This is a genomic window from Bacillus mycoides, assembly GCF_001757995.1.
Taxonomy (GTDB): Bacteria; Bacillota; Bacilli; order Bacillales; family Bacillaceae_G; genus Bacillus_A; species Bacillus_A mycoides_B.
Window position 1 is genome coordinate 1 of record NZ_LXLV01000067.1, and the last position, 56,665, is coordinate 56,665.

Sequence of the window (56,665 nt, forward strand, 5' to 3'; positions counted from 1 at the left end):
TTAAATCTGAAATGTTTTATCTCAATTATTATCAAACAAAAGAAGAATTGATTCAAGCAATTGAAACATACATCTATCATTATAACTACAAACGATTCCAAAAACGACTCAATCATCGAGCTCCGATTGAATATCGAATCTCAATGGCTGCTTAGTCTTTTTTAAAAGCTGTCTACTTGACGGGGATAAGACCAAAAAACTGTCTTTTTTATTTTATAGGAAAGAAACAAACGGTTTATCGCTGTTCTTCTCTTTTATAATAACAGCCTCGATTTTACTCTCGGACTTTATCTGTAATTGAACTTTAGCATCTTTAGGGAATTGTTCTAACATACTTTGAACAGCTATTTGAGAGAGTGCCATTAATTCTGACTTACCATTATATTTAACGACAATATCCATCTTTAATTTATCCATCTTATTTTGCTTATAAGAAATCTTAGCATTAACAGGGATATAATCCCCTGGAGAAAATGCCTTCATTGCTTTAGAAAAATTCTTTAGCTTATCATTATCTTCTCCATGTGCCCCCTCAAATTCTTGAGTAGGATACGAATACGACTTTTCATCAATAGTATCCCAATTTCCAAGGTTAGTCTCATTCTTTTGAACAGTAGCGCTTGAAATATAAGTACCATTCTTTAAAGAACTTGTACTTTCTTGCTTGAATATAGCAAACGTAATTGGAGATTTGTTATATTTATCATTTTTATTAATAGCTTCTATAAGCCCCTTAGCGACTTCAGTACCTTTAGAAATAGCTTCCTCATTAGATACACTTGAAGACATAGATAAACCAATAACAACACCAGATAAGCTTAATTCATTTGAATTCTGTTTGCCGAAGTAGTCCTGTTCTATAATATTAGTCAAAACTGGTACTTCTTGTTTCGTAACTAATTCATCAATTGTTTTCTCTGGAATATATTGATTTAATTGTAATACGTAATTTTCTGTATCGAATTTTTTTGAAGCAATATCCATTAAACCATTTTCATATTCTGCTAAATCTAGTTTAGAATTAGTTTTAACATTAACTGTATTAATTACCTTTTGTTCTTTTAAAGGAATAACAGTTCTATAGTAATCCTTAGAAACAGCAGTTCTTGGAATCATACTTTTTTCTTTCGTATCTTTCTGTACAACTTCATCTTTCTTCTCAATAGTATTATTGCTGCAAGCCCCCAGTAATAAACTTAAGCTTGCGATGCATAACGCCATTTTCTTCATTGCTTAAAACCCACTTTCAAAAGTCAATTTACTTAGTTTTAATGTATCTCTAGTGTACCATTAAATATATTGCAACAAAATAAAAAAGAAGCAAGCCCTTCGCTTGCCTCCCCCTATTTTACATTCTCTTCTAAAGCTTCTTTTTTAATATTCCAATGCGATGTATGCCATACTACCATTCCATCTTTTATGTATAGCACTTGCGGAGATTCATGCTTAATGCTGTACTGCTCTGCAACATGGTTCGAAACATCTCTCGCATCTTGTACGTATAAGTAATATGCTGGCACTTCTCTTTCTTCACCGCAATACGCTTGAAACTCTGTATATGCACCGTGACTAATTGGGCATGTCGTACTATGTTTAAAAAGAACATAAGGCTCGTTCTTTTCTACTAACGCTTCAAGTTCTTCAATTGTTTCAATCTTCATCATACTCATCATTACTCACCTCTCATGCGAAGTCTAGAGCGCTTCTCTCTCTTTTCAGCCTTCTGCTCAGCTTTCTCAAGTTTACGCTCTTCTTTTTCAATCTTTTTCTCTTGTCTCGTAGCACGGTAATGATTGTATACTTCAATTGCTGCGCTGCTCCACTGTACAACTTGTGCTACTTTATCTGCATTATTTTCAATTTCGTCTGTAACAGACTCTGAAACATTGCGAAGCTTCGTATTTAAAGAGTGAATCGTCGTTCCGATTCCATCTACACCTTCTACTACTTTATTTAGCGACTGTGACTTCTGTTGAATATCATCAGCTAACGCATTTGTCTTATGTAATAATTGCTCCGTCTCTACGCTTATTCCTTGCATTTGCTTTTCTAGACCTTCTAACGTGCTTGCAACGTTTTCTAACGTCTTCTGAACCGATAACAACGTTCTGCATACATACACTACTAATACAGCGAAAGCAACCGCAATAATAGCCGCACTTACATATAAAAGAACTTGCATTTCATCACTTCCTTTATCTTTTTCATACTTTCTCTTATTATACAATCATTTTCCGTTTCGTTCTAATCCCTATCTTATCATTAGAATTTTCATACTTATTCGTTAACTGTAACATAAATCATTCAACAAATTCCACTAAGTAGGTTACAATAGGAGAGGATACATAATTAGTAGGGAGGCTTTACATATGAAAGATCCACGTATTGAAAAGTTAGCATACAATTTAATTAACTACTCTATCCGATTACAAAAAGGTGAGAAAGTATTAATTGAAAACTTTGGCTTACAAAAAGAACTTGTAACAGCACTTGTAAAAGAAGCATATGCAGCTGGTGGTTTCCCATTCGTTTCTTTAAAAGATCATCAAGTAGATCGCTCTTTATTAATGGGTGCTACTGAAGAACATTTCGAACAAATCGCTGCATATGAAGCTAGTGTAATGAAAGATATGGATGCTTACATTGGCCTTCGCTCTGGTGATAACATTAACGAACAAGCCGATGTTCCAAGTGAACGTATGAAAGTTCACGGCCAAACAGTTGGTAAAAAGGTTCATAGAGACATCCGTGTTCCGAAAACACGCTGGGTTGTTCTTCGCTACCCAAATGCTTCTATGGCACAGCTTGCTAAAATGAGCACAGAAGCTTTCGAAGACTTCTACTTCGAAGTATGTAACTTAGATTACGGTAAAATGGATAAGGCAATGGATAGCCTTGTTACATTAATGAATAAAACAGATAAGGTTCACTTAACTGGCCCTGGAACTGACTTAACATTCTCTATTAAAGACATTCCAGCTATTAAATGCTCAGGTCATTTAAACATTCCAGATGGTGAAGTATATTCTGCACCAGTTCGCGATTCTGTTAACGGTACAGTTTCTTATAACACACCATCACCTTACAACGGCTATACATTTGAAAATGTACAACTTAAATTTGAGAATGGCCAAATCGTTGACGCGACTGCAAACGATTCAGAGCGCATTAACAAAATCTTCGATACAGACGAAGGCGCACGCTACGTTGGTGAGTTCGCAATCGGCGTAAACCCATACATCTTACATCCAATGGGAGACATTCTATTCGATGAAAAAATCGATGGCAGCTTCCACTTCACACCTGGACAAGCTTATGACGATGCATGGAACGGCAACAACTCTAACATCCACTGGGATTTAGTATGCATTCAGCGCCCTGAATACGGCGGCGGTGAAATTTACTTCGACGACGTACTAATCCGTAAAGACGGACGCTTCGTTGTAACTGAATTAGAAGCTTTAAACCCAGAGAACTTAAAATAATATGAAAAGCGCTCGGAATTCTATCCGAGCGCTTTTTCATTAATACTCTAATAATTTTTTAGCCACATCTTCTGGTACTTTAAAACTCATTTTCTTATTGTTCATTTCAATCTCAACATAAGGGACATCTTTATATACTGTCATAGTACCAATTTCATGTAACTCTTTTTTATCTTTACTCGAATCTAATAATTTCGGTGTATCCTCTTGATACATTTTAAACGTTTTCCCTTGCGGAGTATCCATAGGAGCCGATTCCATTTCCCACTCATCCATTTTGATTGATTCAAACAACTTTGTGATTTCTTTCTTATCGGTAATTGTTTTTTTATCACTCGAATCAGTAAGCGATTCAATTTCAATTTTTTGTGCCTTTTCTAAGCTAACATCAGACTTCTCTTTCTTCGCACTACATCCTATTACTAGAATCGATACGGTTAGTAGCAACAAAAATAACGTACAGATTTTTTTCATTTCTAATCCCCCTTATACGGAACTACTTTCCTCGCTTTTTGTTTGCTGAAAATGAAAATAAAATAAAAGCGTCACTGCGATAGTACCTATTAATATTGGGACATATAAAGGCAGCTCCCATTTAATATATACTCTAGTGCAACCAACAAGCACAAACAAAATTTCCAAACAAAACAAAAGTTTTACATATTTCATTTCTTACCTACCATTTCTATTTTCACAAATGGATTTTCTTTCGCGATAAGCGCCAAAAATTCATCCGGATCTTGCGGCATCGCAATCATATGTACTTTATACGCATTCGTTGTAATCTCAAATGATTTTCCAACTTGACGAACAACTCTTATATCTTTTAATACAACGTCGTCATTTAAAATTCCGTATTTTAAAATACCATTTTCCACTTTATGTTTTTTAATGAACATTTCCCAAACGAGAGGGACATTTACAATAAAACATAATCCCATCCCAATTAGAGCTGAAGCCCAATCCCCTTTTCTTGTAAAGAACATAACTATTGGATATATCACCATAAAAGCTAACGTTATACTAACGAAAATTATTCCTAACTTACTTCTCTGAATTGGAAAGTTCATACCCACACCACCTAACCAAATTATACCATGTTTTCCATTTTAGTTCGTAAAAAAAGGCCATTTATAAATGACCTTTTTAAACAGTATACCTATAAAATTTCTTATCTACCTCTAGCACTGGAAAACTTTTTGGCAACTCTTCTATACTCGCGCTTTGAAAACCATTCTTTTCGTAGAAACGGTGTGCTGCTAGAAATTTAACTGTTGTTCCTAAATAAATGTCTTCCAAATTCTTTTCCTTCGCCCAAGAAATTGCTGTTTGAAGTAGCATACTTGATGCGCCCCATCCTTTTCCGCGGAACTCTTTCTTCACGAACATTTTTCTTAGCGCTACTTGATGCTTCCCAATATCTAATAAAGCTATCGTTCCAACCACTTTACCATCATAAGTTGATACCCAAAAGTTTCCATAATCTCTTTGATAGAACGTTTCTATTTCTAGTAAGTCCGGCTGCTCTTCTTTCGTAATTGGGACATTGTACTCTTTTTGCTGAATATGAACAATGAGATCTACTACTTCATCTTGGAACTTACTTTCATATGGAATAATACAAATCTTCTCGTTCATCGAATATCCTTCCATTCTGAAGCTAGTAAACTATATACAGCAATATCCTGAAAATGATCGTACACCCATTCTTCATCTCGTAAAATTCCATCTAACTTAAACCCTAAACGCTCTGGGATTGCGCGGCTTTTCGCATTTTCAACACCACAACGTATTTCAATTTTATTCAGCTTTAAATTATCAAATGCATAATGAAGCACAGTCTTCACACTTCGCGTCATAATACCTTTTCCGCCAGCATCTTCTGCAAGATAATATCCAAGACTCGTAGCTTTCTTACCCCAGCTCACCGGATGAATCCCCACCATCCCAACGAGCTTTCCTTTATAACGTATGCCAGCTTCAAACCCATCGCCCTCTGCAAATTTCTTTAACCACATCGGAAAAATCTCATTATACGCATCAGCTGATTTCGTCCCATCTACCCACGGAAGCCATCTTCTTAAATGATTACGGTTTTGATCTATTAATTCATATAGTCCCTCTTTATGATGTTTTTCTAATAGTTGTAATTCGATTTCATCATCTACTCGGAGTGTGAACATGTTTTTTAGCCCCCTTTTAGTTTTCTTATTATTCTAACACTTATAGATGCAAAATGTTAAATATTCACACTTTCTTTTTTTATATACGAATAACCACTATATATGATTGATATCTAGATATGAATCATATATAGTTAAAGCATGGAAAAAAATGATAATTTTATAATTCAATTACGTAAAGGTGTTTTTGATCTGGCTATTTTGTCTTTAATAAGCAAACAGCCTATGTATGGATATGAAATTACAAGTTCACTACAAGAAATCCCTGTATTTCATATTCCAAACGGTTCGATTTATCCTATTTTAAATCGAATTACAAAAAACAATTGGGCTATTTCCTATTGGGAAGAGTCCGGTGATGGCCCGAAAAGAAAATACTATCGGATTACAGATGAAGGGAGAGAAATATTGCATAATCGCTTAAATGATTATGACGCAGTTTATCACGCTCTAATGTTATTAGCTAAAGGAGAGGATAAAAAATGAACAAGGAACAATTCTTTTCAAATGAACTCATTGCTTCTTTCTTACATGATTTTCACAAAGGTTTAATGGAGTTACCTACGTCAACAAGAGAACAACATGTGCTAGAAATCAAATCCGATTTATATGAAAACGCATTAAGTAAAGAAAGTGACGAGATATCCTTAGCAATCATCTCACAACAAGTTATTGAAGAATTTCTTCCTCCAAAAGAATTAGCAAAGGAAATCGCAGCAGAATATACAGATGTTATTCATGATGCGAAACACTCTACAAATACATTTATTAAATACTATACAGGTCTATCAATTGCTCCGCTTGGTGCTTTATCAATACCTATCGCACTTGGTTTTATAAATATCTCAGCTAATTTACCATTTTTATTAGCTTTTATCGCAAGCAACATTTGGTTTATTTTTAGAGAAAATCACTGGAATACAGATCTATTAAAATTCTTTAAAACAATGATTTCCTTTAGCACTAGATTATTAATTGCACTTCCATTTGCTTTTTTTGCTATTCGACTCATGGCAACAAAGCAATTCGATATGTTTTCATTCTACTATTTAATTGGATATGTAATTTTCATTTCACTGTATATCGTTTTATTAAAACAACAATACAAAAAGAACAAACAATATCAACATATCAACGCTTTTTAAAATATATCGAACACAACAAAAAGACGCACAGCCATAGCTATGCGTCTTTCTTCTTACTTCTCTGCAACTTGAACTTCTTTTACGTAAGCTGCTTCGAATTTTTGGATGTCACCTGCGCCCATGAAAATAAGAACGCCGTTTTTATGTTTCTTTAATACCTCTGTTGTTGTATCTGTAATTAGCTCTGCGCCATCGATACGTTTTTGCAGATCTTCAATTGTTAATTCACCTTTGTTTTCACGTGCTGACCCGAAAATATCACATAAATATACTTGGTCAGCTTTACTTAGGCTTTCCGCGAACTCATCTAAAAATTTCTCTGTGCGTGAGAATGTATGTGGCTGGAATACAGCGACAACTTCACGCTCTGGATGTTTTTGACGAGCTGCTTCAATCGTTGCATTAATTTCTGTCGGATGGTGTGCATAGTCATCAATGATAACTTGCTCTCCCATCGGTTTTTCATTAAAGCGACGTTTAACACCTTCAAATGTTGTTAGTTGATGTTTAACCGCTTCTACATCAACATTTTCGTAATGGCAAAGCGCGATAACTGCTAATGCATTTAATACGCTGTGATCGCCGTATCCTGTAATTTTGAACGTGTCATAATACGTATTACGAACGAATACATCGAATATAGTACCATCAGTTCTCTTTTGAATGTTACGTGCTTGGAAATCATTATCTTCTCCAAATCCATAGAAAATAACAGGTACTTTCGCTTGAATTTTTTGAAGTTCATCATCATCACCACATGCAATAATGCCTTTTTTCACTTGCAATGCCATCTCTTGGAATGCACTGAATACATCATTGATGTCTGAAAAATAATCCGGATGATCGAAATCAATATTTGTCATAATTGCATAGTCTGGATAGTAAGACAAGAAATGACGACGATACTCACAAGCTTCAAATACAAAATACTTACTATTTTCTACCCCATGCCCAGTTCCATCTCCAATAAGGTAAGATGTTGGGTGTGCACCTTGCATTACATGGGCTAACAAACCAGTAGTTGATGTTTTTCCATGTGCACCCGTTACCGCAACACTTGTGTATTGGTTCATAAGGTCACCTAAGAAGTGATGGTAACGATGTACTGGGATATTTAATTCTTTTGCTGCTACGATTTCTTCATGCGTATCAGGAAATGCGTTTCCCGCGATAATCACTTGTCCTTCTTTAATATTATTTTTATCAAAAGGAAGGATGGAAATACCACGCTTTTCCAATGCTGTTTGTGTAAAGAAACGCTTTTCATAATCAGACCCTTGAACAGTATGCTTCATGTCATGAAGAATTTGTGCTAATGAACTCATTCCTGTTCCTTTAATTCCTACAAAATGGTAAACTGTCATCTTAAAGAACCTCCAACATTTCGAACTAATACAACGGCCTATCTATAAGACAGTATATGAATCTTTTCTTATTTTGGTAATCATCATACATTTCTGATGCAGTGAATTTCTTTTTATATTCACTTATCAGTGATAAACTCGTACGTACTTCTTTTATGTCCATAACACATTTATTATAGCAAAAAACAAGCCGCTATACTATGATAACAGAAAAACTGATAGGGTCAATCACCTATCAGTTTTTCTCGCTTTTACATATCTTCTTTTGTTTCTAATTGAACACGCTCTAGACGTGGATTTGGACGGTATTTACGACCAGCTTTCGCTTCTGGTTTTCCATTTAATTCTACGTTATCACCAGTAAAACCAATATTCATTTTTAATAAGCTACTTCCTACTCCGTATATATCGACAGGAACATTTTGAGCTTCAAATTCACGAATACGCTTCTCATCAAACCCACCAGTTACAACGATATCTACATGTTGGAACCCTTCCTCATCAAGAGCCTTACGAAGTGCAAATACAAGCGATGGATTTACACCACGCGGATCGAATGTTCCAAGTACTTCTGGGTGACGAATGAAGTATTGATCAATCATTGTACGAGACGTATCAACACGTACACCTTTTAATGTTGATCCAAATTCACGCGCTACGCGAAGTGCATCTGTAATGACATCATTGTTGTAATCAATTAGTACGACTAATTCATCTTCTGGGAATTTTTTATGATATGCCTTTGCTGCTTCAACAACATCACCATTAAACATTTGAATTAAAGCGTGAGGCATCGTCCCCATACCACTTCTGCCCCACCATTCATTCATTGCATGCGTCGCTTGTGCGCTCATACCTCCGATGTATGCCGCATAGCCGTCACCAGCTTGTTGAGTATAATGATCGTCACGATCTCCCATGAAAATAACCGGTTTTTCTTTATCTACACTACGTGCAGCTTGGACAACGTTATATACGTTTGTCGCAACTGATGTACGACGAGCTAAAATCCCATCAATTACACCTTCTAAAAAGCCGAAGTATTCATAAGGACCATGAATTGTTAAAACTGTTTCAAACGGACTAATATTATCGCCATCCTTTAAAGAATGAATTTCTAATTCCTCAGGATTTTTGGCAAATGTTTGTAGCAATGCGATTACCTCATCTGCTCCGCAAAGAACTGCATTTTCTTTTTGGAAAAACTGCATTGTTACAACACTTTTCGGGCGAAATTCTTCAATGATTTCTCTAGTTTTTAAAAAGTAAACGGCAGAGAACCAGCCTTCTCCAACACGTTCATCAAATTTAAATGTTTTATTCGTTAGTCGATTTATTTCACCTTTTAATTTTAATTCAATTTCTTTCATGTCGCTTTACTCCCTACTTTACTATCCAACATTTTCTCTTAGTATACAGCAAAACCGTTTACTATACATTCGTTTCCTGCATAGCGGCAAATTCATCCTCGGAAATAAGGACATCTCTCGGTTTCGTTCCTCTTGCTTCAGAAATAATCCCTTGCGATTCCATCTCTTCAATTAGACGTGCCGCGCGATTATAACCAATGCGGAATTTTCTCTGTACAGAAGATGTGGACGCTCCCCCTTGCTCTACAACAAATTGACATGCATCAAAAAACAGTTCATCTTCAGACTCACTCTGCTCTGATTTTGCTAATAAATCCTCTTGCTTAAATAAGTAATTTGGCTTCATTTGCTTTTTCACATGATCAACGGTTCTTTCAATCTCATCATCTGATACGTATACACCTTGTACACGAACTGGTTTAGATGTGCCGTTTCCTAAAAATAGCATATCACCACGGCCAAGTAATTTCTCCGCGCCCCCAATATCGATAATCGTACGCGAATCAACTTGAGATGATACTGTAAACGCAATACGCGTTGGAATGTTTGATTTAATTAAACCTGTAATAACGTCTACAGATGGACGCTGCGTTGCAACTAATAAGTGAATACCACAAGCACGAGCTTTTTGTGCAATACGACAAATCGCTTCCTCAACATCACCAGGAGCAACCATCATTAAGTCCGCTAACTCGTCAATGACGATTACAATATAAGGTAATGTCTCACCTGGGATTTCTCTCCCGCTTACAATCGTATTGTAACGAGTTAAATCACGAGCACCCGCATGAGCAAACAATTCATAACGACGTTCCATCTCTTCAACCGCCCACTTTAACGCAGCTGTAGCTGCTTTTACGTCAGTAATAACAGGTGCTACAAGATGTGGAACAGAATTATATGGTGCAAGCTCAACCATCTTCGGATCAATTAGTATCAACTTCACTTCATGCGGCTTCGCTTTATATAAAATACTCGTTAAAATTGCGTTAATGCACACACTTTTCCCTGAACCAGTTGCGCCTGCAATAAGTCCATGCGGCATTTTTCGAATATCCGTTACAATTGGATCGCCTGAAATATCAAGTCCAAGCGCAACTGTAAGCGGTGATTCACTCTTTGTAAATACAGGACTTCTTAAAATTTCACGAAGGAATACTGGCTTACTTTCCTTGTTCGGAACTTCAATTCCAATTGCACTCTTCCCCGGAATTGGCGCTTCAATTCGAATATCTTTCGCAGCTAAACTTAACTTAATATCATCACTTAAATTTGTAATTTTATTTACTTTCACACCTGGGTCTGGTTGTACTTCAAAACGAGTTACCGCCGGCCCTTGTGACACATTAATAACATGTGCTCCAACATGGAAATTATTAAATGTCGTATTTAATAATTCTTCCTGTTCTTCTAGCCACTCCGTATTATCTAATGCTGCCTGCTGTGGAATCGACAACAACGTTAATGACGGAAGTTCATATTTCGGTGGTGTTTGTAGTACGTTGCGCATATCGTTCTCTTTTTGATTTACAACATATGCTTTCTCTTGTACTTGTTCAGCCACCACTACTTGCTGCATCGGTTTTTCTTCCACTTGAGCTTCTACTACCACTTGCTGCATTGGTTTTTCTTCCACTTGAGCTTCTACTACCACTTGCTGCATTGGTTTTTCTTCCACTTTGGCTTCTACCGCTACTTGCTGCATCGGTTTTTCTTCCACTTTGGCTTCTACCGCTACTTGCTGCATTGGCTTTTCCGTTACTCGTTCACCAACAGTAGATTGCGTTACGTTCGTTCTTACCGCATGTCTTTCCATTAACTTCTTTCTGTCTTGTTTTAACATGACAACGTTAAATGGAACATGACGCTTTTTCTCACGTTTCGGCTCTTCTTTTTGTGCAGCAGGCTGTTCTTCAACAACTTGTTTCTTTTCTTCAGTTTCTTCAATTAAAACATTCGCAAAGCTTTGAACATCTTTCTTCGTTTGCTCATCTGCTTCTGAAACTGGTACGAATACTTCACTTTCTTCCATGAACTCAATTGTTTCTTGCTGAGAAATCACTGGTTGCTCTTCAACTGCTATATTTTCTAACGACTCTGTATTCATCGTTTCTTCAATTACTTCTTCTTGCGGAGTTTCCTCTAATGCGAATTCCGTAACTGATTCTATTTCCTTAGATCCCTCTAATTCTACAACTTCTCCTGCTTCCTTAGCTTCCTCTAACTCCGCAACTTCTTCTGCTTCCTCAGATTCTTCTAACTCCGCAACTTCTTCTGCTTCCTCAGATTCCTCTAACTCCGCAACTTCTTCTGCTTCCTCAGATTCTTCTAATTCCGCAACTTCTAATTCCACAACTTCTGCTTCCTTAGCTTCTTCTAATTCCACAACTTCTGCTTCCTTAACTTCTTCTAACTCCACAACTTCTGCTTCCTTAGCTTCTTCTAATTCCACAACTTCTGCTTCCTTAGCTTCTTCTAACTCCACAACTTCTGCTTCCTTAGCTTCTTCTAACTCCACAACTTCTGCTTCCTTAGCTTCTTCTAACTCCACAACTTCTGCTTCCTTAGCTTCTTCTAACTCCACAACTTCTGCTTCCTTAGCTTCTTCTAACTCCACAACTTCTTCTGCTTCCTCAGATCCTTCTAATTCCACAGCTCCTGCTTCTTCCTTAGCTTCTTCTTCAAAAGCATCTGGTATTTCTATAGTAATTGTTTCTTCAAGCTTTTCATCTGCTTTTACAATCACTACATCTTCTAAGGATTCTTCTTCGACTTGATTTGCTGCAACTTCAGCAACAGTTTCTTCTATTTCTATATTACATTCATTTTCTTCTGTTAATATCGAATACACATGCTCTACTTTAGAATCTATTGACTCTTCTTGTAAAGTTTCTTCGTTATCTTCTGTAGATGATAACACCACTACATCTTGCTCCTGCTTCAAGGCTTGTACAATTGAAGCCTCTTCTTCCACATGCTGTCCTACTGTTTTATGAAGCAAATCATCACTTAGGCTTTCTTCTAATGAAGGGGCTTGACGTTCAACTTCGTAACCGTTTTTCTCTAACCATGCATCCACAACCGATTTTTCTTCTACTTTATTACTTCGTTCGTTCACTCCGTTCTTAACAGATGAACTTCCTTGTAGAACTCCCGAAAAGTCAGATAATGTATATCCCTTTTTCTCTAACCATGCGTCAACAACAGCTTTTCCTTCAACAGATATTTCAAGATCTTCTCTTTCCTTTTCTTCCTCCTGCACAACCTTCGTTTCTACTGAAGGACGGTTATATCCATAAATCGGAGAAATCATTTCTGTTGGACGAAATGGTCTACGGTTACTTTCTTGTGACGGTACGAATGCTTTTTTTACGACAGGCTCTGGTTCCGGTTCATATTGCAATTCCGGTTCCTCATATGTAGGTGCTTCTGTTTCCACATACAGTCGTCTGTTTCTTTCCACCTTTATTCCTCTTTGAGTAGGCTGTTCTTCAAAGTTAGGCAGTTCTCTTACATCCTCCTCATCGAAGCCATTGTCTGGTATTAATGGAAAACGGCATTTCCCTGCATTCCGACTTGCCATTTGTGCTTCTCTTGCTTCAGTGTAGTGGTTTACACGAGGAATTTTCGGCTGACTTGCAATTTGCTTTGGTACTTCTTTATTTATCGCTGTTTTTTCTTCCTCTTTGTTAAACAGCTTTTTCATCCAATCTAACATGCTTACCACTCTTTCTACTAAATAGTAACAACCTTTATTGTATCAGCATTCGGCAAAAAGTGCAGGTAAAATTAAGCATATTAACTTTATCCATAATATTCTAATTTACGAGTGTTTTGTGTATAGAAAAAAGCAGCCTTCCATATAAGACTGCAGTTTAAGCTTTATTTTTCCGATATTCATCTACACTATCCGTCACACTTTGTAATAAAGAATTTACATACTGTGGGTCAGATAATTTTTTGTCTTCTTCTGGGTTTGACATAAATCCGAGTTCTAATAGTACTCCAGGTACTTTCGACCAATTAAATCCAGAAAGGTCATCTCGAAATTTAATTCCATTTACTTTCACCTGATGATTTCCCCTCATTTTGTTTACAATTGTTTGAGAGACTTGAAGACTTTCAGCATAGATTTCTTTCGTATATTGATTTCCTTCCGCTGGCGTCAATACAGCGAACCCACTTTGGTTTGGATTTTCAGAACCGTCCGCGTGAAGACGTAAAAATAAATTCGCCTTATGATCATTCGCGAATGTCGCTCGTTCCTTATTACTTATATCAACCTCATGTGACGTTCTCGTCATCAATACTTGTATACCTTTTGCTTCCAGTTTTTCTTTCAATATAAAAGCCATCTCTAATACAAGAACTGATTCCCTCTTTTTCGTTACAACTCCCGCTGTTCCGTCTGTTACTTTATATTTTTGCGTAGTTGCCCCTGGGCCAATTGGCTCTAGATTTAAATTCGCCTTTTGTTGATGCCCTGGATCAATTACAACGAGAAACTTCTCTTGTTTCTCATTACTCTCTACTTTTTTCTCATTATTTTGCGCTGGCTGCTCAGTTTGCTGCTCAGGTAGGACTGCTTCTTTCTTTTCTGTGGTCGGCACTTCCTCCTGCTTAGGCTCTGCTTGCTCAATCGTTTGAATAGCTTGCGGCTCTTCTTTCTTTACTTGCTCTTCCTGCTGCTTTTCTACCGGTGCGTCTTCTTTTTTATCGTTGTTTTTTTCTTGTACAGAAGATGTTGTTTCTTTTTTCTGTTGTTCTTGTGAACAACCTCCCATATATATTCCAATGACTGCAATGGCGCTCATTATTTTTATATACTTCATTTTTCTCTCCTATCACTTTGCACCGGACTCAAAGCACTTTCTTATAGTATTTTTATAATATCATCCATATTCCCGATATAAATCGGTTGCCACGTTTCCGTACCGCGCTCAGCTGTATAAACAGGGTAAGTATCTTCATCTACATTAACAAAAACAGGATCTCCCATATCCGTTTCATATCCGATAACAATCCATCCTTCTTGCCATTTTCCGCTTTCATTACTTATTAATGAATTTTTATGTTTATCATATCGGTAACCCATTTGCCCTTTTTCTAATTCACTTTCACTAAACACATATATTTCATAGGAACCTAACTCGATATCTTGCTGTTTTGAAGTTTCAATTCGTTTCAGAAGTTCTGCAATTTTTGGTTGTTGTTTCATACGTCTATCCCCTTCTTTTTTCTAAATTTTACCTAATCCATTTTTAAAATACAATATAGATTTTGAGAGGAAACGTTACAATGCTAGGAATTTCGCATAAAAAAATAGCCTCACTTATGCGAGACTACTTTTCTAACATCAATTAAAATTTAAATTCTTGTCCAACTTCAAAGCTATCTTCTAATACAAGAATACCTTTTTCTTGTGGAGCATCTGGAAGCTCTAACTCACGTGCAGAGCAAATCATTCCAGAAGAAGGAACACCGCGAAGTTCAGCTGGTTTAATTAACATACCACTTGGCATTACAGCACCGATTTTTGCAACAACAACTTTTTGTCCTGCATCAACATTTGGTGCACCACATACGATTTGTAATGTTTCTGTACCGATTTCTACTGTACAAATGTTTAATTTATCAGCATTTGGATGCTTTTCTTTTTCAGCTACATAGCCTACAACAAATTTCGGCGTGAAATCAGCTTCTACTTTTTCTTCAAAGCCGTTCTTCGCTAAAATGTCGTTAATTTTTTCAACAAATTCTTTTGTTAATGTAACGTTTCCGTTGTCTGTTACTTCTACATAAGAAGACGCATTAAAGATGTTGAATCCTCCTGTTACGTTGCTTTCACGATCATAAACGCGAGCAACATCTCCTTTGCGGTCAAATGTACGGTTTTCTAAAGTAATATCTTGTAAGGTAACAATTAAAGTGTCACCAATTCCTTCAAGGTTGTAAAAAACGTTCACTTCGTTCATCCTTTCTCTTTTCCATCTGTCTTCTTCCGATTCTTCGCTAAAATAAAGATTGGTTCGAAGTCTCCATCTTCATATACGAATGAAAGTGATGTAATCGGAACATGCCCTTCGGCAAAAAATTTCATTGTCATTTGTGCAATAATATCATAACCGATTTCGTTGACGATATCAGCAATAATTAATACATCTTGGTGAGGAACTGCAACAACCATATCACCAGAGATCTTTTCACGCATCGAGTGTAGTAACGATTCGTTTAAAATACGACTCGCATCGTATCCATCATTTGTGTTTAAAAAGTAGAATGTATTACCTGCTACTGTGTCCTGCTTAAATTCATAACCTAATGAGCGAGCATTAAATAATGCCATTTCACGTACTTGTTGCTCTGTAAGCTCTAATTTTTGCAATAAGTGCTCATCAATTAATCGATACGTTTTATTAGAATCTAGCGCATAGTAAATACGTGTTTCCGCCGTATGGTCCGTCATAATAAACGGATTTCCTTCTTCTGATTGTTTCGGGAAAGAAGTAGAGCGAATAACAGGTAAAATTTTCGCCGTGCTATTTTCTTCTTTATGCATTGCAATTAGCGCTTCTTGTACGTAATAAGCGACCTCTTCAATCGCTTTTTCTTTGTTCACTTCCCATTTTGCCACTACTCCTGGAAGTGATACGTTAATACCTTTTTTCGAGTCTGTTTGTTCAATACGAAGAACTTCTTTCTCGCTATCATATTGAAAGCCCCATTCTGGTCGAGATAATTTCTTCATTAACTCGTCTTTCATCTTTTTACTTGTCATTTTCATCTCTTTTTCCTCCCTTCCAAAAAAATAACCTCCCCCGCGAAGGTAGAGGTTGTTTTTACAATTCAATTGGCTAATTGTCTTATTTTAAACCTTCAATAAACTCTTCGATTTGCTCTTGTGTTTTACGATCTTTATTTACATAGCGTCCAGTTTCTTCACCTTTATTGTACGCTACAAAGCTTGGAATGCCAAATACGTCTACTTTCACGCATAAATCAATAAACTCATCACGATCTACATAGTAAAATGAGAAATCACTATACTTCTCTTCTACTTCTGGCATAAATGGATCAACGAAACGGCAATCTGGGCACCATTCTGCTGAGAACATGAAGACTACATTCTCTTCATTTTTTAATTCTTGGAATTGTTCCATGCTTTCTAATGATTTCATCTATATTTCCTCCTCTAACGAGTGCACTTTTTTCACACTATAATCTTTTCTTTATACTACCATACATCGCGCGTGGTGCAAGGTTTATGCTTGCTTTTCATCATACTTATACTGCCCAACAAGTAACTTAACCACGTGTACAAATAATTCCGTTCTGTCGACATAATCATCTGTAAAAATACCGATAGCACCTTCGTGACTACGAATATCTTTTCGCTCTACAAACTCTTCCATCACTTCACTTAGCTCTTTTCCTTCTTCAAGCGGTGCTAAAAAATCGTCTGGCAACTTAATACGTGCCCCGCCTGCAACAAATGTTTTACCTTCAATCGTCGCTAAAGCACCCCAGTTACACATAAATAACCCATGCTCCGTTTTCATAACGCCGCCTTCTAGCCCAATGCCGATATGAGCCTCACCTTCCTGCAACGCTCTCTTCGCTCTATTTACTGCTCCTTGCATCGTCTCTTCATCTGAGAAAGGCTGGTTTGCTACTCCCGACGGAACAGAAAGAGATGTAATTTCAGCATCTTTCCAAACCTTCTCCACAGCCCCAACCTTCGTTTTATTCTTCGATCCAACTACTACCTTCATTTCACTCACCTCTATATAAATTCATCATTTTGTCCCGATGCTAGCCTTGAACATAGAATCAGTCTTCATACCTGGGGGTTACGAGCATCAATTAAGCACTAACCGCCACCACTCATCACTGGGTCATCTATTCAACCTAAAAAAGAAGGTGGCTTCCCTCAACATTACCGTCCTCGAACACAAAAACAGCCTTCCTCTCACTTCCTACCCGGGGTTTTTATACATCATTCGAGCACCCATTAAGCACTGACCGCTACCATACATCGCTGGGGCATCTATTCAACCTAAAAAAAGAAGGGTTTTTTCCCTTCTTCCTCTCTACGCGTTATTCTTAATTGTCTCTAACGTCGTTTTGTCCGTCGCTCTCACAAGCTTCGTAATTAATTCCTTCGCTGCCGCATAATCATCAACATGTAAAATAGAAGCATGTGTATGAATGTAGCGTGCACAAACACCAATTACTGCTGATGGGATACCAGAGTTACTTGTATGTACACGGCCCGCATCTGTACCACCTTGTGAAATAAAGTATTGGTACGGAATGTTATGTGTTTCTGCTGTATCTAAAATGAATTCGCGCATTCCTCTATGCGTTACCATTGTGCGGTCATAAATGCGAAGAAGAGCTCCTTTTCCTAATTGACCGAACTGCGTCTTATCACCAGATGCATCATTTGCTGGACTTGCATCAAGCGCATAGAAAATATCTGGTTGAATCATATTTGCAGCAGTTTGTGCTCCGCGAAGACCTACTTCTTCTTGTACAGTCGCACCAGAGTATAGTGTGTTTGGTAATGTCTCATCTTTTAATTCTTTTAGCAATTCGATAGCAAGGCCACATCCATAGCGGTTGTCCCAAGCTTTCGCCATAATTTTCTTTTCATTTGCCATTGGCGTGAATGGGCAGATTGGCACGATTTGTTGCCCTGGCTTTATGCCAATTTCAATCGCATCTTCATAACTATCTGCACCTATGTCAATTAACATATTTTTTATATCCATCGGTTTTGCACGTTGCGCATCACTTAATAAATGAGGAGGAATAGAACCAACAACCCCAATAACAGGACCATTCTTCGTCATAACTTGTACACGCTGAGCTAATAGTACTTGGCTCCACCAGCCACCTAGCGTTTGAAAACGAAGCATCCCATTTTTCGTAATTTGCGTAACCATGAAACCTACTTCATCCATATGACCTGCTACAAGAACACGCGGGCCAGTTTCGTCCCCTTTTTTCAGGCCAAATACGCTACCTAAACCGTCTTGTACAATCTCATCAGCATATTTGCTTAATTCTTGCTTCATAAAACGGCGCACATCATGTTCAAAACCTGATGCACCTTGTAATTCTGTTAACGTACGAAATAATTGTAATGTCTCTTTATTCACGAAGTCCCCTTCTTTCAAACCTTAGTAGAATACCTCTTTTATTGTAACGAAATTTTCGAAATGTTTCTAGTTTCTTCTTTTTTAGTTGCATTTGCATTATAATTATTATTGGTACACTATTTTTATTTTACAGAATTGAGGTGAATATATGAGCTGGAAAGGTTTAGTAGCAGGTCTTGGCGTTGGGTTTGCAGCTGGTTATTTCGTTGCAAACAAAGTACAAGAACAATCCCATATTTCTTCAGAAAAAGCATTGAAAATGGTGAAACAAGCATTAAGTCATAAAGGTGAAATTACTGGCTCTTGGGTACATATGGTTCCAGAGACATTTGAAAAATATGATGTCGCGTACGAAGTTTATCGCGGCGGTCTTACAACGATGTTAGATGAAATACAAGAACGGTTTGAATTTTTAGTTGATGCTAAAACAGGCACTGTTTTAGAAGTTATAGCAGCATAAAAAAAGCTAGTAATTACTAGCTTTTTTAAGCTTCTACAATCGTTTTTCTCTCTATCTTTTCCACTATATGCCCTTCCTCATTCCACTTTACTGCACGGTAATATGCATCATGATAAAAAGTAAACCACGCCTCTTTTTCAGCACCATACTTCATCCACTTTTGCTTATTTTCAATTGATGTCATCGGATAATCATCATACGCCATTACCCATAATACATTTTGATGCGCATGCGTTGGCAAGAGATCTGCTAAATGAAGCATCGCTTCACCTTGACTTTCCAAAGCGATAACTGCATGTCCATCACTATGGCCACCCGTATGTGCCATTTTTATTTCATCCGTAATTTCTATTTCTTTTTGGAACGTAACAACTTTATCTACAATCGGCTCCCAATTTTCCTTCCAATATGTATTACGTGATCTAATATTTGGGTTCCTCATTTCATTCCACTCTGGTTCACTTACGTAAACTTTCGCATTCGGAAACGCCGGTACAAAGTGATCATCTTTCCATTTTGTTAAACCCGATGCATGATCAAAATGAAGGTGCGTCATTAAAACATAATGAATATCTTCCGGCTTTAATCCTAGTTTTTCTAATGATTCATAAACGGACGATTCTTCTGTTACACCTTGATTCCGCTTCATTTTCTCATTCAATTTACCGTTCCCTATCCCTGAATCAATCAGCATGTTTCCTTCTTTCGTTTGTAAAAGTAACGGATCTGTTCGTAAATAAATATGATTTGTATCATTGTGTTTATATTTGCGTGACCAAAGTACTTTTGGCACAACTCCAAACATTGCGCCTCCATCTAAATGTGTATTCCCACCTTTTAGCCACGTCACTTTTATATTTCCAATTTGTAACTGTTCCATATCCCATCCCCCTTTTCTATTTAATTTTAACATAATATTCCGATTATTTTTCGTATAAAAAACCTATGCATTACTGCATAGGCTCCGTACGGTATTTTGCTTCAACTCGGTAAATACGATGACCTTTACTAGAGAATTTCTCTTCGTATTCTGTCATAATATTTCCTTCATAATCACTATTATGAAGATCTAGGCTAAGGTAAGTTAATAACATACCATACTCAGCCATACTCATAAGAGAATACTCAAATAAGCCTTGGTTATCAGTTTTGAAATGAATTTCTCCGCCATCTACTAACACTTCTTCATAATTGCGTAAAAATGTTTTATACGTTAAACGACGCTTCGTATGACGATTCTTCGGCCATGGATCTGAGAAGTTTAAATAAACGCGGTCAATTTCACCTTTCGCAAAGAAAACTGTTAAATCTTCAGCATCTTTATTAATTAACTTTAAGTTCGGTACTTCTTCTTCAATTAATTTATCAAGTGCATCTACAACAACACTTGTGAATTTTTCAATTCCAATATAGTTTATATGCGGATTTGCTTTTGCCATATCATACATAAAGCGGCCACGTCCTGTACCTACTTCAATATGAATTGGCTGTTCATTTCCAAATACTTCTTTCCAGCTACCAGCGCGCTCCTCTGGGTTCCCAATTACTATATGTGAATACTCATTAATTCGATCCATTGCATAAGGCTTATGTCTTAAACGCATAGATGTCTCCCTCTCTTTACAAAACTATTTTAAAGGAAAAATTCCTTCTTTCTGTTTTAATCAATCTATCAAACAAAAAACCAAGTACGTACGAGCACTCGGTCCGTTTCTTTCAAGTATAAGATGTACCATTTTGATAAAAACTACATAAAGCATTAAACATTCCATGACGAAACAGCTTTTTCTCTTACATTTCTAGTGAGAGAAAAACACTCGAAAGGATGATCCGTTCATGCCAATTAATCAACAGCATCAATTAGAAGTGTTAAAAGATATTTTAGTCAACCATCAAAGTGATTGCTGCGGGACAGTTTCTGAATGCGAGCAATTAGAGCGCCTCATTCAATCGTTACTCGCAAACGATAGTATAAGTAGTGACGCTAAAGCAATGCTAAACGATGTATATTCTTATAGTCAATCGGGTAAATCTTCCTCTAATTTGGACAACCATATTTCCAATAATCAAGAACAACTTACTCAGTGGATTGCTGGAATGGACAATTTTTCTTAAGTATTATTCTGAAGCAAGTAGTTGCTGTAAATATTGATGCCAATATTTAGCTTCTGCTTGCTGCTTTTTTGTTGTGTGCCATTGAATAGATAAAATCGTTTGTGCTATCACATACCATCTCATACGCCTAAGTAATGATTCATCTAGTTCAACATCATAATATCCGAGCCACTCACTCCATTCATGACGCGGAACATACCAATATAATAACATACCAAGGTCTAAAGCTGGGTCAGCAATAACAGCTCCATCCCAATCAATTAAAAACAATTCATCTTCATCCGACAATATCCAATTGTTATGGTTTACATCACAATGGCATACAACGAATTCATCGTACTCAATATCTTTTAATGACTCTGTTAAATATTGAAGACCTTGCTGAATTGTTTCATCAACTCTTATATCTCCTCTTAAAACGAGCTGTAATTGTTGTAATAACTCTTGCGCATGAAGCGGCTGCTTTCCTAGCCTTTGAATCATCTGCACAAGCGCTTTAGAGGAGTGTATTTTCTTCAAAAGTTTCGCAACACGTTCTAGTTTCATATCCTCTTGCTCTAACTTCTGTCCCGGAAGCCATTTTTGAGCAGAAATTACATCACCGTTCGTTACCCTTCTTGTCCAAAGTAATTTTGGAACAATTCCTTCTGCTGACAATACCGCTAAAAAGGGCGATGTATTCCGCTTTAAAAATAACTTTTGTTGTCCGTTTTGCGCAATATATGCATCGCCCGTTACTCCACCAGCCGGTATAAGACTCCACTCTTTTCCTAATAATTGTTCCAACCATTCCATATTCATTACCCGTTAACAAATCCTTATCTTTTATAGTTATGAAAAGAAAAACCGCAACATTTCTACACATGTTGTGGATTCATATATTTTACTGTATTTGAATGAAAAAACTTGGCATAAGCCGAAAACAGGATAAATCGCCTGTTCTTCTAGTTTATTTTACAAAATCACTCATAGAATGACAACTTATCAAAATCGTCACCTTTGTCAATTCTACATTTATTACATTCTCATCGTCAAGTAGCGATTTGTCACATTATCGTCAATATATACGTGCTAGTTGGAGCCAGTTGAAGTTCCTTTCCTCTAAATGAAGAAATTGGCTGTGTTTTTGCTTGCTTTTCGTTTACTAATACATACCACGTTTCTTCTTTTGGGAGCTGAACTATTTCATTTTGCAAACCACTATTGAATAGCACTACAATCTCTTTCCATGGTCCGAAAGATTCTACATTTCGCAAATGGTATACAAGTGTTTCTTTTGATATTTTCAAAAAAGTCATATGCTTCTTTATAAGGTCAGCGCTTTTTAATCGGAATGCCCCATGCTCCTTCCGAACCGCAATTAAACCTTTTATATAGTTAACCGTCTCCATCTCTTTTTCTTTTTGATCCCAATCTAATCGATTGATTTCATCATTTGCATTATAACTATTTTCATTTCCTTGCTTCGTACGATAAAACTCTTGCCCCGCATGTAAAAAAGGAATCCCTTGTGAAAGAATAACCATTGCAGTCGCTAAACGATGACGCCTTTTCAAAATTTCTTCTGATTCTGGATTACTTTGCACTAGTTTATCCCACATCGTCATATTGTCATGACATTCTACATAGTTGATGCTTTGTACTGGCTCTAGGAACAATCCTGTCTCTTTTATACTTAAAAGACTACCAGCTACTATATACTGCAAATGATTACAGTCTACATGCCCACCAAATGCAAAGCCACGTTTATTTATATTAAAAGTACTTCCTTTTATTCCATCACGAAATTGATCATTAAACTGTGCGATACATGGCATTTTATTCGCATTATTTAACGTCGCTTTCTCTTCAAGAGGAAGCGGTGTTTGTAAATCCCATCCTTCACCTAATAACAGCGCATCCTGCTTTATTTTTCGTACTTCTTTTTCTAACGCATTCATCGTTTCAACATCTAAAATTCCCATTAAATCAAATCGGAATCCATCAACATTGTATTCAGTAAGCCAATATAAAACAGATTCTATAATAAATTTCCTCATCATTTTCCGTTCAGATGCTATATCATTTCCAACTCCCGTCCCATTAGAAGGCATACCATCTTCCCCATGACGAAAATAATATCCCGGGACAAGCTTCTCAAATGATGATAATTCTCTTTCATAAACATGATTATATACAACATCTATAATCACTCGAATGCCGTGATCATGAAATGTTTCAATTAGTTGTTTACACTCTACTATCCTGTTATACGGATCAGAAAGGTTTGTAACATAAAATCCCGTCGGTATATTGTAATATAACGGATTATAGCCCCAATTATATGCGGAAGCAGGATTCACTTCATCTATACCACCAAAACAATGTAAAGGTAATAGTTCAACATGTGTAACGCCTAAATCTTTTATATGAGACAATCCTGTTAATGTCCCATTTCGCCCCATTGTCTCTTCTTCCATCAATCCTTTATATGTTCCCTTTTTATTCACTCCACTGTTTGGATGAATAGTAGCGTCACGAATATGCAGTTCATACAATATCGCATCTGTCATTGACTGTAATGGTGATAGTTCTACTCGTTTTGTCACATTCGTTTTTTCCAAATCGATAACAACGCCGTGTTTTCCATTTATAGTCGCAGACTTTGCATAAGGGTCAACCGCTTCGTTCCATATTAAATTAATACAAACAAGGAATGTATATCGTGCTCCATCATGATCACCTTGTAATGTATGAGTCCACACTCCGTTTCCTTCTCTGTTCATTTCATAATCAATATATTCTTTATCACTTTTATAAATCCGTACTTTCGCAAGCCTTGCAGTCGGAGCCCATACTTTAAATATTGTTTCTTCTTTTTTATACACAGCACCTAAGTCGGTACCTTCGTAATAATATTTTTCATCGAAAATTACTGTTCGAATCACAGCGCCTATTTGTAAATCTGTTTCTTCATTCCGTTCATCACGTACTGTATAATACTTCCCCACATCTAGCGGCTCTTCTATAAAACATTCATACTTCGTTGCATCTGGAAGAGCAATAGTATGAACAATCGGTAACTCTTTCACATTGCTTCCTTCTTGTAAACGAAATGTCCGGCTTGTTCCATACGCATGCGGGAGCAAAATTGTAATTTTATTCATTTCATCTAAATAGGCATCAAATGGACGTTTTACTTTCAACATAAAAAATCACCATCATTCTCAAAATTAAAATGAAACGAGCTGCAAATGACAAGGCTTTTCTTATCAGCGAAGCTCTATACAGTAACACATTATTCCCTATAGTATATTCACCTGTATAAAAAACGTTTTCATACATTCTATTTTTAAAATTTTATTTCGGCAACTGGTCTATACTTTGGCGTTTCCTTAACGTGGGATTCATACAAAGTAATCGTATCTGCTTGAAATGATGTTACAGGTAAATCTTTTACATTTGTCAGATCAAATACTTTGTCTCCTGCCCATTTACGCGCAACAGTAATATGTGGATGATAAGGACGTGTCTCTAGAGAGAATCCATTTTCTTCACAAATTATATGCACTTGTTTTTGCAACTGAACCAAATCAGGATTTTCACTTACCTTCGCCCAAAAAATACGCGGCTTGTCTTCTAGGCCAAACGTTGAAAATCCTTGTAACGTAAACGATAGTTCTTTTGTTTCTGTAAGTGTTTGTAATCCATTCTTTATTCCTTCTAATTGTTCCTCTGTCGCGCTTCCTAAAAATGAAAGTGTAATATGATAGTCTTCTTCATGTACCCACGAGCGAAATGGTAATTCATCCTTCATTTCCTCTTTATAATTAGAAAGACTTTCTTTTATATGACGTGGTAAAGTTACTGCGACAAAATAATGCGGCACCATCTACATCGTCTCCTTTATGTTATTGTTGCTTTTCTTTCTTATCTCATTCAGCTAAAAAGAAGCGAACCATCCAAAAAGTCTAACCTTTGAATAGATTTATTTTCTTCTTAGTTAAGATCGCAATAGTAAATGAAATTATATTAACGTTTCGACAAGAAATATCGACTTAATAACAAAATACGACAATAAAAGCAACCTATTCCTAACAGAAAACCGTCCCAAAAAACCTTTTGGGACGGCCTCTCATTATTTCGCTAATTCATGAATTGCTTGCGCATAAATCGCTGTTGCTTTTAATAAATCTTCAATTTCAATGTACTCGTCTTTTTGATGCGCAAGTTCTTCTTTTCCTGGGAATAACGGGCCAAACGCAACGCCAGCTTTCAATGAACGAGCATAAGTACCACCGCCAATTGCTAACAATTCAGCTTTTTCACCAGTTTGTTCTTCATATACACGTTGCAAAGTACGAATTAACGTATGATCTTTGTCAACGTGATGCGGGCGAGAGTTAGAATAATCCGCTACTTCAAACCCATGAGTACCAACATATTCTTTTAACTTTGCAATCATTTCTTCAAAATTAGTTGTAACTGGATAGCGTACATTTAATCCTAAATTACCACCGTTTTCTTGCGAATAAGACAGGCGACCAACATTCACTGTTAACGGGCCACTAATATCGTCTTTATAAGAAATACCAGCTTTCTCTCCAATAATATCTCCTGTAAATGTTTCTGTTATAAACGATGCAAATGAAGCCCCTTTTCCATCAAGAGAAACTTTCGTTAAGCAGTTTGCCAATAATAAACCTGCATTTTCTCCCTTTTCCGGAGTAGATCCGTGAGCTGAAATCCCTTTGATTTGCAACGTCACCGTATTTCCTTCTACAATTGCTTTACCTATTTTGTTAGCAGTTTGTAAATACTCTTCATATGCTACTGTAAGTGCATTTACATTTTCTCCTGTAATAACGGCTTCTGCAAAATCAGGAACCATATTTAAACGACGACCTGACTCAAATGAAATAAGCTTAAATGTGCCTTCTTTCTCTACGCTACCATTTTGCACAACTTGTATGTCAGAAATTCCTTTTTCCGCATTAATAATTGGAAAATCTGCATCCGGCGCAAAACCGATTGTTGGCATTTCTTCATTTTTAAAATAATGATCTACACACTTCCAATTACTTTCCTCATCTGTTCCTAAAATCATACGAACACGTTTGGAAAGAGGTAAGCCTAATTCTTTAACGATTTTCATCGCATAATAAGCTGCCATTGTCGGCCCTTTATCATCAATTGCACCACGTGCAAAAATCTTCCCATCACGAATATCCGCACTATACGCAGGAGTTGTCCAGCCGTCTCCTTCTGGTACAACATCAACGTGACAAAGAATACCTACTAACTCTTCTCCTTGTCCCATTTCAAGATGACCTGCATATCCTTCTAAATTTTTAGAAGTGAAACCTTCTGCTTCTCCTTTATGTAACATGAAAGATAAAGCTTCTTCTACACCTTCACCAAATGGTGCGCCCTCTTTCGCAGATTCTTCTTCCCATACACTTTTAATTTGTAAAAATTGTTGTGTATCACGAATTAAATCATCTTTTCGTTTTGTAACTTCTTCTGTCCAATTAATCGTTGACATCACGCATCCATCCTTCACTATATTGTCTCTTTCATCATAGCAAACGAAAATCTCTTATGCCATACATGAAAACTTAATGACGAATAATTGTAATATTTCAGATATTTCTTATTAGTTTTTCTTTTATTTTCTCAAAAAAATTTGCAGGAATTTGGCGTTTTACGTAGAAATTTATGAGTTAGTTGACTGACCATATATACAATGTCAACTACCAATATTTTTCTATATGAATATTTGTTAAACTTTTGTAAAATTTAAGTAGATTAAAGCATGAATTTTATCATGTAGAGTACAATGGTAGTAACGACCTTCTTTCCTGAATGGGGTCAAAAAAACTAGTAGAGGAGTGGTTTTCTCTTGAAACCTACAACTACTCGTATGCTAACACGCATTAAATCAATTTATATGTACATCAATGAAAACGGAACGGTAACGACGAAAGACCTTGTAGATGAGTTCGGGATCACACCGCGAACGATACAACGTGATCTAAATGTGTTGCAGTTTAATGAACTCGTGTATAGCCCCTGCCGCGGTAAGTGGACAACAACAGGAAAGAAAGTGAGAATGACCTCATAACAAAAAAATAATTGTATGTAAATAAATACATACCCCTTTCTAACTCATTAGAAAGGGGTCTTTTCTATGCTTTGAAATTGGCGTTACTTTTCGTTATCTACTTGATACGTCTTTAACATTTCTACTTCTTCATCTGTTAATTCACGATATTGCCCAAGTTCTAACTCTTCATCTAACACTAAAGGTCCCATCTCTGTTCTCTTTAAATACACTACCTTTTTCCCTACCGCTTCAAACATACGCTTCACTTGATGGAATTTTCCTTCTGTAATAACAAGCTCAATTTCGGAAATATCATCACTCTTTAAAATTGTAAGTTCGCCTGGCTTCGTTTCATAGCCATCTTCTAAAATAACACCTTTAGAGAATTCTATTACATCCTCTTCCGTTACAACGCCTGAAATGTGTGCATAATATTTTTTCGGCACATGCTTTTTCGGAGATAATAGTTGATGCGTTAACTTCCCATCATTTGTGATTAATAAGAAACCTTCTGTATCAATATCGAGCCTTCCAACAGGGAATGGATCGAAAATCGCATCTTCTAATTCTAATAAATCTATTACTGTTTCGTGGTTATCATCTTCTGTCGCTGAAATAACACCTTGTGGTTTATGCATCATTAAATAAACAAACTCTTTATATTCCACAACTTCACCGTGAATCATAACCTCTTGCTCTTCTACATTCACATGAAACTTCGCATCTTTCACTGGCGTTCCATCAATTTTCACAACGCCGTCTTTCAGTAATTTCTTTACTTCTTTTCTACTTCCGTGTCCCATGTTCGCTAATAATTTATCTAATCTCATGTTCTTCACCTTCTTTATTTATCATAGAAAAGGGGACGTATTTACGCCCCTTTTGATTTCAACTTTATTTTGAATCTACTACCAAGTTTACGCTGGATTTTATCTAAAGCTTCTCCGCCAAATACTCTTTCTAGTACTCCTGTGCGAATCGCTAACAATCCGTAAACAAGTCCACCAATACCTGCACAAATCGCAACTGTAATAAGAGCACCAATACGGCCATCAGGCGAAATCATGAAGGATAGAAGCCATTGTGATAGTTTTACAGCAATAACCATTACAAGTGTTAATACTCCAATTTGGAATGTTCGCTTATATACAACACCAAATGAATAGTGTGCATGTTTTTTGATTTGTCTATTCGTATACCATACGGAAGCTAAGAAGCCGACTGCAGTAGCCAAAATCGCCCCAACTGTACCGAAATAACGAATAAAGATTACGTTACATACAAATTTCAAAATAACACCCATAGCAAGCGCGACAATCGCATGTTTTTGTTGATTAATCCCTTGCAGAATCGCCGCTGTTACTGTGAATAAAGCAAATAACAACGCAACTGGTGCATACCACATTAATACTTGTCCACCTAGTGGATCTGAGTCGTAGAAAGCAGTGTAAATTGGATATGCAAGTGTAGAAATACCAATAACTGCTGGCAATGTTAAAAACATATTCGCCTGGAATGTTTGTGTAATTTGTAATTTCAAATAACGGTATTGCTTTTCAGTAAACGACTTTGTAATCGCTGGCACGAGCGTTAAACTAAACGCTGTTGCAAGTGATACTGGAATCATAATTAATTTATGCGTCCACATCGTGAAAATACCGAGTGCTCGCTCTGCGATATCTCCTTGACCAATCGCCTGCATAATAGAGTTAAATGTCAATGTATCAATTTGTTGATATAAAGGAATTGTTAATCCAATTACAACGTAAGGAATTGCATATGCAAACAACTCTTTAAACAATTGAGCGGTACTTACCGTCGATTCTGGTACAGTTTGCTCAATTAAATATTGATCCAAATATTTTTTACGTTTTAACCAGTACCAAATTAATACGCCAAGTGCTCCAACTGCTGAAACGAACGCAGCAAATGTCGCAACCCCAACTGCCGTTGCTACTGTACCGCCAAGTACTTTAATAACGATGAAACTACCCGCTAATAAAAAGACGATACGAATAATTTGCTCAATAATTTGTGAAACCGTAGTCGGTCCCATCGATTGGTGGCCTTGGAAATAACCACGAATCAAACTTGCTGCCGGCACAACAATAAGCGCAAAACTTACGAGGCGAATAATCGTCGTAACTTCTTCTATCTTATTTTGTAAACTTTGTTTACCAAGCATTGCTTCTGCAAATAATGGTGCGGTCATGTACAGTACTAAGAAGGAAAGAACTCCTGTTACTATCATCATAACCATTCCCGAGCGGAACATTCTCCGACTCGTTTTATAATCTCCAAGTGCATTATATTTGGAAACAAACTTCGAAACAGCAAGCGGCACCCCTGCCGTTGCAATACTTAAAAATATCGTATATGGAATGTATCCATATGTATAGAGCGTTCCGCCTTCTGTGCCTACTAATGCATGAAATGGAAAGACGTAAATCATGCCTAAGAACTTTACTAAAAATGTCCCTAACGTCACAATAAGCGTTCCGCGCAGAAATTTTGAATCGGACATACAAAAATCCTCCTACATCTACATAAAGTGAAACTATAATTAGCGGGAGACTCTCCTCCTACTAACCATTCAAGCATTTACGGACCTCTTTACTTCTCTTAAATCTTAAGATAGTAGTCTTATTGCCCATAAATAGCAGGATAGTGCTGAACTCTAACTTTTGTATTGTACCACAATTCTCCCCTTAAGCAGTACTTCACTCTATTTTTCTTTTAAGGGAAAACATGCTATTCTTTTAGGCAGGAAATGTAGAAAATGAGGTCGATATATTATGCATTATGATGTTATTGTCATCGGCGGCGGTCCTTCAGGGCTAATGGCTGCAATCGGTGCTGCTGAAGAAGGCGCAAGCGTCTTACTTCTTGATAAAGGAAATAAACTAGGACGTAAACTTGCGATTTCTGGTGGTGGTCGTTGTAACGTAACGAACCGTCTACCACTTGATGAAATTGTTAAACATATACCTGGAAATGGTCGCTTCTTATACAGTGCTTTTTCTATTTTCAATAATGAAGATATTATTACATTCTTCGAAAATCTCGGCGTAAAGCTGAAAGAAGAAGACCATGGCCGTATGTTCCCAGTATCAAATAAAGCACAATCGGTAGTAGATGCACTTTTAACACGCTTAAAAGATTTAGGTGTAAAAATCCGTACAAATACACCTGTTGAAACGATTGAATATGAAAATGGTCAAACGAAAGCAGTCGTACTGCAAACAGGCGAAGTGTTAGAAACGAATCACGTCGTTATCGCTGTTGGCGGAAAATCTGTTCCTCAAACTGGTTCTACTGGAGACGGATACGCTTGGGCTGAAAAAGCTGGGCATACAATTACAGAGCTTTTCCCAACAGAAGTACCAATCCTTTCAAACGAACCGTTTATTCGTGACCGCACATTACAAGGTCTTGCTTTACGAGATGTAAACTTAAGTGTATTAAACCCGAAAGGAAAAGTTATCATTTCTCATAAAATGGACATGCTCTTCACTCACTTCGGCCTATCTGGTCCTGCTGCTCTTCGCTGTAGCCAATTCGTTGTGAAAGCGATGAAAAAGTTTAAAACGAACACAGTGCACATGAGTATCGATGCATTGCCAGAAGAAAATAGTGAGCAACTGTTCCAGCGCATGCTAAAACAAATGAAAGAAGATCCGAAAAAAGGAATTAAAAATGTTTTAAAAGGCTATGTTCCTGAACGTTACTTCCTATTCTTATTAGAAAAAAATGAAATTGACGGTAGCGAACAAGCTGGACAAGTTTCTCATGAGAAGATTCGTGCACTTGTGAAAGACTTTAAAGAATTTACCGTTCATGTAAATGGTACGCAGTCACTTGAAAAAGCATTCGTTACTGGTGGAGGGGTATCCGTTAAAGAAATTAATCCGAAAGAAATGGCTTCAAAATTCACGAATGGTTTATACTTCTGCGGAGAAGTTCTTGATATTCACGGTTATACTGGCGGCTATAACATTACATCTGCCCTTGTTACTGGCCGAATTGCCGGGACAACAGCTGGACAAAATGCGAAAATGCAATATTAAAGAAGAGACAGGGACTCCTGTTTCTTTTTTTAGTATGTTGGAATAGCAAAGCAGTACACGAAATTATATTGGCGATACTTTAAATATATCGACCGTTTCTTCAAAAATATCCCTTCCTCCTAACTTCCCATTGCTTTTTTGTTGCTTTATATACCTTAGTACCTTTATATTTTATATTGTTGAATATTCGAAAAAGGGTAAGGGGAAAACAAATGAGAAAAAAAGTCATGATGTCTTTAATGCTAATGACGTTTCTTTCTGCGGTAGAAGGAACGATTGTTAGTACAGCGATCCCTCGTATAACGAGTGATTTGTCAGGCGTCGAACTTGTTAGTTGGGTATATGCAATCTATATGCTTGCAACAGCTGTTTCGACTCCAATATACGGAAAGCTAGCTGATTTATTCGGCCGTAAAAAAGTTCTGCTCATCGGAGCAACAATCTTCTTAATCGGTTCTGCACTTTGCGGAGTCGTTACATCAATGGAACAATTAATCTTCTTCCGTGCTCTTCAAGGTATAGGGGCTGGTGCTGTTATGCCGATCACAATGACGATTATTGGAGACCTATATAGCGAAGCGAAAGACCGCGCGAAAGCACAAGGCTGGATGAGTGCCGTTTGGGGTGTATCTGGTGTTATTGGGCCGTTAGTAGGTGGATTTTTAGTTGATTCTCTTTCTTGGCGCTATATTTTCTTCTTAAACGTTCCTTTTGGAATTATCGCTTGCTTAATGTTTGCCACTTCTTATAAGGAATCTGTTAAGTCCACCGCTAAGCAACATATCGACTATCTTGGTGCGACAGTCTTCTCATTAAGTACAATTGCTTTACTATACGCATTATTAACAGGTAGCAGTAAGCAAAACTGGGGAGACATTTCAATTATCGGCCTATTAATCTTTGCCGCTGTTTCATTCATTATTTTCTTATACATCGAGAAAAAGTCTCCGGAACCATTAATTCCGCTAGCACTTTTCTCTAACCGTACATTATCTACAATAAACATACTAACTCTTATTGCTGGCGCAATGATTATTAGTATTACAGTGTATCTTCCAATTTGGAGCCAAGGTGTTTTAGGAAAAAATGCGACAGAGGCTGGACTCATTTTAATGCCGATTCCTGTTATGTGGACATTCGGTGCTATGTTCTCTGGTAACTTAGTTGGCAAGTTACAAACGAAACAAATTATTTTACTTGGAGCTAGCATTTTATCAGTTGCTACTTTCTTATTATTTACATTATCAACAGATTCACCATCATTCCTTATTTATGTTGCAGTCGGATTATTTGGCTTAGGAATGGGGCTTGTTACACCAATTTACATGGTAACAATTCAAGCAGCTGTACCGGCTCATACGCGCGGAACGGCAGTTGGTTTAAACACATTTATTAATACATTTAGTCAAACACTAGGCGCTGCAATCTTCGGAACGATCTTCAATACGATGATTCATGCACGTGGCATTAAAAACCTTGATCTTGTTTCTTCTGGCGGACATGGAGGAGCTACAGCAAACGTAGCAACCGAGTCTCAAGACGCATTAGCTGCAAGTGTACACGTCATTTATATGAGTACTTTCGTATTAGCAGTATTAACTTTAATTATTGCTTGGCTCTTATTAAAGCCAGCTAAACAAACAAGTGAACAATAATAAAGAGGGTGACCGTTTTGGTCACCCTCTTTTCATAAAACCTACTCTTCATTCTCCACAATATGTTTAAGCATGGACAATTTATTGTCCCAAAATCGTTCATAATACGAGAGCCACTGCTGTAATTCTTCTAACGGCTCTGGCTGCAAACGATATATCTTTTCTCTTCCGTTTTTTCTTCCACTCACTAAGTTTGCTTCCGAAAGAATATGAAGATGCTTCACAACTGCAGTACGGCTCATCGGAAAATGATCCGTTATTTTTGAAATTGGTAACTCTTTATCACTTAATAACCGTAACACTTCTCGGCGGGTTGGATCAGCAATTGCTTGAAATACATCATATTTCGCCGCTGACGAGGACACTTAACCTTCGACAACCTTTTTCAGTTTTTCATTTACAATCGCTACCCAGCCACCATTCATTCTATCGCGAATAATAGAGCTCTTCGCATTCGCTTTCGAAAGAATTTCATCAGGATGTTTCCAGCCGCCGTGAATTAACATAAATTCTGTTTTATTATCTCCTAAGTCTTTCAAATTAAATGAAACAATCCAACCATCTGTATCCCATGAGAAAGATAAATGATTTGGTTCATCAATCTCTAACACTTTACATGGTGATGGTCCAAAAGGTGATTGCACATGAAATTCATGTCCTACCTTTAATTCAAAATCATTTGGCATAAACCATGACGAAATTCCTTCTGCAGTTGATACTACATTCCATACTTTTTGAATAGGCGCGTTAAAAACGATTGTTTGTTTAATATCATTTAATGTATTTTGTTGTTCCATTTTATATCTCCTTTATTCGGCATTAAAACATAACACCTTTTGGTTTTACATTAACAATATAACACCTTTTGGTTACATGTCAAGAAAGGCTCTTTTTCACTGTTGAGAAATTCTCAACATTTTTTCAACAGGACAAACACCCTCTCAGCATTCCTTCATAATATACTCACAAAGGCAATGAAAAATAGAAAATTCCCTCAACATGAAACTCCATCACCCATATTGAGAGAAGCGCCTAACTTATCTCATCTGTACTTCGTCTCTCCTCCTTCCCTCGGGGACAATACATGAGATATGAAAAACTAGAAGGAGTATGCCCACCATTTGGGTAGGTAGTTATTTCTCTTCTCCTCAACATTTCCTTAGGAGCGAAATGACTACCCACTCACTTTTTTAAACAAAAATAAAAAGGAGATGAAAGCTATGTTCTATTGCATTAACTGTTCTGAAATTCACCATAAAAAACATCCGAATGATAAAGTATTCAAAAACGGTTTTTATATTGATCCATTTTTAGGTGACCGTTATCACCTCGGTATGTGCACTGATGCTCAGGGGCATGAAACAGGAGAAGCTCTTTTAACGGCAAAGAAAACAGGTGCAACACAATCTATTATGAATATTTTACCGACACATGTTGTCCCAACATAAAGCATAAAAAAGAGCTGGCTCCCCAGCTCTTTTTATGCTTTATAAACAATCATTGCTGAAAAACAATAAATTTGATTTTCATCATCGTTAATTGAAACACCAACTTGATACTTTATATCTACAAAATTTCCATCATCAATTTTTTTCAAAAATACATTTACAGCGTCTTCTAAGTCTTTTTCATGACTTTCATCAAACACTTTCACACGAATCATGTTAACACCATCCTAGATCGCAGCCCTCCGCCGCTTGTTTATTGCCACGGTGCGTATCTATGATGCGATAAAACTTTCCATCTTCATATATATATCCGTCTTCTAACACATATTGTTTATCTTCAGTATAGACATAAAACTTACCTATCATAAACTTACTCGTATATAATTCTAAATAATCTTGCCTAAATTTAGCTACAACTTTATTTGTAATATCAATTCTAATTGTGCGCCCCACCTTCTCTCCCTCCCTTGCAAAGAACGGATTTAGGTATATTGTATTAGCGATTTTATATTTTATGCTTAAAAATAAGTGGATATGCCTTCTTTCTGCGCCTGTACTATTTTTCTAAAAAAATCATCAATAAGTAAGCACAAAAAATACATAAAAAAAGATCTTTTACATATTGACTCGAACACATCTAATATGGTATTATATAAAATTTGACATTTTTATAAACTTATATTATCATTAAAAGTGGTTACCACATATGGAGGTGGATGATTTGTTTCAAATTGGTGATAAAATCGTTTATCCAATGCACGGTGCAGGGATCATCGAAGCAATTGAAGAGAAAGAAATATTAGGTACTTCGCGTCAATATTGTGTGATACGCATCCTTAGTAAAGATATGCAAGTAATGCTTCCGATGGATCAATTACAAAAATCAGGTATTCGTTATATCGTAGATAAAGGTACGTTAGATGATATACTTCTTGAATTTCAAAATGGGGAATCAGACCCCTCACTCTCATGGAAACAAAGATATACAATGAATATGGAAAAAATGAAAAACGGCAATCTGCAAGATAGCGCAGAAGTTGTTCGTGATTTACTTCGCCGTAATAAAGAAAGAGCATTAAATGCGAGCGAAAAACAAATGCTAGATAATGCACGCAAAATGATGATTAGCGAAGTTGCGCTCGTGCAAAACGTTTCTGAACATCAAGCGACAGAATTTCTTCAAGAGACAATTAATCATTAAATTTAAAATAGCTGGCCGCTATTTTTTTTTGCAAAAAAGGACAAAGAGATGAAGCTCTTTGTCCTTTTCATATTATCCACGCCCAGCTTGAAACGATGGATATAAAGTCATTCCACCATCTGCAAATAACGTAATTCCAGTTACGTAACTCGCCTCTGATGAAGCGAGCCAAGTTGCTACTGCTGCGATTTCTTCAGGTTTTCCAATGTAGCCCATTGGTATCATACTTTCTACATCAGCACGCTGCTTTGGATCAGCAAACTTTTCGGCATTAATCGGCGTATTAATTGCACCTGGTCCAATATTATTTACTCGAATACCTTTTGACGCATATTCTAACGCTAACGTTTCTGTCATAAGTTTAATACCGCCCTTACTTGCTGCATAGTGCACGAATAGTGGCCACGGAATTTTCTCATGAACACTAGACATATTAATGACAGATCCTTTAATGTCGTGTTCCACAAAATATTTAATCGCTTCACGACTTCCTAAAAAAGCGCCTGTTAAATTTGTATTGATTACTTTATTCCAATCTTCTAACGGCATTTCATGCGACGGTACCGCGTTTTCTATCCCTGCATTATTAATCATAACGTCGAGCGTACCAAACTCTTTCACAGCAGATTGAATGAGATTCACAACATCTGCCTCTGCCGTCACATCACCTTTTACAGCAATCGCTTCTCCGCCTACTCTTTTAATTTCTTCTAACACATCATTCGCTTCTGACTCTCGTGAGCGATAGTTAATAACCATTTTCGCTTTCTCCTTAGCAAATCGTACTCCCATCGCTCTACCTAAACCAGTTGCTGATCCTGTAATAACGACGACTTTTCCTTCTAAATCACTATACATTTCAATACCTCCTTATCCTTTTGCAATCCCTAACATAATTCCGGCTGCGATAATAAAAACGATACCAACAACGATACCTGTTAATTGACGTTTCGTTTTCTTTTCACCTAATATAAGAATCCCGCCAAGCGTCGAAATAATAATTCCCATTTGTGATAGTGAAAAGCTTGTTGCAACTCCGACACGCGGCTGTGAAATAAATAAAAACATATTTCCAGCTGCCCAAATTAATCCTGGAATAATATTTCGTATCGCATATTTATTAAATGGATGATGTTTAAACGTAAGTAAAATGCCTCCTAACACCATACCAACTGCTTGTGGTAATAAAGCCGACCAACCATCTACGTTAAATAGCCTAATAACTACTACATAAACTAAATAACCGACTGTTGAAATTAATAAAATTATAATGCCCCTTTTAAAATTTGCTGCTTGCTCTGCATTCTTTTCTTCTTCACTTTGAAGTGATGTTAAAATAACACCGATAATAATACAAACGAGCGCTAAAACTCCAAGGACGACTGATATTGTCGTGGACCACTCATGAAATACGATGACTCCAAATAAAGTCGTCGCAACTAATTGAAGTCCTGTTGAAATTGGCATCGTCCTCGAAACACCCATTAAATCAATACTTTTTAATTGATTCGCTTGACCAAGTGCCCAAAATAAACCTGATACAATTCCAACTCCAATAACAGTAGGAGTTAATACTGGCTTCACAAAAATATAAACAACAATCGAGAAAATAAGTGCACCAAATGTTGTACCGAGCGTTTGACTATACGGTCCTCCGCCGAGTTTCACGTTAAATAGCACAATACTCCCCCAAAATATAGCTGGTAAAATCGCTAAAAGTATATCCATCGCTCATTACCTTTCTTTACTAAATGTCATCAGTTACCACTCTACACCATTAGAGTGTGCTTTCATTTTTTCCTTCGCTCATGCGCAAACTTTTTCTGCAATCGCACTAGACACATTTTTTTCTCGCTCTACTTTCTTTATCTTTATGTGATCTAAATTGTCTTCCAAAGTAAGTGTAACTTTGTCATTCGGCGGATTATGTGCACCTTGAAATGTAAGAAATTGTAGAGTTACTTCAAATCTAGGAACAAACTCATCTTTCTTACCTAGACGCTTTATATTTATAACTGAATCACATTCATATTGATCTTCTGTCGCTTGCCTTATAACTGAATAGTACCTATTAAGTAACGCACTCTCTAAAAGCTGTTCCTTCGACTCTTTCGCCCAAGAATAGCTTGGAGAAAAGAAAAAGATAGAACATATCATCGTCATCATTACACATATTTTATTTCATAATGCCCTCCTTGTTCTATAAATTAGTGTTCTCAAAACTGCCATAAAAAAACGACTTCCCCTATTCAGGAAAGTCGTTTTAATAAATCCAATATTAACCACCGCTTACTGGTGGTATTAGTGCAACTACATCACCAGATTGTATCGTATCCTCTTCATTTGCGTACTCTTCATTAATCGCAACCATAATTGGCGCTGACACTGGTACATTATATTCTTTCGCAACAATATCTTTTAACTCTGCAACAGTAATATTTTCTTTCTCTATTTGTAATTCACTCGTTCCTGCTTCTTCTTGCAAGTTCGCAAATAACAACACTCGAATCATATTTATAACTCCTTCCCAGGCTCTCCTGCTGGATATGGTGTTTTTTCTAATTGATCACCAATCCATGAGTCACCATCTTCCCAAAACTCCTTTTTCCAAATCGGAACAATTTGCTTAATACGCTCCATAATATATTCATTCGCTTCATAAGCCTCTTTGCGATGAGGCGTTGACACAGCAACAACAACCGCTATATCAGAAATTTGCAGCGTGCCGATGCGATGCGTAATCGCAACATGTGTACCGGGCCACTTCTCCTTCACTTCTGACCCAATTTTCTGTAGCATCTTTTCTGCCATCGTCTTATAAGCTACATACTCTAAGTATAGTGTACGACGCCCTTTCGTAAACTCCCTAACTGTTCCTATAAATGTTGTGACAGCACCACATTCACGGCGAACTACTTTCTTTGCCACCTCTTCAATCGAGATTTCTGTATCAATTACTTCATAATACGTATTTATCATTTTGCACTCCTAACCGTTTGTAAAAACCAGTCTATATACAACTTTTCTTCTGTTATATGAAATACTTTATATTCTTCTCGTACATTTGACGGAGCATCATACCACGTAATAATCGCCGCTATATTTTCTACTTTATGTAAAAGTTCAGCGTCTTCCGCAGAACGAAGTAACACTATTTTTGAATATTCCTCAGCTTTATAGCCCTCTATTAAAATCGTATCCACTTCAAAAAATTCGTACAAGCGGATAATTTCTTGCAAGGACCATTCATCTCGCAAAGAGGACAGAGATAGTAATCCAGCGCCTTCTACACTACTTACTACAGCACCAGCTTTTCGGTGTCTTTCACTATCTTTTTGCGCTACTTCAGGAAAGCCCCCGTGACCATGATGTTTAATTGTAGCAACCTTCATTTCTCTTTCAGCTAATGCATGTACCATTTTCTCTACAAGTGTTGTTTTCCCGCTATTTTGATACCCTACTATTTGTAAGATTGAAGAGGCTTTGCCCACGGCCAATCACTTCCCTCAGAGCATTCTAACAATAATACAGACACTTTCATTCCTGCTTCAAACCCTCTCGTTCCTCCAGGCAGCACGATAAAAGCATTTGCATCCGCAAGTGAAGAGACTGCACTCGATTTATCTAAACCGACTGGCGCCACTTGTAGTGCCCCATTAACAATGCTCGCTTTCGCTCTTACAAAACGAGTAAACGGATTTGGTTTCGGGAAATCTTTTTGCAAAATAGCGTCTGCCCTATATATGTGAGGCTCCTTCGCATGCAAATACGTTTTCATAATTGGATGCACAAATAATTCGAAACCTACATAGCAAGCTGACGGATTACCTGATAAACCGAAGAGTAGCTTTCCATCAACTTCAGCTACTGTCGTTACACTCCCCGGCCTCATCGCTATTTTATTAAAGAGTACATTCGCCTGTAACCTTTCATAAATAGCTGGTAAATAGTCGTAATCCCCTACTGAAACACCGCCCGTTGTAATTAAAATATCAACCTCATCCATCGCTGATTTAACGGCTGTAAAACATGCGTCTAACTCATCGGCAAGTTGTCCATAGTAACGCACTTTTCCGCCAGCTTTCATAATTTGAGCGGCAATCATATAAGAGTTACTATTTCTAATTTTCCCTGGCTCTAACGCCTCATGCACTTCTAGCAATTCACTTCCTGTCGTTACAATACCGACAACAGGCTGTTTTACAACTTTCACAGTGCTATATCCAAACGTCGCTAATAATGCGGCAACACCTGGATTGATTGCAACACCTTTCTTAACAAGGACTTGATTTTGTTTTATATCTTCTCCTTTAAATGACACATTGTCACCGTTTTGGAAAGGACGTTTTAACTTCATATATGTACTTTCGTTCCTCACGAATCCTTCCGTCAACTCTAGCATTACGACTGCATTGCAATCTTCTGGAATAGCTGCTCCTGTCATAATACGAACCGCCTGAAAAGCCCCTACTTCTTCTGTAAAAACAGATCCTGCTCCGATCTCTCCTATTACTTCAAATTCAACCGGCTGCTCTTGACTCGCTTCCTTCGTATCTTCTGCTCGAATTGCGAAACCATCGTAAGGAGAACGATCAAAGTGAGGAACATCGTGATCTGAGACAACATCCTCTCCAAGAATCCTCCCGTAACTTTCTGTAATAGAAACTTCTTCTACTTCACCATGCTTAGCATATTTCATAACCCGCTCTACTGCCTCAGCAACTTGAATCGGGATTCGTTTTTCTACCATTGTTTCTCACCTCATATTTGCAAAATATCTAATCTCGATTACACTTTATATATTAAATCGCAATTACTTCAAGGAGGAATTCCATGTCTTCATTCACACATTTCAACGACCAAGGGCGCGCTAAAATGGTTGATATCAGTGACAAAAAAATAACCGTTCGAACAGCAATAGCATGCTCTAGCATTCTCGTTACGAAAGAAATTTTTGATAAAATCTCTCACAATGAAATTGGTAAAGGTGACGTATTAGCCGTCGCACAAATCGCAGGTATTATGGCTGCAAAACGTACTTCTGATATTATCCCAATGTGCCATCCTTTATTATTAAAAGGTGTTGACGTCTCTTTCGATTGGAAACAGTCAAAAGAACAATATCGACTACTTATTGAAGTAAAAGTTAAAACAGAAGGTAGCACCGGCGTTGAGATGGAAGCTTTAACAGCTGCTTCCGCTACCGCTCTTACTGTATATGACATGTGTAAAGCCGTTGATAAGGGTATGATTATTGGCGAAACGTACTTACTTGAAAAAACGGGCGGAAAAAATGGAGATTATATTAGAAATTCTTAATCCTACCTTTTCCATTTGAACCTAAAGGACTCTCCTTTAGGTTCAACCTATATATCTTGCATATAGTCGTTTCGCAACATTCATATCATTCGTACCATGAATAAACGCCCTGCCATCTGTAAATAAAACAAAACGATATTCTTCCACTGGAAATGATAATAAATACGGCGTTGCTTTTACATCCACGCTTTTTTGTAAGCGCTTTTTAATTTCTTCTAAATTAAAACCCTGACGCACACCTGGACGGATTTGAACTGTATTTCGTCCACATAATACTTCTGTTTTCGTTTGTGCTTCAAATGTTAAACTCGGATATGTACGTAACTTTCCACAGGATAAACATGTATCCTTTTTCTGCCTATTCACTTTAAATGCCATCTGTTGATTATTCCAAAGATCAAATGATAGCATCGTTTCACGAAGTGCCTCAAAATCTTCTACTAATATTTTCAAGGCTTCCGTTATTTGATGTGCAACTACTAATTGCACTGCTGGCTGTATAATACCGGCCGTATCACATGTCGCTCCGCTCGCCGGATGTTCCATTAAACATCGAAAACACGGCGTTTTTCCTGGCAGGATTGTATAAGTTACTCCGTAACTTCCAACGCACCCTCCGTATATCCATGGAACGTTATACATCTGAGATATATCATTAATAAGAAGGCGCGTTTCAAAATTATCTGTCGCATCTAATATTAAATCTACACCTTTAATTAATTCTTCCATTTCTTGCACCGTTACATCAGTCACAACCGGTACAATTTCTACTTCGGAATTAATTGCCTTTAAATGTTCTGCTGCCGCTATCGCTTTCGGCTTATAATGCTTCGCATCTTCTTCTGTATATAATTGTTGCCTTTGTAAATTACTCCATTCTACATAATCACGATCCGCAATTGTTATTTTTCCAACACCTGCTCTAACAATTGCTTCTGCATTCGCTGCTCCGAGCGCACCAGCACCGATGACGAGCACGTGCTTCCCTCTTATTTTCCGTTGCCCTTCTTCCCCAACACCAGAAAATAACATTTGTCTTGAATATCGCTCTTGCATACGACATCCCCCTTTCTTATCCTCCTATATAAGACATTTCAATTTTCGGACGATTTTTCGCACTTTCTTCTGTCCGTTCATCTGAATATCGATCTTTTCTATTCTCCCATACATATTGTATAGCTTTTAATAACTCATTATCCGAAAGGTTTTCCCTGAGAAGTTTCCTTAAATCCATTCCTTCTGTCGCAAACAAGCAAGTATAAAACTTTCCATCTGCTGAAATTCTTGCTCTCGTACAAGAAGAACAAAATGACTCAGAAACGGAAGTAATAAAACCAACCTCTACATTCGTTCCAACGTATCGATACCGCTTCGCAACCTCCCCAAAATAATGAGCTTCAGCTGGCTCAATTGGATACACCCCATGAATCATATCAATTAATTCTCGTTTCGTAATAACTTGATCAAAATTCCATCCATTCGTACTGCCAACATCCATAAACTCAATAAATCTAAGTGAAATTCCTTGTTCTTTAAAATACGCAGCAACTGGAAGTACTTGATGATCGTTCATCCCTTTTTTCACAACCATATTTACCTTCACTTCAAGGCCTGCTTCTTTCGCTGCCATAATTCCTTTTAACACTGGTTTCGTATTCATATTCCGGCCATTAATTGCGCGGAATACATTATCATCTATCGCATCCAAACTAACATTTACTCGGTGTAACCCAGCTTCTTTTAACGCCTTCGCTTGCTTCGTTAAATGAATCGCATTTGTCGTTAATCCTAGATCTACTAAACCGTCAATTTTCACGAGACGTTCGATAAGTTTTGTTAAATCCTTACGGAGCAATGGCTCACCGCCAGTAAGTCTAATTTTCCGTACACCGATGCTAACAAATACTTTTGCTAATCGCTCGATTTCATCAAATGTCAGTAAAAACTCATCTTTCAAAAAAGCATAATCAGGACCAAACACTTCCGCTGGCATACAATACGTACACCGTAAATTACAACGATCAATGACAGAGATGCGCAAATCTTGAAGTGGGCGTCCGAAAAAATCTTTAACCTTCTCCTGCATCGCCACTCTCCCTTTCTGCCAAATTTATCCCTCTCTTCATTCTATTATAATATATTTTTGAAACGTGATGTTTTTGCTCAAACAAATAAAAAACCTTGAAACGTAAAAGTTCCAAGGTTTTTCGCTTATTAACTTAAACGTATAATTGTTAATACCGCTCCTGGTGTAACCGTCGACAATGTCGTAGCAGTAAGTAAGCCATTTAACTGTAAACTAACAGCTGCTCCCGCTGGAAGATTCGCAATAATCGTAGCACCAAAACTAGTTGTAGCTACTAACGGGGCATTAATAGTTCCTGATAAAGCTGATCCATTAACAATAATTTGCGTAGTCACTGCTAATCCAACAGTTATATTAAGTGTATATGAAATATAATAATTCCCTGCATTCGCGACTGTAAATACTGTATTAGCACCATTTATCGTAATTCCAGGTCCAATATTTTGGTTATTTGGTAAATTGACATTCGTTCCTCCTAAAACAATGGTTATAGTTGTTCCAGATGTATTATTCGCAAATGCATAAGTTGCGGTTGTACTAACTCCAGTCGCTCCTGTACTTCCCTTCGCTCCCGTGATTCCCGTTTCTCCGGTTGACCCTGTACTTCCTGTCGCTCCCGTACTTCCTGTCGCTCCTGTACTTCCCGTTTCTCCTGTTGCCCCCGTGCTTCCCGTTTCTCCCGTGCTTCCTGTCGCTCCCGTAATTCCCGTTGCTCCTTTTGCTCCTGTACTTCCTGTCGCTCCCGTGCTTCCCGTTTCCCCTGTTGCTCCCGTACTTCCCGTCGCTCCTGTTTCTCCTGTGGCTCCTGTACTTCCTGTTGCTCCCGTACTTCCTGTCGCTCCCGTAATTCCCGTTTCTCCGCTTGCTCCTGTTGCACCCGTAATTCCCGTTGCTCCCGTACTCCCCGTTGCTCCCGTACTTCCTGTTGCTCCCGTGACCCCTGTGATCCCCGTCATTCCAGTTGGTGCTGGAGGTAAAGTCGGGCCAATAAGTTCTGGTGGTATTTTAAAATTAGAATTTATCGCCCTTTGTATTTGTGGTTTTCTGTCATTTTATCCCACTATTTCCACCCCCCTCAAAAACAAATTGTATCTATGAAATATGTTCAGAATAAAAAATTCCCCTTCAATTTGAATTGTATTTTCAAAAACCGTTTCCAATACTTCTTTTAAATAAAAACTCCCCTAATTTCTTAGGGGAGTCCAGCTGTTGAATCCATATTATCTGTATTAGGGACACTTTGTACTATATTTGATACATTTGCACCTTGACCCGTATTTGCTCCTGTTAGATTACTAGCAGGAGTACCTCGTGTATATGTTGTCGTCACAGAATCTCCCGGCTGTAAACAAAGCTTCGTCTCCGTTCCTATTACTGTAACAACATCAATCCAAGTGCAACCCGTTGAACCACTATACGATTTCGAAGCAGTAAACGATGTATCACTCAAATTATCACCGGTAAATATATTCCCAGTATTATTAACGATAATAAATTCCTTAATACGTGCAGGCATACTTACACTCTACCTTTCCTTTATGCACCTAATGTACGTGTACTCGTCGCTAATGGCGGTAAAAATACTGATGTTCTAATCACCGCTTCTGGCTGCCGCTTCCCATTTAAAAAAATAGCCGCACTTGACCCTCCAGCACCGGCATATATTTTTGCCACAGCTAAAGGTGAGATATCATAACAGTCCCCAACATTAACAGCTCCTGTATTATTTATAATTTTCACTTTACGCATGTTAATCCCCATTTACCTATCCCCCTTTTATACACTGTATGCAAAAGAAAAAAACTTGAAACAAACACGTTTCAAGTTTTTGCAGATACTTATTTAGTTTCGCCTTCATATTGAAGCATACCGCCAACCATATTCACTGTTTTAAATCCTTGCTCATTTAAATAATGGCATACATTTTCACTACGCATTCCCGAACGGCAAATAAAGATATATTCATTCTCTTTCTCAAAGAAATCTACTTTATTTGGAATATCGCCCATTTTAATATGTACAGCTTCCGGAATTTTCCCTGCCGCTACTTCTTCATCTTCCCTTACATCTACTAAAAATAATGTTTCTCCATTTTCTAAACGCTCTTGCACTTCTTCTGTAGTAATTGTTTTTACTTCTATCATATGTAGTTCCTCCTTATATACAATAAAACCTTCAGTTTCTTCTTTAAGCAAACATTTCACATCAATTTTAGCACGCGAAGGAAGGAACGCAAAGAATGGAACATTTATTTCTCAATTTTCCCGCAAAATTTATTCTTTACAAACATAACTAACGCATTGTATCCTCAATATACTTGTTTGATGAAAGGAGCCAGTTAAAATGACACTTTTTCTTTTCATTATGGGCATCATTTTCTTAGTTTTTGCAGTTATTGCTCTTAGTATGAAAAATAATAAAAAGATAAAATCCCCTCAAGAAATGTCATTCTTATTTCTATTACTTAGTATAGCTTTCTTCGGTTTATCCATCGCTTCATATATTTTCCGTCTGCAAATCATGTAATAAAAGGTGCCTACTATAAATCATGCACCTTTCCACATTAATTATTTCCTACACAAAACTAGATACTTTCCGATTTAAAAACTCATAAATTTTCTTTTCAAATAAATGAATATCAAACGCTCCCGCCATATGCCCATTTATACTTTCTATCTCATATACTTCTGCGTACTTCCCTTGTTTTTGCAAAATGTCTACCATTTTATAATTGTAACGAGGCGGCTGAAGTAAATCTTGTTTGCATGGAATCATGAGTACATTCGCTTCAACCTTGGAAAGAGCCTCTTCTAAGGAAGAAAACCCATGTGCAATATCATGTAATAAAACCGCTTTCGTAGTATACATCCATGAATTTGCATCTACTAAATCTATACTTTTACATGTCACTTTATTTATTTCTTTCTCAAATGATGTTAATGCAGAAAATTGTTGATAAGGTGCCATTTCTATACTGTTCCGCGGGAATGCTGTTTCATAAAAATGTTCATCAAATGCGTTCATAAACATCATTTTATTCGCTAAATGAAGTCCCTTCGTCGGTTGTTCCTCTCCGTACTTTCCACCTTTCCAATTTGGATCAAGCTGAATTGCTTCAATCGCATTTTGCGCTACATTTCCCGACGTTATAATTGGATTTTGCGGGTTCGTAATAACTCCAATCATTCGTTCTATCATATGAGGATAGTGGACAGCCCATTGCTGCGCAATCATCCCACCTGCCGACGGTCCCATTACAGCATGTAACCTAGAAATCCCCATATCTGTTATTAACTCATATTGCATACGTGCTACATCTAAAAATGTGAAGACTGGAAAATCCATCGCATACTCAAAGCCAGTCATCGGATTTATCGATTTTGGTCCCGTTGTAATTACGTAGGGGTTCTTCACCTGTACATTACAAAGGTTATCAGTACATATAACGAAATATTTATTTGTATCAATTGCTTTCCCAGGTCCAATTAATCCATCCCACCAACCAGCTTCCTCATCATGCTCTGTATATTTTCCTGCCGCATGACTTGTTGCACTAAAATAGTGACAAACCAAAATCGCATTTGATCTTTCCCTATTTAAAGCACCATACGTCTCATACCCCATTTGAACAGGAATTTCCCTACCATTTTCAAACACAAACTCTTTTAAAACAAATTTCTCCTTTTTTACAATTTGCATAGACTCGCCTTCTTCCCGTCATATTATGAACTGCTTACTAAAGGATTTTTTCTATACAAACCAATCTCCTCCTTCTTTTCATAAATAAATGAATAATATACAAAATTAGCCACAAAATAGCACTATATTACACAATCAAAGAGGGCATACATATGATTTGGAATTGGTTACGTAAGAAAAAAAACTCAAATACAAAAGAGACAGATGATTCGAAACAACAGCCGGATGATCAAAAGGAACATAACAAAGATAAGAATGGCGAGCCAAAAAATACGGAACAAACTGAGGATAATTCTCAAAACAAACAACAAAGTTCTAAACAAGAAGATTCTTCTCAAAACAAGCAACAAAGTTCTAAACAAGAGGATAATTCTCAAAACAAACAACAAAATTCTAAACAAGAAGATTCTTCTCAAAACAAACAACAAAATTCTAAACAAGAAGATTCTTCTCAAAACAAGCAACAAAGTTCTAAACAAGAGGATAATTCTCAAAACAAGCAGCAAAGTTCTAAACAAGAAGATTCTTCTCAAAACAAGCAACAAAGTTCTAAACAAGAGGATAATTCTCAAAACAAACAACAAAATTCTAAACAGGAAGATTCTTCTCAAAACAAGCAACAAAGTTCTAAACAAGAGGATAATTCTCAAAACAAGCAGCAAAATTCTAAACAAGAAGATTCTTCTCAAAACAAGCAACAAAGTTCTAAACAAGAGGATAATTCTCAAAACAAACAGCAAAATTCTAAACAAGAGGATAATTCTCAAAACAAGCAACAAAGTTCTAAACAAGAGGGTAATTCTCAAAACAAACAGCAAAGCTCTAAACAAGATGATAATTCTCAAAACAAACAACAAAGCTCAGGAAGTAACAGCATTTATGACTTTAGCAAACCAGAAAAAGACCATATTCATTCTCTACAAGAGTTAATTGAGAAGCTAAAACAGTCTAGTGATTTTGTTAATTACCATACATCTGACGATGAAACGATACCTTATTGGATTTCTTACTATCGTCCTTCACTTGATGGTGAGAAATTACAAAAATATTTAATGCCTACTCTTTTGGAACGCCCTTGTGCTTCATTAGAAGTATTAAAAGAACATATTCCGATGAGCGGTATTACAATTACAAATGATTTACAAAAGATTGAGGACATGGTTTTAAAAGGGCATGCAATTATTCAATTAAATCAGCAAGATCAAAAGTGTATGCTTGCAAATATTGCAATTGATAATTATCGTGCACCAACTCCTCCATTAAATGAATCGACTGTTATTGGTCCTCAAGAAGGATTCGTAGAAGATATTGATACAAACATTAATTTAGTACGAAAACGCCTTCCTGTTTTAGATCTCCAAACAAAAGAGATGATTATCGGAGAGTTCTCAAAAACAAAAGTCGTTATGATGTATTTAAATAACTTAGCTGAAAAAGAAAATGTAGATTTTCTAGAGGAATCATTACGGGCTCTTAAATATGATCAAATTAACGATAGTGCATATATACAAGAATTAATGGGGGAAAAATCCATTTTCCCTCTCTATATCAATACAGAACGCACTGATAGAGTTACAAAAGCACTAATTGATGGAAAAATCGCTATTTTTGTTGATGGTTCTCCAAGTGTTCTACTAACACCTGTATCATATTTCGATTTTTTCATTTCACCAGAAGACTATAACGTTTCTTGGTTATACGCTACATTCTCAAGGATTTTACGGCTAATCGCTGTTTTATTCTCAATTTGCGCGACACCATTATATGTTGCCACTTTAAACTATCACTATGAATTAGTTCCTAGTGATTTATTGGAAACGTTAATTTTATCAAGGGCGCAAGTACCGTTTCCACCTTTAATTGAAGCACTCTTCTTAGAACTTGCCATTGATTTATTAAGAGAAGCTGGTGCGAGATTACCAATGAAAGTTGGTCAAACACTTGGTATTGTAGGCGGTATCGTAATCGGACAAGCATCTGTACAAGCTGGTTTAACGAGTAATATTTTATTAATTATCGTTGCCTTATCAGCGTTAGCTTCCTTTATTACGCCCATTTATAAAATGGGAAACGCCGTTCGTTTACTGCGTTTCCCATTTCTCGCCTTTGCAGAAATAGGTGGTCTATTTGGTATCTCTCTTGGATTTATCTTTTTATTTACCCATCTTTTTAGACTAACTTCTTTACGTAAACCGTACGCGCTTTTTTATCCAACTAGACAACAATCAATGAAAGATTCATGGATTCGTTTTCCATTAACGATGATTGATACACGAGACGTACAAGCGAGACCACAGCATGTGAAAAAGTCAGCAAAAGGAATTTCAACAAAACATAGATCGGATTTTGATGATTAAGAAATGAGGTGCATTGATGAGTAAAGTTCAAGAAAAATATCAAATATCTCCTATTTTTGTTTTCTTCTTAATTCACAGTGCACAGTTTGGCGCTGGCGTTCTCGGGTTTGCTCGAATTATAGCAAAAGTCGCTGGATACGACAGCTGGATGGGAGTTCTAATCACAGGAATCTGTATCCATATTCTTATATGGATGATGTATTTCTTATTAAAAGAAACAAACGGGAATTTAATTGATTTACATCGACAAACATTTGGAAAATGGCTAGGAAACGGTATTAGTCTTATCTTTATGATGTATTTTTTAATCGTCAGTATTTCTGTCATTCGAACATACGTTGAAATTATTCAAGTGTGGATGTTCCCTACCGCTTCAACTTGGATGTTAACACTCTTTTTATGCTTAGTTAGCTATTACATTATTTCTTCCGGATTTCGTGTAATTACTGGCATTTGCGTTATCTCTATTGGCGGTACATTAGGATATTTATTTCTTAGCCTTTTCGTTTTGAAATATTCACATTGGGCTAATTTACTACCTATATTCACACATTCTTTTTCAGATATTTTAAAAGCTGCAAAACTTTCAATATATAGTATGACCGGATTTGAGGTCTATCTTATGATATATCCATTTGTAAAACAACCTAAAAAATCGCATAAATTCGCTCAATACGGAGCACTATTTTCAAACTTTCTATATTTATTTAGTACCATTTTAGCCTTTACTTTTTTTAGTGAAAAACAATTGTCAAAAACAATATGGTCACAACTTTCTATGACCCAGGTAATCCAATTACCATTCATAGAAAGGTTAGAATATATTGCAATCTCAGCTTATGCGCTCGTTATTATTACGAGTTCAATTCTTCCTTTATGGGCAGCAACAAGAGGAACACATGAAATATTTCGTGTAAAACAAAAAGAGATTTTAGTCACTTTTATGCTCATTACCCTCGTTGTTTCACAAATTTTAACAAATAGACATGATATTAATAACTTTATTAGTAATGCATCAAAAATTAGTTTTTGGCTCATGTATGTATACATCCCAATTTTATTTATTATTGTGTGGGTGAAAAGAAAATGGAAAAAATCAAAAGAAAATTAATACTTCTTTCTTGTATAACAATCTTCAGTCTAACTGGATGTTTACAAAAAAATATTATCGATGATGTACAACTTATTCAAGGAACCGTATTTGATGTAGGAAAAGATAATAAAGTAAAAGTGACATTCGTTTGTCCCATTCAGCGAAAAGGAAATAAAGTTCAAGTTTTTGAAGGAACGGCAAATGCGGTAAAACAAGTAAAAGCAGACACATCTTTAGAATCTTCTCAACCATTTGCTAGCGGACAAATGCGAGTTGCTCTATTTACTACAAAAATTGCAAAAAAAGGAATGTCTACTACATTTGACACATTAATTCGAGATGTGAATATAGGGAACGCTTTATATGTTGCTTTATTAGAAGGAAGTGGCACTGAACTTTTAAAAGGAAAATATACGACTTCATCCAATGTTGCAATTTATATAAAGAAATTGCTAGAACATAATATGGAAACTGGTCCTTTACCAAAGGATAACCTGCATGTAGGAGCATTCCGTTATTATCAAGAAGGGCAAGACTACTATATTCCGATTTTAAAGAAACATGCTGACAAAATAAAAATCATTGGAATTGGTCTTTTTAAAAAGGATAAATATATCGGTAAAATTGAGGAAAAAGATATGTTCATATTTAAAGGACTGTTAGAGAAACACAGATTAGATTCACATGAATTTAAAACGGATTCTGCGTACGTAATGATTAATAATATTCGTTCTGTTCCAACTTACGATATAAAAATAAAAAACGGTAAGCCTTCTTTTTTTATTCATGTTACGCTTGATGCTCGTATTCAAGAATTATCGAAACAAATTAACTTAGAAAATGTAAAGAACACAAACAACATTGAAAAAGCCATCCAAAAACAATTGGATACACAGGGGAACAAACTAATTAAACAGTTTAAATCTTTAGGTGTCGATCCTCTTGGGCTAGGAGCTAAATATAAGCAACATTATCGTCCATTTAAATTAGAAGAGTGGAAAAAAATGTACAAAGATGTCCCTGTTAACATAAAATACACCGTAAATATTACAAATTCTGGTGTAATTGAATAAGTTAATGATTGAACTCCCCTCTCTGGCATGGTACAACGGAGAGGGGAGTTTTTATTTTTAAATAGAGAAAAGGGATATTTACGGGGGAGCTTATGTCTAAAAAATTAGTAAAACCTATTTTAAATGGTATTTTATTTCTCGGCGTCTTTTTATTTGCTCATACATACTTAAAAAATGTTTCTTTCACACGTTATTTACTTGTCGTTATACCAATGCTACTCATCGGAATGTTTGGCATTGATCTTATTTTATCTATTTTAATTAAGAAAGAAGAATAACGAGCAAACATCTTATTTCTCATAAGATGTTTTTTTATTAAATAACCACCTTATGTTACAATAAACTTCGGCATAACGTAAGAAAGGATGAAACAGCATGACAAACGAAAAAGGTTTAGATAAAGGATACGAACTTGTTGCAAAAATGCATGAAGAGTTCGGACATCCTGTGACAAATACTCCAACAAAACTAACAGAAGAGCGTGCAAAAATTCGTGCTAGCTTTATGCAAGAAGAGTTAGAAGAGTTTCTAGAAGCAACAACTGTTGAAGATCAATATGATGCACTTATTGACCTTATTTACTTTGCATTCGGAACGTTTGCAGAAATGGGCGTACGTCCAGATAAAGGATTTGAAATTGTAAACAACGCTAACATGGCAAAACTATTCCCTGATGGGAAGCCTCGCTTCCGTGAAGGCGACGGCAAAATTTTAAAACCTGAAGGCTGGCAAGCACCAGAACCACAACTTCGTGCTGAAATCGAACGCCAACGTCAAGAGGTATTGGTAAACGCAGGTAAATAATGTAAGAGAAACTGCTAGGAATATTCTTAGCAGTTTTTTTTGTACTATCATTCACAAATCATGAACTTCGTATTTTACTACTTATCACATTTCAAAATATAAATATATTTTCCCTCAAAATAAAAAATCTCCTTGCGCACAAGAGAATTTTTCATGTAATTCATTAATGTCCCACATGTCCAGCATGCCCCGCTGCTCCTGCTGTAATTCCAGCTGTTCCCGCTGCAGTTCCAGCTCCTCCACCGTACCAAATTTGTTGTTGCCCTTGGTGATGTTGCTGCCCTTGGTGGTGATGTTGGCCTTGGTGATGTTGCTGCCCTTGGTGTTGATGTTGACCTTGGTGATGGTGTTGACCTTGGTGATGGTGTTGACCTTGGTGGTGATGTTGACCTTGGTGGTGATGTTGGCCTTGGTGGTGATGTTGGCCTTGGTGGTGGTGACCCTGGTGTGTTTGATACAGAACAGCCTGCGGATGAACCTGGTGATGACCGTGATGATGTACTTGTTGTTGATGGTGACCTTGGTGATGATGACCATGATGCTGATGATGACCGTGATGTTGATGATGACCGTGATGTTGATGATGACCGTGATGTTGATGATGACCGTGATGTTGATGATGACCGTGATGTTGATGATGACCGTGATGGCCGTGATGCTCATGGTGCACATGATGACCGTGAACACCTTGAGGGAAACCGCCAACGCCACCAGCTACAACACCGACGCCAGGTACAGGAAATCCTGTTTGTACGCCTCCCACGAAAGATGGAAACGTAGTTGGCATACCTACAGGAACCCCTCCTTGTGCGCCTCCCATGAAAGATGGAAACGTAGTTAGCATACCTACAGGAACTCCCCCTTGTGCGCCCCCTACTAATGTTGGAATTCCTGTTTGCGCTCCAGCTACTGACGACGGAAATCCTGTTTGTACTCCAGCTACTGATGTTGGAAATCCTCCAGCTGCTCCTCCCATCCAACTTGGAATTCCGCCATATCCGTGTTGACCATCTCCTCCCATAAACATCATTTGTTCATAACTATCCGATCCACCTCCGAAGAAGCCATGTGGTGCATTATTGTCCATCCCTTTCATTCCTTTCACCTCTTCTGCTCAATTTAGCCTACCTTTTTTATCATATTTCCTATAAAAAAATAGGTGTTTGTCTGTATAGGAATTCCGCACCTTTTTCTTCAACGAACGAATCGAATGAAAATATGTAAAAAGTTTTTAACGCGAACAGATTTATACAGAGTGGAATAATTGAAAACTTAGATGAAGGTGATCCAGAGATTATTTTCTATATAAAAAAGCTCAGAGCATAAACGCTCTGAGCTTTTATTTAACATTAATTAGTTTGCAACAACGTTAACAAGTTTTCCAGGAACAACAATTACTTTACGAACTGTTTTCCCTTCGATTTGTTCTTTAATTGCCTCAAGTGCAAGTTGTTCCATTTCTTCTTTTGATGCGTCTTTACTCATTGTTAATTTTGCGCGAACTTTGCCCATAATTTGAACAACGATTTCAACTTCATCTTCTACAAGTTTAGACTCATCAAATGTTGGCCAGCTTGCATATGTGATTGTTTCATTGTATCCAAGTTTGCTCCAAAGTTCTTCCCCGATGTGAGGTGCAACTGGTGCAATCATTTTTACGAAACCTTCTACATATTCTTTCGGAAGTGTTTCAGCTTTGTATGCATCGTTGATGAATACCATCATTTGAGAAATCGCTGTGTTGAAGCGAAGCTCTGCATAGTCTTCTGTTACTTTCTTCACTGTTTGGTGGTAAGCTTTTTCAAGCTCTTTATTTGGTGCATCAGTGATTTTTTCACTTAATTCACCGTTATCTTGAATGAATAGGCGCCATACACGGTCTAGGAAACGACGAGCTCCGTCAAGACCATTTTCAGACCAAGCGATTGAAGCATCTAATGGTCCCATGAACATTTCGTATAGACGAAGTGTATCTGCACCGTGGCTTGCTACAATATCATCAGGGTTTACAACGTTACCTTTTGATTTACTCATTTTCTCGTTGTTTTCACCTAAGATCATACCTTGGTTGAATAATTGTTGGAACGGTTCTTTCGTTGGAACTACACCGATATCATATAATACTTTATGCCAGAAACGAGCATATAGTAAGTGAAGTACAGCGTGCTCTGCTCCGCCGATATAAATATCAACTGGAAGCCATTGTTTTACTTTTTCAGGATCTACAAGTGCTTCGCTGTTGTTTGGATCGATGTAGCGTAGGTAGTACCAGCAGCTACCAGCCCATTGTGGCATTGTGTTTGTTTCACGACGACCTTTTTTACCAGTCTCAGGGTCAACAACATTTACCCACTCTTCAATGTTTGCAAGTGGTGACTCACCTGTACCTGAAGGACGAATGTTCTCTGTTTTCGGAAGAACTAATGGTAATTCTTCTTCTTTCACAGCTGTCATTGTGCCATCTTCCCAATGGATTACTGGAATTGGCTCACCCCAGTAACGTTGACGACTAAATAACCAGTCACGTAGACGGTACGTTACTTTTTGATTTCCTGCGCTTGTTACTTCAAGCCATTCAATCATTTTTACGATTGCTTCTTCTTTATTTAAACCATCAAGGAATGCTGAGTTTAGGTGTGCACCATCACCTGTGTATGCTTCTTTCGTAATGTCTCCGCCTTTTACAACTTCCTTCATTGGAAGATTGAATACTGATGCGAATTCATAGTCACGCTCATCGTGAGCTGGAACCGCCATTACAGCACCTGTTCCGTAAGTTGCAAGAACATAGTCAGCAATCCAGATTGGTAATTTCTCACCATTTACTGGGTTAACTGCGTAAGCACCAGTGAATACACCAGTTTTCTCTTTCGCAAGTTCTGTACGCTCTAGATCACTCTTCATTTTTACAGAATTAATGTAAGCTTCTACAGCTTCTTTTTGATCTGCTGTTGTAATGTCAGTAACAAGTGCATGCTCTGGAGCCAGTACACAGTAGCTTGCTCCAAATAGTGTATCAGGACGCGTTGTGAAAACTGTGAACTTCTCATCTGTACCATCGATGTTGAAGTGTACTTCTGCACCTTCAGAACGACCGATCCAGTTACGCTGCATATCTTTTAAGCTTTCTGGCCAATCAAGCTCATCTAGATCTTCTAATAGACGATCTCCGTAAGCTGTAATTTTTAACATCCACTGTCTCATCGGACGACGCTCAACTGGATGTCCACCGCGCTCACTCTTACCGTCAATTATTTCTTCATTCGCAAGTACTGTACCAAGTGCTGGGCACCAGTTTACAGGTACTTCATCAACGTAAGCTAAGCCTTTTTCAAATAGTTTTAGGAAGATCCATTGTGTCCACTTGTAGTAGGTTGGATCTGTTGTATTTACTTCACGATCCCAATCGTAAGAGAAACCTAATGCTTTAATTTGATTACGGAACGTATTAATATTAAGCTCTGTAAATTCTGCCGGACTGTTTCCAGTATCAAGTGCATATTGCTCTGCTGGAAGACCGAACGCATCCCATCCCATTGGATGAAGAACGTTATATCCTTGCATACGCTTCATACGAGATAAAATATCTGTCGCTGTATAACCTTCTGGATGACCTACGTGTAAGCCCGCACCTGATGGATATGGGAACATATCTAGTGCATAAAATTTTGGTTTTTCTGTCTCATCTGGCGTACGGAATGTTTTATTCTCTTCCCAATGACCTTGCCACTTCTTCTCAATTTCTTGATGATTAAAGCTCATGAGATACCCTCCTTGAAATTCAATTTATTTTCACCGCCCAAAATACAAAAAACCTCTCATCCCTAGAAAGGGACGAGAGGTTATAGATTCCCGCGGTACCACCCTAAATTAATGTAATAAATACATTCGCTTAGATCCGTAACGTGGATTAACGGCAATTGCTACTAAATGTTCGCAACTGCAACTCAAAGGCGAGTTCATAACGAAACGTGGATTGACTTGCACCGACCGTCAACTCTCTAAACCAGCTTCTATTACTACTACTCCTTCTCACTGTTATTACAAATATGAGTTAATGTGAACTACCAACCACTTAGCATCTCTTAAGAGCTTACTTAAAGCGGTGGCTTCTCGGTTAATCGTTATTCTTAATAACTAACGAATTCGTCTTAGGACAGCCGAGCTATCTCCCTTGTTCCAAAGGTTATTTTATTACTATTTATTTAAATATATTCTAAAACATGTTGCATGTTCCGTCAAACTAAACTGCAATTTTTTCTTCAACTGTTTCTTCTACTTTTACTCGTTTATCATAAATACTCGTTGCTATAAGCGCTACTACAAGCATTACCATGATCGCAATAAACAATACTTCCATATTGTATAAGTCAACAATCGCTCCGCCAACGACCGGTCCGAACATTTTCCCTACAGTCGCTGCGCTATTTACAACACCTTGATAAAATCCTAATTTATCTTTTGGTGCAAGTATATTTGCGATGGTCGGAAC

The 56,665-nt window shown here is 37.1% G+C and carries 65 protein-coding genes, 1 pseudogene and 1 other annotated feature (1 of these 67 cut by a window edge); of the genes and pseudogenes, 19 read left to right on the plus strand and 47 right to left on the minus strand.

The genetic code is table 11. The features are described 5' to 3' along the window. The first annotated feature begins 11 nt into the window (after nt 1-11). Entirely contained in the window at nt 12-155 is a 144-nt protein-coding gene (locus tag BWGOE10_RS23320) for an IS3 family transposase (protein WP_180237180.1), read from the plus strand. 58 nt (nt 156-213) lie between these two features. Here BWGOE10_RS23320 and BWGOE10_RS23325 read toward each other — a convergent pair whose 3' ends face one another. The 3 genes from BWGOE10_RS23325 to BWGOE10_RS23335 form a co-directional block, all read right to left on the minus strand. After that, on the minus strand, nt 214-1,230 hold the full coding sequence (locus tag BWGOE10_RS23325) for a CamS family sex pheromone protein (RefSeq protein WP_070145146.1): 1,017 nt from the start codon (nt 1,228-1,230) through the stop codon (nt 214-216). Nucleotides 1,231-1,343: 113 nt separating this feature from the next. After that, nucleotides 1,344-1,670, minus strand: a complete 327-nt coding sequence (gene ytxJ, locus BWGOE10_RS23330; RefSeq protein WP_002145356.1) for a bacillithiol system redox-active protein YtxJ — start codon at nt 1,668-1,670, stop codon at nt 1,344-1,346. Between the two features lie 2 nt (nt 1,671-1,672). Further along, entirely contained in the window at nt 1,673-2,182 is a 510-nt protein-coding gene (locus tag BWGOE10_RS23335) for a DUF948 domain-containing protein (protein WP_001197724.1), read from the minus strand. Between the two features lie 187 nt (nt 2,183-2,369). Between BWGOE10_RS23335 and BWGOE10_RS23340 the strand changes: the two genes are divergently transcribed. Continuing rightward, on the plus strand, nt 2,370-3,485 hold the full coding sequence (locus BWGOE10_RS23340) for an aminopeptidase (protein WP_070145147.1): 1,116 nt from the start codon (nt 2,370-2,372) through the stop codon (nt 3,483-3,485). 39 nt (nt 3,486-3,524) lie between these two features. Here the strand turns inward: BWGOE10_RS23340 and BWGOE10_RS23345 are convergent, their stop codons facing one another. The 5 genes from BWGOE10_RS23345 to BWGOE10_RS23360 form a co-directional block, all read right to left on the minus strand. Beyond that, nucleotides 3,525-3,959, minus strand: a complete 435-nt coding sequence (locus BWGOE10_RS23345; RefSeq protein ID WP_070145148.1) for a hypothetical protein — start codon at nt 3,957-3,959, stop codon at nt 3,525-3,527. Nucleotides 3,960-3,971: 12 nt separating this feature from the next. Further along, nucleotides 3,972-4,154, minus strand: a complete 183-nt coding sequence (locus BWGOE10_RS30510; RefSeq protein WP_081338205.1) for a hypothetical protein — start codon at nt 4,152-4,154, stop codon at nt 3,972-3,974. After that, on the minus strand, nt 4,151-4,555 hold the full coding sequence (locus BWGOE10_RS23350) for a PH domain-containing protein (protein ID WP_070145149.1): 405 nt from the start codon (nt 4,553-4,555) through the stop codon (nt 4,151-4,153). Before BWGOE10_RS23350 ends, BWGOE10_RS30510 begins: the two co-directional genes overlap by 4 nt. A 76-nt stretch (nt 4,556-4,631) precedes the next feature. Next, nucleotides 4,632-5,123 (minus strand): GNAT family N-acetyltransferase, encoded by a 492-nt coding sequence (locus BWGOE10_RS23355; protein WP_070145150.1) that lies wholly within the window; start codon nt 5,121-5,123, stop codon nt 4,632-4,634. Continuing rightward, complete coding sequence (locus tag BWGOE10_RS23360; RefSeq protein ID WP_070145151.1) at nt 5,120-5,668, minus strand: GNAT family N-acetyltransferase; 549 nt, start codon at nt 5,666-5,668, stop codon at nt 5,120-5,122. The genes BWGOE10_RS23355 and BWGOE10_RS23360 overlap by 4 nt, the downstream gene beginning before the upstream one ends. A 141-nt stretch (nt 5,669-5,809) precedes the next feature. Between BWGOE10_RS23360 and BWGOE10_RS23365 the strand changes: the two genes are divergently transcribed. Next, nucleotides 5,810-6,154, plus strand: a complete 345-nt coding sequence (locus BWGOE10_RS23365) for a PadR family transcriptional regulator (protein ID WP_070145152.1) — start codon at nt 5,810-5,812, stop codon at nt 6,152-6,154. Continuing rightward, nucleotides 6,151-6,813, plus strand: a complete 663-nt coding sequence (locus BWGOE10_RS23370; protein ID WP_070145153.1) for an HAAS signaling domain-containing protein — start codon at nt 6,151-6,153, stop codon at nt 6,811-6,813. The genes BWGOE10_RS23365 and BWGOE10_RS23370 overlap by 4 nt, the downstream gene beginning before the upstream one ends. Before the next feature lie 53 nt (nt 6,814-6,866). On the opposite strand, the gene murC is transcribed toward BWGOE10_RS23370, so the two are convergent. The 10 genes from murC to BWGOE10_RS23420 form a co-directional block, all read right to left on the minus strand. Beyond that, entirely contained in the window at nt 6,867-8,177 is a 1,311-nt protein-coding gene (gene murC / locus BWGOE10_RS23375) for a UDP-N-acetylmuramate--L-alanine ligase (protein ID WP_070145154.1), read from the minus strand. A gap of 251 nt (nt 8,178-8,428) precedes the next feature. Continuing rightward, nucleotides 8,429-9,547, minus strand: coding sequence for a nicotinate phosphoribosyltransferase (locus tag BWGOE10_RS23380; protein ID WP_070145155.1), 1,119 nt, complete (start codon nt 9,545-9,547; stop codon nt 8,429-8,431). Nucleotides 9,548-9,608: 61 nt separating this feature from the next. Further along, nucleotides 9,609-13,265, minus strand: coding sequence for a DNA translocase FtsK (locus tag BWGOE10_RS23385; protein ID WP_070168310.1), 3,657 nt, complete (start codon nt 13,263-13,265; stop codon nt 9,609-9,611). Nucleotides 13,266-13,422: 157 nt separating this feature from the next. Next, nucleotides 13,423-14,379, minus strand: a complete 957-nt coding sequence (locus tag BWGOE10_RS23390; RefSeq protein ID WP_070145157.1) for an N-acetylmuramoyl-L-alanine amidase — start codon at nt 14,377-14,379, stop codon at nt 13,423-13,425. Nucleotides 14,380-14,420: 41 nt separating this feature from the next. Next, entirely contained in the window at nt 14,421-14,765 is a 345-nt protein-coding gene (locus BWGOE10_RS23395) for a thiamine transporter (RefSeq protein WP_070145158.1), read from the minus strand. A gap of 142 nt (nt 14,766-14,907) precedes the next feature. Then, entirely contained in the window at nt 14,908-15,522 is a 615-nt protein-coding gene (gene ytpR, locus BWGOE10_RS23400; RefSeq protein WP_070145159.1) for a YtpR family tRNA-binding protein, read from the minus strand. Continuing rightward, a complete protein-coding gene (locus BWGOE10_RS23405; RefSeq protein WP_070145160.1) occupies nt 15,519-16,331 on the minus strand; it encodes a DUF1444 domain-containing protein in 813 nt (270 codons plus the stop codon). Before BWGOE10_RS23405 ends, ytpR begins: the two co-directional genes overlap by 4 nt. Nucleotides 16,332-16,410: 79 nt before the next feature. Continuing rightward, nucleotides 16,411-16,725, minus strand: coding sequence for a thioredoxin family protein (locus tag BWGOE10_RS23410; RefSeq protein WP_002015619.1), 315 nt, complete (start codon nt 16,723-16,725; stop codon nt 16,411-16,413). Nucleotides 16,726-16,809: 84 nt separating this feature from the next. Beyond that, a complete protein-coding gene (locus tag BWGOE10_RS23415) occupies nt 16,810-17,319 on the minus strand; it encodes a DUF84 family protein (protein WP_070145161.1) in 510 nt (169 codons plus the stop codon). A gap of 318 nt (nt 17,320-17,637) precedes the next feature. Continuing rightward, entirely contained in the window at nt 17,638-18,711 is a 1,074-nt protein-coding gene (locus BWGOE10_RS23420) for a M42 family metallopeptidase (RefSeq protein WP_002123132.1), read from the minus strand. A gap of 148 nt (nt 18,712-18,859) precedes the next feature. Between BWGOE10_RS23420 and BWGOE10_RS23425 the strand changes: the two genes are divergently transcribed. After that, nucleotides 18,860-19,171 (plus strand): PepSY domain-containing protein, encoded by a 312-nt coding sequence (locus tag BWGOE10_RS23425; RefSeq protein ID WP_070145162.1) that lies wholly within the window; start codon nt 18,860-18,862, stop codon nt 19,169-19,171. A gap of 25 nt (nt 19,172-19,196) precedes the next feature. Here the strand turns inward: BWGOE10_RS23425 and BWGOE10_RS23430 are convergent, their stop codons facing one another. Both BWGOE10_RS23430 and trmB read right to left on the minus strand, forming a co-directional pair. Continuing rightward, on the minus strand, nt 19,197-20,051 hold the full coding sequence (locus BWGOE10_RS23430) for a YtnP family quorum-quenching lactonase (RefSeq protein WP_070145163.1): 855 nt from the start codon (nt 20,049-20,051) through the stop codon (nt 19,197-19,199). A gap of 70 nt (nt 20,052-20,121) precedes the next feature. Next, nucleotides 20,122-20,775, minus strand: coding sequence for a tRNA (guanosine(46)-N7)-methyltransferase TrmB (gene trmB / locus BWGOE10_RS23435; RefSeq protein WP_070145164.1), 654 nt, complete (start codon nt 20,773-20,775; stop codon nt 20,122-20,124). A gap of 232 nt (nt 20,776-21,007) precedes the next feature. On the opposite strand from trmB, the gene BWGOE10_RS23440 reads away from it, so the two are divergent. Further along, complete coding sequence (locus BWGOE10_RS23440) at nt 21,008-21,286, plus strand: YtzH-like family protein (protein WP_001122236.1); 279 nt, start codon at nt 21,008-21,010, stop codon at nt 21,284-21,286. A 3-nt stretch (nt 21,287-21,289) separates the two neighbouring features. Here the strand turns inward: BWGOE10_RS23440 and BWGOE10_RS23445 are convergent, their stop codons facing one another. The 4 genes from BWGOE10_RS23445 to pepV all read right to left on the minus strand — a co-directional run bounded on the left by BWGOE10_RS23445 (nt 21,290) and on the right by pepV (nt 26,810). Next, complete coding sequence (locus BWGOE10_RS23445) at nt 21,290-22,087, minus strand: phosphotransferase family protein (protein ID WP_070145165.1); 798 nt, start codon at nt 22,085-22,087, stop codon at nt 21,290-21,292. A gap of 245 nt (nt 22,088-22,332) precedes the next feature. Then, nucleotides 22,333-24,474 (minus strand): type I pullulanase, encoded by a 2,142-nt coding sequence (pulA, locus tag BWGOE10_RS23450; RefSeq protein WP_070145166.1) that lies wholly within the window; start codon nt 24,472-24,474, stop codon nt 22,333-22,335. Nucleotides 24,475-24,617: 143 nt separating this feature from the next. Beyond that, entirely contained in the window at nt 24,618-25,157 is a 540-nt protein-coding gene (thpR, locus tag BWGOE10_RS23455) for an RNA 2',3'-cyclic phosphodiesterase (RefSeq protein WP_070145167.1), read from the minus strand. 246 nt (nt 25,158-25,403) lie between these two features. Then, the gene (gene pepV / locus BWGOE10_RS23460; RefSeq protein WP_070145168.1) at nt 25,404-26,810 is read right to left on the minus strand and encodes a dipeptidase PepV; all 1,407 of its coding nucleotides are present in this window, start codon (nt 26,808-26,810) and stop codon (nt 25,404-25,406) included. Between the two features lie 357 nt (nt 26,811-27,167). Here pepV and BWGOE10_RS23465 point away from each other — a divergent pair, with 357 nt between their 5' ends. After that, nucleotides 27,168-27,389 carry a DeoR family transcriptional regulator gene (locus BWGOE10_RS23465; protein WP_000805512.1) on the plus strand — a complete coding sequence of 74 codons (222 nt, stop codon included), beginning with the start codon at nt 27,168-27,170 and terminating at the stop codon, nt 27,387-27,389. 83 nt (nt 27,390-27,472) lie between these two features. Here BWGOE10_RS23465 and BWGOE10_RS23470 read toward each other — a convergent pair whose 3' ends face one another. Beyond that, nucleotides 27,473-28,201 (minus strand): pseudouridine synthase, encoded by a 729-nt coding sequence (locus tag BWGOE10_RS23470; RefSeq protein ID WP_070145169.1) that lies wholly within the window; start codon nt 28,199-28,201, stop codon nt 27,473-27,475. A 41-nt stretch (nt 28,202-28,242) separates the two neighbouring features. Continuing rightward, the gene (locus tag BWGOE10_RS23475; RefSeq protein ID WP_070145170.1) at nt 28,243-29,895 is read right to left on the minus strand and encodes a polysaccharide biosynthesis protein; all 1,653 of its coding nucleotides are present in this window, start codon (nt 29,893-29,895) and stop codon (nt 28,243-28,245) included. A 271-nt stretch (nt 29,896-30,166) separates the two neighbouring features. On the opposite strand from BWGOE10_RS23475, the gene BWGOE10_RS23480 reads away from it, so the two are divergent. Further along, nucleotides 30,167-31,438 (plus strand): NAD(P)/FAD-dependent oxidoreductase, encoded by a 1,272-nt coding sequence (locus tag BWGOE10_RS23480; protein ID WP_070145171.1) that lies wholly within the window; start codon nt 30,167-30,169, stop codon nt 31,436-31,438. A gap of 212 nt (nt 31,439-31,650) precedes the next feature. Next, nucleotides 31,651-33,093 (plus strand): MDR family MFS transporter, encoded by a 1,443-nt coding sequence (locus BWGOE10_RS23485; protein ID WP_070145172.1) that lies wholly within the window; start codon nt 31,651-31,653, stop codon nt 33,091-33,093. 41 nt (nt 33,094-33,134) lie between these two features. Here the strand turns inward: BWGOE10_RS23485 and BWGOE10_RS23490 are convergent, their stop codons facing one another. Continuing rightward, on the minus strand, nt 33,135-33,458 hold the full coding sequence (locus tag BWGOE10_RS23490; protein ID WP_070145173.1) for an ArsR/SmtB family transcription factor: 324 nt from the start codon (nt 33,456-33,458) through the stop codon (nt 33,135-33,137). After that, a complete protein-coding gene (locus tag BWGOE10_RS23495; protein ID WP_070145174.1) occupies nt 33,459-33,890 on the minus strand; it encodes an SRPBCC family protein in 432 nt (143 codons plus the stop codon). A 423-nt stretch (nt 33,891-34,313) separates the two neighbouring features. Between BWGOE10_RS23495 and BWGOE10_RS23500 the strand changes: the two genes are divergently transcribed. Beyond that, nucleotides 34,314-34,541 carry a DUF3973 domain-containing protein gene (locus BWGOE10_RS23500; RefSeq protein WP_070145175.1) on the plus strand — a complete coding sequence of 76 codons (228 nt, stop codon included), beginning with the start codon at nt 34,314-34,316 and terminating at the stop codon, nt 34,539-34,541. A 32-nt stretch (nt 34,542-34,573) separates the two neighbouring features. Here the strand turns inward: BWGOE10_RS23500 and BWGOE10_RS23505 are convergent, their stop codons facing one another. Together BWGOE10_RS23505 and BWGOE10_RS23510 are read right to left on the minus strand one after the other, a co-directional pair. Next, the gene (locus BWGOE10_RS23505) at nt 34,574-34,756 is read right to left on the minus strand and encodes a sporulation protein Cse60 (protein ID WP_000621746.1); all 183 of its coding nucleotides are present in this window, start codon (nt 34,754-34,756) and stop codon (nt 34,574-34,576) included. 1 nt (nt 34,757) lies between these two features. Further along, nucleotides 34,758-34,994, minus strand: coding sequence for a DUF2553 family protein (locus BWGOE10_RS23510; protein WP_002089059.1), 237 nt, complete (start codon nt 34,992-34,994; stop codon nt 34,758-34,760). A 253-nt stretch (nt 34,995-35,247) separates the two neighbouring features. Here BWGOE10_RS23510 and BWGOE10_RS23515 point away from each other — a divergent pair, with 253 nt between their 5' ends. Then, nucleotides 35,248-35,742, plus strand: a complete 495-nt coding sequence (locus BWGOE10_RS23515; protein ID WP_098786456.1) for a CarD family transcriptional regulator — start codon at nt 35,248-35,250, stop codon at nt 35,740-35,742. A gap of 72 nt (nt 35,743-35,814) precedes the next feature. Here BWGOE10_RS23515 and BWGOE10_RS23520 read toward each other — a convergent pair whose 3' ends face one another. The 7 genes from BWGOE10_RS23520 to glp form a co-directional block, all read right to left on the minus strand. After that, nucleotides 35,815-36,600, minus strand: coding sequence for a glucose 1-dehydrogenase (locus tag BWGOE10_RS23520; RefSeq protein WP_070145176.1), 786 nt, complete (start codon nt 36,598-36,600; stop codon nt 35,815-35,817). A 12-nt stretch (nt 36,601-36,612) separates the two neighbouring features. Beyond that, a complete protein-coding gene (gene glcU / locus BWGOE10_RS23525) occupies nt 36,613-37,470 on the minus strand; it encodes a glucose uptake protein GlcU (protein ID WP_070145177.1) in 858 nt (285 codons plus the stop codon). Between the two features lie 78 nt (nt 37,471-37,548). Beyond that, nucleotides 37,549-37,908: a DUF3888 domain-containing protein gene (locus BWGOE10_RS23530; protein WP_070145178.1), complete on the minus strand. Its 360-nt coding sequence runs from the start codon at nt 37,906-37,908 to the stop codon at nt 37,549-37,551. 112 nt (nt 37,909-38,020) lie between these two features. Beyond that, nucleotides 38,021-38,254 (minus strand): molybdopterin converting factor subunit 1, encoded by a 234-nt coding sequence (gene moaD / locus BWGOE10_RS23535; RefSeq protein WP_070145179.1) that lies wholly within the window; start codon nt 38,252-38,254, stop codon nt 38,021-38,023. A 2-nt stretch (nt 38,255-38,256) separates the two neighbouring features. After that, nucleotides 38,257-38,721 (minus strand): molybdopterin synthase catalytic subunit MoaE, encoded by a 465-nt coding sequence (gene moaE, locus BWGOE10_RS23540; protein WP_002112357.1) that lies wholly within the window; start codon nt 38,719-38,721, stop codon nt 38,257-38,259. Next, on the minus strand, nt 38,718-39,239 hold the full coding sequence (gene mobB / locus BWGOE10_RS23545; RefSeq protein WP_070145180.1) for a molybdopterin-guanine dinucleotide biosynthesis protein B: 522 nt from the start codon (nt 39,237-39,239) through the stop codon (nt 38,718-38,720). The genes moaE and mobB overlap by 4 nt, the downstream gene beginning before the upstream one ends. Continuing rightward, nucleotides 39,203-40,492 carry a gephyrin-like molybdotransferase Glp gene (glp, locus tag BWGOE10_RS23550; protein ID WP_070145181.1) on the minus strand — a complete coding sequence of 430 codons (1,290 nt, stop codon included), beginning with the start codon at nt 40,490-40,492 and terminating at the stop codon, nt 39,203-39,205. The genes mobB and glp overlap by 37 nt, the downstream gene beginning before the upstream one ends. A gap of 83 nt (nt 40,493-40,575) precedes the next feature. Between glp and moaC the strand changes: the two genes are divergently transcribed. Further along, nucleotides 40,576-41,061: a cyclic pyranopterin monophosphate synthase MoaC gene (gene moaC / locus BWGOE10_RS23555; protein WP_070145182.1), complete on the plus strand. Its 486-nt coding sequence runs from the start codon at nt 40,576-40,578 to the stop codon at nt 41,059-41,061. A 42-nt stretch (nt 41,062-41,103) separates the two neighbouring features. Here moaC and BWGOE10_RS23560 read toward each other — a convergent pair whose 3' ends face one another. The 6 genes from BWGOE10_RS23560 to BWGOE10_RS23585 all read right to left on the minus strand — a co-directional run bounded on the left by BWGOE10_RS23560 (nt 41,104) and on the right by BWGOE10_RS23585 (nt 45,291). Beyond that, complete coding sequence (locus BWGOE10_RS23560) at nt 41,104-42,117, minus strand: molybdopterin-synthase adenylyltransferase MoeB (protein WP_002067678.1); 1,014 nt, start codon at nt 42,115-42,117, stop codon at nt 41,104-41,106. A 16-nt stretch (nt 42,118-42,133) separates the two neighbouring features. Next, nucleotides 42,134-43,147, minus strand: coding sequence for a GTP 3',8-cyclase MoaA (gene moaA, locus BWGOE10_RS23565; RefSeq protein ID WP_070145183.1), 1,014 nt, complete (start codon nt 43,145-43,147; stop codon nt 42,134-42,136). A 128-nt stretch (nt 43,148-43,275) separates the two neighbouring features. Then, a complete protein-coding gene (locus BWGOE10_RS23570; RefSeq protein ID WP_236736001.1) occupies nt 43,276-44,169 on the minus strand; it encodes a BclA C-terminal domain-containing protein in 894 nt (297 codons plus the stop codon). A gap of 170 nt (nt 44,170-44,339) precedes the next feature. Then, nucleotides 44,340-44,663, minus strand: coding sequence for a hypothetical protein (locus BWGOE10_RS23575; RefSeq protein WP_070145186.1), 324 nt, complete (start codon nt 44,661-44,663; stop codon nt 44,340-44,342). A gap of 20 nt (nt 44,664-44,683) precedes the next feature. Next, the gene (locus BWGOE10_RS23580) at nt 44,684-44,908 is read right to left on the minus strand and encodes a spore germination protein (protein WP_002184806.1); all 225 of its coding nucleotides are present in this window, start codon (nt 44,906-44,908) and stop codon (nt 44,684-44,686) included. A gap of 77 nt (nt 44,909-44,985) precedes the next feature. Next, nucleotides 44,986-45,291: a rhodanese-like domain-containing protein gene (locus BWGOE10_RS23585; RefSeq protein ID WP_070145187.1), complete on the minus strand. Its 306-nt coding sequence runs from the start codon at nt 45,289-45,291 to the stop codon at nt 44,986-44,988. Nucleotides 45,292-45,490: 199 nt separating this feature from the next. On the opposite strand from BWGOE10_RS23585, the gene BWGOE10_RS23590 reads away from it, so the two are divergent. Next, nucleotides 45,491-45,673 carry a hypothetical protein gene (locus tag BWGOE10_RS23590; protein WP_002129493.1) on the plus strand — a complete coding sequence of 61 codons (183 nt, stop codon included), beginning with the start codon at nt 45,491-45,493 and terminating at the stop codon, nt 45,671-45,673. A 48-nt stretch (nt 45,674-45,721) separates the two neighbouring features. Here BWGOE10_RS23590 and BWGOE10_RS23595 read toward each other — a convergent pair whose 3' ends face one another. Continuing rightward, nucleotides 45,722-46,846, minus strand: coding sequence for an alpha/beta fold hydrolase (locus BWGOE10_RS23595; RefSeq protein ID WP_070145188.1), 1,125 nt, complete (start codon nt 46,844-46,846; stop codon nt 45,722-45,724). A 152-nt stretch (nt 46,847-46,998) separates the two neighbouring features. On the opposite strand from BWGOE10_RS23595, the gene BWGOE10_RS30525 reads away from it, so the two are divergent. The 5 genes from BWGOE10_RS30525 to BWGOE10_RS23620 all read left to right on the plus strand — a co-directional run bounded on the left by BWGOE10_RS30525 (nt 46,999) and on the right by BWGOE10_RS23620 (nt 52,173). After that, nucleotides 46,999-49,203 (plus strand): spore germination protein, encoded by a 2,205-nt coding sequence (locus tag BWGOE10_RS30525; RefSeq protein WP_081340020.1) that lies wholly within the window; start codon nt 46,999-47,001, stop codon nt 49,201-49,203. Between the two features lie 16 nt (nt 49,204-49,219). Beyond that, nucleotides 49,220-50,314: a spore germination protein gene (locus BWGOE10_RS23605; RefSeq protein ID WP_070145189.1), complete on the plus strand. Its 1,095-nt coding sequence runs from the start codon at nt 49,220-49,222 to the stop codon at nt 50,312-50,314. Next, nucleotides 50,290-51,369 carry a Ger(x)C family spore germination protein gene (locus BWGOE10_RS23610; protein WP_070145190.1) on the plus strand — a complete coding sequence of 360 codons (1,080 nt, stop codon included), beginning with the start codon at nt 50,290-50,292 and terminating at the stop codon, nt 51,367-51,369. Before BWGOE10_RS23605 ends, BWGOE10_RS23610 begins: the two co-directional genes overlap by 25 nt. Before the next feature lie 92 nt (nt 51,370-51,461). Beyond that, complete coding sequence (locus BWGOE10_RS23615; protein ID WP_000038778.1) at nt 51,462-51,647, plus strand: hypothetical protein; 186 nt, start codon at nt 51,462-51,464, stop codon at nt 51,645-51,647. A 97-nt stretch (nt 51,648-51,744) separates the two neighbouring features. Then, nucleotides 51,745-52,173, plus strand: a complete 429-nt coding sequence (locus tag BWGOE10_RS23620; protein WP_070145191.1) for an HAD family hydrolase — start codon at nt 51,745-51,747, stop codon at nt 52,171-52,173. Between the two features lie 163 nt (nt 52,174-52,336). On the opposite strand, the gene BWGOE10_RS23625 is transcribed toward BWGOE10_RS23620, so the two are convergent. Next, the gene (locus BWGOE10_RS23625) at nt 52,337-53,269 is read right to left on the minus strand and encodes a VrrB protein (protein ID WP_070145192.1); all 933 of its coding nucleotides are present in this window, start codon (nt 53,267-53,269) and stop codon (nt 52,337-52,339) included. Between the two features lie 92 nt (nt 53,270-53,361). Between BWGOE10_RS23625 and BWGOE10_RS33565 the strand changes: the two are divergent. Next, a pseudogene (locus BWGOE10_RS33565) lies at nt 53,362-53,499 on the plus strand (GNAT family N-acetyltransferase); the annotation flags it as partial. A gap of 27 nt (nt 53,500-53,526) precedes the next feature. Here BWGOE10_RS33565 and leuS read toward each other — a convergent pair. Then, nucleotides 53,527-55,935, minus strand: a complete 2,409-nt coding sequence (gene leuS / locus BWGOE10_RS23630) for a leucine--tRNA ligase (protein ID WP_070145193.1) — start codon at nt 55,933-55,935, stop codon at nt 53,527-53,529. Nucleotides 55,936-56,000: 65 nt separating this feature from the next. Further along, nucleotides 56,001-56,218 (minus strand) — a binding site (T-box leader). Nucleotides 56,219-56,416: 198 nt separating this feature from the next. After that, on the minus strand, nt 56,417-56,665 hold the 3' end of the coding sequence (locus BWGOE10_RS23635) for an MDR family MFS transporter (protein WP_070145194.1). It continues 945 nt past the right edge of the window; only the last 249 of its 1,194 coding nucleotides appear in the window; the start codon falls outside the window, past its right edge; its stop codon occupies nt 56,417-56,419.

Coding starts and splice junctions, on each gene's coding strand:
- BWGOE10_RS23485 (WP_070145172.1), top strand. CDS start 31,651: ATGAGAAAAAAAGTCATGATGTCTTTAATGCTAATGACGTTTCTTTCT.
- BWGOE10_RS23385 (WP_070168310.1), bottom strand. CDS start 13,265: ATGTTAGATTGGATGAAAAAGCTGTTTAACAAAGAGGAAGAAAAAACA.
- moaD (WP_070145179.1), bottom strand. CDS start 38,254: ATGATTCGAGTGTTGTTATTTGCGAACTTGCAAGAAGAAGCAGGAACG.
- BWGOE10_RS23590 (WP_002129493.1), top strand. CDS start 45,491: ATGACACTTTTTCTTTTCATTATGGGCATCATTTTCTTAGTTTTTGCA.
- BWGOE10_RS30510 (WP_081338205.1), bottom strand. CDS start 4,154: ATGAAATATGTAAAACTTTTGTTTTGTTTGGAAATTTTGTTTGTGCTT.
- BWGOE10_RS23425 (WP_070145162.1), top strand. CDS start 18,860: ATGAGCTGGAAAGGTTTAGTAGCAGGTCTTGGCGTTGGGTTTGCAGCT.
- BWGOE10_RS23580 (WP_002184806.1), bottom strand. CDS start 44,908: ATGGGGATTAACATGCGTAAAGTGAAAATTATAAATAATACAGGAGCT.
- BWGOE10_RS23415 (WP_070145161.1), bottom strand. CDS start 17,319: ATGAAGGTAGTAGTTGGATCGAAGAATAAAACGAAGGTTGGGGCTGTG.
- glcU (WP_070145177.1), bottom strand. CDS start 37,470: ATGGATATACTTTTAGCGATTTTACCAGCTATATTTTGGGGGAGTATT.
- leuS (WP_070145193.1), bottom strand. CDS start 55,935: ATGAGCTTTAATCATCAAGAAATTGAGAAGAAGTGGCAAGGTCATTGG.
- BWGOE10_RS23360 (WP_070145151.1), bottom strand. CDS start 5,668: ATGTTCACACTCCGAGTAGATGATGAAATCGAATTACAACTATTAGAA.
- BWGOE10_RS23515 (WP_098786456.1), top strand. CDS start 35,248: ATGGAGGTGGATGATTTGTTTCAAATTGGTGATAAAATCGTTTATCCA.
- BWGOE10_RS23320 (WP_180237180.1), top strand. CDS start 12: ATGTTTTATCTCAATTATTATCAAACAAAAGAAGAATTGATTCAAGCA.
- BWGOE10_RS23355 (WP_070145150.1), bottom strand. CDS start 5,123: ATGAACGAGAAGATTTGTATTATTCCATATGAAAGTAAGTTCCAAGAT.
- BWGOE10_RS23500 (WP_070145175.1), top strand. CDS start 34,314: ATGTTCTATTGCATTAACTGTTCTGAAATTCACCATAAAAAACATCCG.
- BWGOE10_RS23530 (WP_070145178.1), bottom strand. CDS start 37,908: ATGATGACGATGATATGTTCTATCTTTTTCTTTTCTCCAAGCTATTCT.
- BWGOE10_RS30525 (WP_081340020.1), top strand. CDS start 46,999: ATGATTTGGAATTGGTTACGTAAGAAAAAAAACTCAAATACAAAAGAG.
- BWGOE10_RS23480 (WP_070145171.1), top strand. CDS start 30,167: ATGCATTATGATGTTATTGTCATCGGCGGCGGTCCTTCAGGGCTAATG.
- BWGOE10_RS23390 (WP_070145157.1), bottom strand. CDS start 14,379: ATGAAGTATATAAAAATAATGAGCGCCATTGCAGTCATTGGAATATAT.
- BWGOE10_RS23395 (WP_070145158.1), bottom strand. CDS start 14,765: ATGAAACAACAACCAAAAATTGCAGAACTTCTGAAACGAATTGAAACT.
- ytpR (WP_070145159.1), bottom strand. CDS start 15,522: ATGAACGAAGTGAACGTTTTTTACAACCTTGAAGGAATTGGTGACACT.
- pepV (WP_070145168.1), bottom strand. CDS start 26,810: ATGTCAACGATTAATTGGACAGAAGAAGTTACAAAACGAAAAGATGAT.
- BWGOE10_RS23505 (WP_000621746.1), bottom strand. CDS start 34,756: ATGATTCGTGTGAAAGTGTTTGATGAAAGTCATGAAAAAGACTTAGAA.
- BWGOE10_RS23445 (WP_070145165.1), bottom strand. CDS start 22,087: ATGAATATGGAATGGTTGGAACAATTATTAGGAAAAGAGTGGAGTCTT.
- BWGOE10_RS23350 (WP_070145149.1), bottom strand. CDS start 4,555: ATGAACTTTCCAATTCAGAGAAGTAAGTTAGGAATAATTTTCGTTAGT.
- BWGOE10_RS23345 (WP_070145148.1), bottom strand. CDS start 3,959: ATGAAAAAAATCTGTACGTTATTTTTGTTGCTACTAACCGTATCGATT.
- BWGOE10_RS23575 (WP_070145186.1), bottom strand. CDS start 44,663: ATGCCTGCACGTATTAAGGAATTTATTATCGTTAATAATACTGGGAAT.
- BWGOE10_RS23440 (WP_001122236.1), top strand. CDS start 21,008: ATGCCAATTAATCAACAGCATCAATTAGAAGTGTTAAAAGATATTTTA.
- moaA (WP_070145183.1), bottom strand. CDS start 43,147: ATGCAGGAGAAGGTTAAAGATTTTTTCGGACGCCCACTTCAAGATTTG.
- BWGOE10_RS23380 (WP_070145155.1), bottom strand. CDS start 9,547: ATGAAAGAAATTGAATTAAAATTAAAAGGTGAAATAAATCGACTAACG.
- BWGOE10_RS23405 (WP_070145160.1), bottom strand. CDS start 16,331: ATGAAAATGACAAGTAAAAAGATGAAAGACGAGTTAATGAAGAAATTA.
- moaC (WP_070145182.1), top strand. CDS start 40,576: ATGTCTTCATTCACACATTTCAACGACCAAGGGCGCGCTAAAATGGTT.
- BWGOE10_RS23620 (WP_070145191.1), top strand. CDS start 51,745: ATGACAAACGAAAAAGGTTTAGATAAAGGATACGAACTTGTTGCAAAA.
- BWGOE10_RS23370 (WP_070145153.1), top strand. CDS start 6,151: ATGAACAAGGAACAATTCTTTTCAAATGAACTCATTGCTTCTTTCTTA.
- ytxJ (WP_002145356.1), bottom strand. CDS start 1,670: ATGAGTATGATGAAGATTGAAACAATTGAAGAACTTGAAGCGTTAGTA.
- thpR (WP_070145167.1), bottom strand. CDS start 25,157: ATGGTGCCGCATTATTTTGTCGCAGTAACTTTACCACGTCATATAAAA.
- BWGOE10_RS23625 (WP_070145192.1), bottom strand. CDS start 53,269: ATGAAAGGGATGGACAATAATGCACCACATGGCTTCTTCGGAGGTGGA.
- glp (WP_070145181.1), bottom strand. CDS start 40,492: ATGGTAGAAAAACGAATCCCGATTCAAGTTGCTGAGGCAGTAGAGCGG.
- BWGOE10_RS23585 (WP_070145187.1), bottom strand. CDS start 45,291: ATGATAGAAGTAAAAACAATTACTACAGAAGAAGTGCAAGAGCGTTTA.
- murC (WP_070145154.1), bottom strand. CDS start 8,177: ATGACAGTTTACCATTTTGTAGGAATTAAAGGAACAGGAATGAGTTCA.
- BWGOE10_RS23410 (WP_002015619.1), bottom strand. CDS start 16,725: ATGAAATCATTAGAAAGCATGGAACAATTCCAAGAATTAAAAAATGAA.
- BWGOE10_RS23470 (WP_070145169.1), bottom strand. CDS start 28,201: ATGAGATTAGATAAATTATTAGCGAACATGGGACACGGAAGTAGAAAA.
- BWGOE10_RS23335 (WP_001197724.1), bottom strand. CDS start 2,182: ATGCAAGTTCTTTTATATGTAAGTGCGGCTATTATTGCGGTTGCTTTC.
- BWGOE10_RS23325 (WP_070145146.1), bottom strand. CDS start 1,230: ATGAAGAAAATGGCGTTATGCATCGCAAGCTTAAGTTTATTACTGGGG.
- BWGOE10_RS23475 (WP_070145170.1), bottom strand. CDS start 29,895: ATGTCCGATTCAAAATTTCTGCGCGGAACGCTTATTGTGACGTTAGGG.
- BWGOE10_RS23520 (WP_070145176.1), bottom strand. CDS start 36,600: ATGTATAGTGATTTAGAAGGAAAAGTCGTCGTTATTACAGGATCAGCA.
- moaE (WP_002112357.1), bottom strand. CDS start 38,721: ATGATAAATACGTATTATGAAGTAATTGATACAGAAATCTCGATTGAA.
- BWGOE10_RS23365 (WP_070145152.1), top strand. CDS start 5,810: ATGGAAAAAAATGATAATTTTATAATTCAATTACGTAAAGGTGTTTTT.
- trmB (WP_070145164.1), bottom strand. CDS start 20,775: ATGCGTTTAAGACATAAGCCTTATGCAATGGATCGAATTAATGAGTAT.
- BWGOE10_RS23560 (WP_002067678.1), bottom strand. CDS start 42,117: ATGCAAGAGCGATATTCAAGACAAATGTTATTTTCTGGTGTTGGGGAA.
- BWGOE10_RS23340 (WP_070145147.1), top strand. CDS start 2,370: ATGAAAGATCCACGTATTGAAAAGTTAGCATACAATTTAATTAACTAC.
- BWGOE10_RS23605 (WP_070145189.1), top strand. CDS start 49,220: ATGAGTAAAGTTCAAGAAAAATATCAAATATCTCCTATTTTTGTTTTC.
- BWGOE10_RS23595 (WP_070145188.1), bottom strand. CDS start 46,846: ATGCAAATTGTAAAAAAGGAGAAATTTGTTTTAAAAGAGTTTGTGTTT.
- BWGOE10_RS23615 (WP_000038778.1), top strand. CDS start 51,462: ATGTCTAAAAAATTAGTAAAACCTATTTTAAATGGTATTTTATTTCTC.
- BWGOE10_RS23610 (WP_070145190.1), top strand. CDS start 50,290: ATGGAAAAAATCAAAAGAAAATTAATACTTCTTTCTTGTATAACAATC.
- BWGOE10_RS23430 (WP_070145163.1), bottom strand. CDS start 20,051: ATGGAACAGTTACAAATTGGAAATATAAAAGTGACGTGGCTAAAAGGT.
- pulA (WP_070145166.1), bottom strand. CDS start 24,474: ATGTTGAAAGTAAAACGTCCATTTGATGCCTATTTAGATGAAATGAAT.
- BWGOE10_RS23495 (WP_070145174.1), bottom strand. CDS start 33,890: ATGGAACAACAAAATACATTAAATGATATTAAACAAACAATCGTTTTT.